At 71.9% G+C, this 55,124-nt stretch carries 55 protein-coding genes, 2 tRNA genes, 2 pseudogenes and 1 riboswitch (1 of these 60 only partly in view); of the genes and pseudogenes, 24 read left to right on the top strand and 35 right to left on the bottom strand.

Annotated elements, in window-relative coordinates; genetic code table 11:
• Positions 1-86 precede the first annotated feature (86 nt).
• A pseudogene (locus tag ACZ44S_RS28410) lies at positions 87-986 on the top strand (Gfo/Idh/MocA family protein); the annotation flags it as partial.
• A 59-nt stretch (positions 987-1,045) separates the two neighbouring features.
• On the opposite strand, the gene ACZ44S_RS28415 reads toward ACZ44S_RS28410, so the two are convergent.
• From ACZ44S_RS28415 to ACZ44S_RS28435, 5 genes are read right to left on the bottom strand one after another with little or no spacing between them, the layout of a single operon-like run.
• Positions 1,046-2,065: a Gfo/Idh/MocA family protein gene (locus ACZ44S_RS28415; protein ID WP_466933859.1), complete on the bottom strand. Its 1,020-nt coding sequence runs from the start codon at positions 2,063-2,065 to the stop codon at positions 1,046-1,048.
• A gap of 23 nt (positions 2,066-2,088) precedes the next feature.
• A complete protein-coding gene (locus ACZ44S_RS28420) occupies positions 2,089-2,991 on the bottom strand; it encodes a sugar phosphate isomerase/epimerase family protein (RefSeq protein WP_190167093.1) in 903 nt (300 codons plus the stop codon).
• 1 nt (position 2,992) lies between these two features.
• Positions 2,993-3,904, bottom strand: coding sequence for an ATP-binding cassette domain-containing protein (locus ACZ44S_RS28425; protein WP_466933861.1), 912 nt, complete (start codon positions 3,902-3,904; stop codon positions 2,993-2,995).
• Positions 3,905-3,909: 5 nt separating this feature from the next.
• Positions 3,910-4,989, bottom strand: a complete 1,080-nt coding sequence (locus tag ACZ44S_RS28430) for an ABC transporter permease (protein ID WP_190167095.1) — start codon at positions 4,987-4,989, stop codon at positions 3,910-3,912.
• Positions 4,989-6,008 carry a sugar ABC transporter substrate-binding protein gene (locus ACZ44S_RS28435; RefSeq protein WP_190167096.1) on the bottom strand — a complete coding sequence of 340 codons (1,020 nt, stop codon included), beginning with the start codon at positions 6,006-6,008 and terminating at the stop codon, positions 4,989-4,991. Before ACZ44S_RS28435 ends, ACZ44S_RS28430 begins: the two co-directional genes overlap by 1 nt.
• A 320-nt stretch (positions 6,009-6,328) precedes the next feature.
• Between ACZ44S_RS28435 and iolC the strand changes: the two genes are divergently transcribed.
• The 5 genes from iolC to ACZ44S_RS28460 are packed head-to-tail and all read left to right on the top strand — an operon-like array spanning position 6,329 to position 11,825.
• Entirely contained in the window at positions 6,329-7,318 is a 990-nt protein-coding gene (gene iolC, locus ACZ44S_RS28440; RefSeq protein WP_466933864.1) for a 5-dehydro-2-deoxygluconokinase, read from the top strand.
• Between the two features lie 13 nt (positions 7,319-7,331).
• Positions 7,332-8,207 (top strand): Cgl0159 family (beta/alpha)8-fold protein, encoded by an 876-nt coding sequence (locus ACZ44S_RS28445; protein WP_466933866.1) that lies wholly within the window; start codon positions 7,332-7,334, stop codon positions 8,205-8,207.
• A 28-nt stretch (positions 8,208-8,235) separates the two neighbouring features.
• Positions 8,236-9,129 carry a 5-deoxy-glucuronate isomerase gene (iolB, locus tag ACZ44S_RS28450; RefSeq protein WP_466933868.1) on the top strand — a complete coding sequence of 298 codons (894 nt, stop codon included), beginning with the start codon at positions 8,236-8,238 and terminating at the stop codon, positions 9,127-9,129.
• Positions 9,126-10,997 (top strand): 3D-(3,5/4)-trihydroxycyclohexane-1,2-dione acylhydrolase (decyclizing), encoded by a 1,872-nt coding sequence (gene iolD, locus ACZ44S_RS28455; RefSeq protein ID WP_466933869.1) that lies wholly within the window; start codon positions 9,126-9,128, stop codon positions 10,995-10,997. Before iolB ends, iolD begins: the two co-directional genes overlap by 4 nt.
• Before the next feature lie 42 nt (positions 10,998-11,039).
• Positions 11,040-11,825 (top strand): GntR family transcriptional regulator, encoded by a 786-nt coding sequence (locus ACZ44S_RS28460; protein WP_466933871.1) that lies wholly within the window; start codon positions 11,040-11,042, stop codon positions 11,823-11,825.
• Here ACZ44S_RS28460 and ACZ44S_RS28465 read toward each other — a convergent pair.
• Together ACZ44S_RS28465 and ACZ44S_RS28470 are read right to left on the bottom strand one after the other, a co-directional pair.
• On the bottom strand, positions 11,815-12,621 hold the full coding sequence (locus ACZ44S_RS28465; protein WP_466933873.1) for a DUF427 domain-containing protein: 807 nt from the start codon (positions 12,619-12,621) through the stop codon (positions 11,815-11,817). The two genes, ACZ44S_RS28460 and ACZ44S_RS28465, sit on opposite strands and share 11 nt — an antisense overlap.
• Positions 12,622-12,689: 68 nt before the next feature.
• Complete coding sequence (locus ACZ44S_RS28470; RefSeq protein WP_466933875.1) at positions 12,690-13,670, bottom strand: aldo/keto reductase; 981 nt, start codon at positions 13,668-13,670, stop codon at positions 12,690-12,692.
• A gap of 157 nt (positions 13,671-13,827) precedes the next feature.
• On the opposite strand from ACZ44S_RS28470, the gene ACZ44S_RS28475 reads away from it, so the two are divergent.
• Complete coding sequence (locus ACZ44S_RS28475) at positions 13,828-14,766, top strand: endonuclease/exonuclease/phosphatase family protein (protein WP_466933877.1); 939 nt, start codon at positions 13,828-13,830, stop codon at positions 14,764-14,766.
• On the opposite strand, the gene ACZ44S_RS28480 is transcribed toward ACZ44S_RS28475, so the two are convergent.
• Complete coding sequence (locus ACZ44S_RS28480; protein ID WP_466933879.1) at positions 14,753-15,427, bottom strand: NUDIX domain-containing protein; 675 nt, start codon at positions 15,425-15,427, stop codon at positions 14,753-14,755. The genes ACZ44S_RS28475 and ACZ44S_RS28480 overlap by 14 nt on opposite strands.
• A gap of 318 nt (positions 15,428-15,745) precedes the next feature.
• Here ACZ44S_RS28480 and ACZ44S_RS28485 point away from each other — a divergent pair, with 318 nt between their 5' ends.
• Positions 15,746-16,357: an SUKH-4 family immunity protein gene (locus tag ACZ44S_RS28485; RefSeq protein WP_466933881.1), complete on the top strand. Its 612-nt coding sequence runs from the start codon at positions 15,746-15,748 to the stop codon at positions 16,355-16,357.
• An 84-nt stretch (positions 16,358-16,441) separates the two neighbouring features.
• Here the strand turns inward: ACZ44S_RS28485 and ACZ44S_RS28490 are convergent.
• Positions 16,442-16,515, bottom strand: a tRNA-Pro gene (locus ACZ44S_RS28490).
• 99 nt (positions 16,516-16,614) lie between these two features.
• Here ACZ44S_RS28490 and ACZ44S_RS28495 point away from each other — a divergent pair.
• Together ACZ44S_RS28495 and cobF are read left to right on the top strand one after the other, a co-directional pair.
• Positions 16,615-17,139 carry a DUF309 domain-containing protein gene (locus ACZ44S_RS28495; protein ID WP_466933883.1) on the top strand — a complete coding sequence of 175 codons (525 nt, stop codon included), beginning with the start codon at positions 16,615-16,617 and terminating at the stop codon, positions 17,137-17,139.
• Between the two features lie 55 nt (positions 17,140-17,194).
• Positions 17,195-17,968 (top strand): precorrin-6A synthase (deacetylating), encoded by a 774-nt coding sequence (gene cobF / locus ACZ44S_RS28500; RefSeq protein ID WP_466933885.1) that lies wholly within the window; start codon positions 17,195-17,197, stop codon positions 17,966-17,968.
• Between the two features lie 56 nt (positions 17,969-18,024).
• Here the strand turns inward: cobF and ACZ44S_RS28505 are convergent, their stop codons facing one another.
• Complete coding sequence (locus tag ACZ44S_RS28505) at positions 18,025-18,774, bottom strand: cobalt-precorrin-6A reductase (protein WP_466933887.1); 750 nt, start codon at positions 18,772-18,774, stop codon at positions 18,025-18,027.
• 121 nt (positions 18,775-18,895) lie between these two features.
• Here ACZ44S_RS28505 and ACZ44S_RS28510 point away from each other — a divergent pair, with 121 nt between their 5' ends.
• Positions 18,896-20,317 (top strand): diacylglycerol/lipid kinase family protein, encoded by a 1,422-nt coding sequence (locus ACZ44S_RS28510; RefSeq protein WP_466933889.1) that lies wholly within the window; start codon positions 18,896-18,898, stop codon positions 20,315-20,317.
• On the opposite strand, the gene ACZ44S_RS28515 is transcribed toward ACZ44S_RS28510, so the two are convergent.
• Positions 20,303-21,076, bottom strand: a complete 774-nt coding sequence (locus tag ACZ44S_RS28515; RefSeq protein WP_466933890.1) for a sulfite exporter TauE/SafE family protein — start codon at positions 21,074-21,076, stop codon at positions 20,303-20,305. The two genes, ACZ44S_RS28510 and ACZ44S_RS28515, sit on opposite strands and share 15 nt — an antisense overlap.
• 75 nt (positions 21,077-21,151) lie before the next feature.
• Entirely contained in the window at positions 21,152-22,339 is a 1,188-nt protein-coding gene (locus ACZ44S_RS28520; RefSeq protein WP_466933892.1) for a thiolase family protein, read from the bottom strand.
• A gap of 256 nt (positions 22,340-22,595) precedes the next feature.
• Between ACZ44S_RS28520 and ACZ44S_RS28525 the strand changes: the two genes are divergently transcribed.
• The 5 genes from ACZ44S_RS28525 (at position 22,596) to ACZ44S_RS28545 (ending at position 25,603) form a co-directional block, all read left to right on the top strand.
• Positions 22,596-23,078 (top strand): Dps family protein, encoded by a 483-nt coding sequence (locus tag ACZ44S_RS28525; protein WP_466933894.1) that lies wholly within the window; start codon positions 22,596-22,598, stop codon positions 23,076-23,078.
• A gap of 42 nt (positions 23,079-23,120) precedes the next feature.
• Entirely contained in the window at positions 23,121-23,453 is a 333-nt protein-coding gene (locus tag ACZ44S_RS28530) for a DUF3140 domain-containing protein (protein ID WP_466933896.1), read from the top strand.
• Between the two features lie 2 nt (positions 23,454-23,455).
• Positions 23,456-24,118 (top strand): HhH-GDP family DNA glycosylase, encoded by a 663-nt coding sequence (locus ACZ44S_RS28535; protein ID WP_466933898.1) that lies wholly within the window; start codon positions 23,456-23,458, stop codon positions 24,116-24,118.
• Positions 24,119-24,231: 113 nt separating this feature from the next.
• Complete coding sequence (locus tag ACZ44S_RS28540; protein ID WP_466933900.1) at positions 24,232-25,044, top strand: SAM-dependent methyltransferase; 813 nt, start codon at positions 24,232-24,234, stop codon at positions 25,042-25,044.
• A gap of 31 nt (positions 25,045-25,075) precedes the next feature.
• Positions 25,076-25,603 carry an NUDIX hydrolase family protein gene (locus tag ACZ44S_RS28545; RefSeq protein ID WP_466933978.1) on the top strand — a complete coding sequence of 176 codons (528 nt, stop codon included), beginning with the start codon at positions 25,076-25,078 and terminating at the stop codon, positions 25,601-25,603.
• A gap of 8 nt (positions 25,604-25,611) precedes the next feature.
• Here ACZ44S_RS28545 and ACZ44S_RS28550 read toward each other — a convergent pair whose 3' ends face one another.
• The 7 genes from ACZ44S_RS28550 to ACZ44S_RS28580 all read right to left on the bottom strand — a co-directional run bounded on the left by ACZ44S_RS28550 (position 25,612) and on the right by ACZ44S_RS28580 (position 32,354).
• On the bottom strand, positions 25,612-26,793 hold the full coding sequence (locus ACZ44S_RS28550; RefSeq protein ID WP_466933901.1) for an ABC transporter ATP-binding protein: 1,182 nt from the start codon (positions 26,791-26,793) through the stop codon (positions 25,612-25,614).
• Positions 26,794-26,818: 25 nt separating this feature from the next.
• Complete coding sequence (locus ACZ44S_RS28555; protein WP_466933902.1) at positions 26,819-27,652, bottom strand: carbohydrate ABC transporter permease; 834 nt, start codon at positions 27,650-27,652, stop codon at positions 26,819-26,821.
• Entirely contained in the window at positions 27,652-28,572 is a 921-nt protein-coding gene (locus ACZ44S_RS28560; RefSeq protein WP_466933904.1) for a carbohydrate ABC transporter permease, read from the bottom strand. Before ACZ44S_RS28560 ends, ACZ44S_RS28555 begins: the two co-directional genes overlap by 1 nt.
• 5 nt (positions 28,573-28,577) lie before the next feature.
• Positions 28,578-29,858, bottom strand: a complete 1,281-nt coding sequence (locus ACZ44S_RS28565) for an ABC transporter substrate-binding protein (protein WP_466933906.1) — start codon at positions 29,856-29,858, stop codon at positions 28,578-28,580.
• Between the two features lie 166 nt (positions 29,859-30,024).
• On the bottom strand, positions 30,025-30,732 hold the full coding sequence (locus ACZ44S_RS28570) for a response regulator (RefSeq protein ID WP_466933980.1): 708 nt from the start codon (positions 30,730-30,732) through the stop codon (positions 30,025-30,027).
• Positions 30,733-30,749: 17 nt separating this feature from the next.
• On the bottom strand, positions 30,750-31,958 hold the full coding sequence (locus tag ACZ44S_RS28575) for a sensor histidine kinase (RefSeq protein WP_466933908.1): 1,209 nt from the start codon (positions 31,956-31,958) through the stop codon (positions 30,750-30,752).
• A 322-nt stretch (positions 31,959-32,280) separates the two neighbouring features.
• Positions 32,281-32,354: transfer RNA gene (locus ACZ44S_RS28580), tRNA-Pro, on the bottom strand.
• 137 nt (positions 32,355-32,491) lie between these two features.
• On the opposite strand from ACZ44S_RS28580, the gene ACZ44S_RS28585 reads away from it, so the two are divergent.
• Together ACZ44S_RS28585 and ACZ44S_RS28590 are read left to right on the top strand one after the other, a co-directional pair.
• The gene (locus ACZ44S_RS28585; RefSeq protein ID WP_466933909.1) at positions 32,492-33,199 is read left to right on the top strand and encodes a transketolase; all 708 of its coding nucleotides are present in this window, start codon (positions 32,492-32,494) and stop codon (positions 33,197-33,199) included.
• 99 nt (positions 33,200-33,298) lie between these two features.
• Positions 33,299-34,222 (top strand): transketolase family protein, encoded by a 924-nt coding sequence (locus tag ACZ44S_RS28590; protein ID WP_466933911.1) that lies wholly within the window; start codon positions 33,299-33,301, stop codon positions 34,220-34,222.
• Positions 34,223-34,236: 14 nt separating this feature from the next.
• Here the strand turns inward: ACZ44S_RS28590 and ACZ44S_RS28595 are convergent, their stop codons facing one another.
• The 10 genes from ACZ44S_RS28595 to ACZ44S_RS28640 form a co-directional block, all read right to left on the bottom strand.
• A complete protein-coding gene (locus tag ACZ44S_RS28595) occupies positions 34,237-34,596 on the bottom strand; it encodes an MmcQ/YjbR family DNA-binding protein (RefSeq protein WP_466933912.1) in 360 nt (119 codons plus the stop codon).
• Positions 34,597-34,761: 165 nt separating this feature from the next.
• Positions 34,762-35,667, bottom strand: coding sequence for a LysR family transcriptional regulator (locus ACZ44S_RS28600; RefSeq protein ID WP_466933914.1), 906 nt, complete (start codon positions 35,665-35,667; stop codon positions 34,762-34,764).
• Positions 35,668-35,703: 36 nt separating this feature from the next.
• Positions 35,704-36,903 (bottom strand): glycine C-acetyltransferase, encoded by a 1,200-nt coding sequence (locus ACZ44S_RS28605; protein ID WP_466933916.1) that lies wholly within the window; start codon positions 36,901-36,903, stop codon positions 35,704-35,706.
• A gap of 27 nt (positions 36,904-36,930) precedes the next feature.
• Entirely contained in the window at positions 36,931-37,959 is a 1,029-nt protein-coding gene (tdh, locus tag ACZ44S_RS28610; RefSeq protein ID WP_190167370.1) for an L-threonine 3-dehydrogenase, read from the bottom strand.
• Positions 37,960-38,140: 181 nt separating this feature from the next.
• Positions 38,141-38,716 carry a GAF domain-containing protein gene (locus tag ACZ44S_RS28615; protein ID WP_466933918.1) on the bottom strand — a complete coding sequence of 192 codons (576 nt, stop codon included), beginning with the start codon at positions 38,714-38,716 and terminating at the stop codon, positions 38,141-38,143.
• Positions 38,717-38,786: 70 nt separating this feature from the next.
• Positions 38,787-39,416, bottom strand: a complete 630-nt coding sequence (locus ACZ44S_RS28620) for a GTP-binding protein (RefSeq protein WP_466933920.1) — start codon at positions 39,414-39,416, stop codon at positions 38,787-38,789.
• On the bottom strand, positions 39,394-39,765 hold the full coding sequence (locus tag ACZ44S_RS28625) for a DUF742 domain-containing protein (protein ID WP_466933982.1): 372 nt from the start codon (positions 39,763-39,765) through the stop codon (positions 39,394-39,396). The genes ACZ44S_RS28620 and ACZ44S_RS28625 overlap by 23 nt, the downstream gene beginning before the upstream one ends.
• 2 nt (positions 39,766-39,767) lie before the next feature.
• A complete protein-coding gene (locus tag ACZ44S_RS28630) occupies positions 39,768-40,202 on the bottom strand; it encodes a roadblock/LC7 domain-containing protein (protein WP_466933922.1) in 435 nt (144 codons plus the stop codon).
• A gap of 68 nt (positions 40,203-40,270) precedes the next feature.
• Positions 40,271-42,142, bottom strand: coding sequence for a sensor histidine kinase (locus ACZ44S_RS28635; RefSeq protein WP_466933923.1), 1,872 nt, complete (start codon positions 42,140-42,142; stop codon positions 40,271-40,273).
• 551 nt (positions 42,143-42,693) lie between these two features.
• The gene (locus tag ACZ44S_RS28640) at positions 42,694-43,518 is read right to left on the bottom strand and encodes a DeoR/GlpR family DNA-binding transcription regulator (protein WP_466933925.1); all 825 of its coding nucleotides are present in this window, start codon (positions 43,516-43,518) and stop codon (positions 42,694-42,696) included.
• Between the two features lie 322 nt (positions 43,519-43,840).
• Between ACZ44S_RS28640 and ACZ44S_RS28645 the strand changes: the two genes are divergently transcribed.
• From ACZ44S_RS28645 to melA, 6 genes are all read left to right on the top strand, one after another.
• Positions 43,841-44,710: an endo alpha-1,4 polygalactosaminidase gene (locus ACZ44S_RS28645; protein WP_466933927.1), complete on the top strand. Its 870-nt coding sequence runs from the start codon at positions 43,841-43,843 to the stop codon at positions 44,708-44,710.
• Between the two features lie 73 nt (positions 44,711-44,783).
• Complete coding sequence (locus ACZ44S_RS28650; RefSeq protein WP_466933929.1) at positions 44,784-46,103, top strand: ABC transporter substrate-binding protein; 1,320 nt, start codon at positions 44,784-44,786, stop codon at positions 46,101-46,103.
• 10 nt (positions 46,104-46,113) lie between these two features.
• Positions 46,114-47,067 carry a carbohydrate ABC transporter permease gene (locus ACZ44S_RS28655; protein WP_466933931.1) on the top strand — a complete coding sequence of 318 codons (954 nt, stop codon included), beginning with the start codon at positions 46,114-46,116 and terminating at the stop codon, positions 47,065-47,067.
• Positions 47,064-47,975 carry a carbohydrate ABC transporter permease gene (locus ACZ44S_RS28660; RefSeq protein ID WP_466933932.1) on the top strand — a complete coding sequence of 304 codons (912 nt, stop codon included), beginning with the start codon at positions 47,064-47,066 and terminating at the stop codon, positions 47,973-47,975. The genes ACZ44S_RS28655 and ACZ44S_RS28660 overlap by 4 nt, the downstream gene beginning before the upstream one ends.
• A 43-nt stretch (positions 47,976-48,018) precedes the next feature.
• On the top strand, positions 48,019-48,981 hold the full coding sequence (locus ACZ44S_RS28665; RefSeq protein ID WP_466933934.1) for a carbohydrate kinase family protein: 963 nt from the start codon (positions 48,019-48,021) through the stop codon (positions 48,979-48,981).
• Positions 48,978-50,288 (top strand): alpha-galactosidase, encoded by a 1,311-nt coding sequence (gene melA / locus ACZ44S_RS28670; RefSeq protein WP_466933936.1) that lies wholly within the window; start codon positions 48,978-48,980, stop codon positions 50,286-50,288. Before ACZ44S_RS28665 ends, melA begins: the two co-directional genes overlap by 4 nt.
• Before the next feature lie 30 nt (positions 50,289-50,318).
• On the opposite strand, the gene ACZ44S_RS28675 is transcribed toward melA, so the two are convergent.
• The 6 genes and pseudogenes from ACZ44S_RS28675 to ACZ44S_RS28700 form a co-directional block, all read right to left on the bottom strand.
• A complete protein-coding gene (locus tag ACZ44S_RS28675; RefSeq protein ID WP_466933938.1) occupies positions 50,319-51,512 on the bottom strand; it encodes an MBL fold metallo-hydrolase in 1,194 nt (397 codons plus the stop codon).
• 33 nt (positions 51,513-51,545) lie between these two features.
• Entirely contained in the window at positions 51,546-52,034 is a 489-nt protein-coding gene (locus ACZ44S_RS28680; RefSeq protein ID WP_466933940.1) for a GNAT family N-acetyltransferase, read from the bottom strand.
• Between the two features lie 25 nt (positions 52,035-52,059).
• Complete coding sequence (locus ACZ44S_RS28685) at positions 52,060-52,845, bottom strand: SGNH/GDSL hydrolase family protein (protein ID WP_466933984.1); 786 nt, start codon at positions 52,843-52,845, stop codon at positions 52,060-52,062.
• 206 nt (positions 52,846-53,051) lie between these two features.
• The gene (locus tag ACZ44S_RS28690) at positions 53,052-53,984 is read right to left on the bottom strand and encodes a M23 family metallopeptidase (protein WP_466933942.1); all 933 of its coding nucleotides are present in this window, start codon (positions 53,982-53,984) and stop codon (positions 53,052-53,054) included.
• 2 nt (positions 53,985-53,986) lie between these two features.
• Positions 53,987-54,152, bottom strand: a riboswitch (cyclic di-AMP (ydaO/yuaA leader).
• Positions 54,153-54,466: 314 nt separating this feature from the next.
• Positions 54,467-55,083, bottom strand: a pseudogene (locus tag ACZ44S_RS28695) (GH36 C-terminal domain-containing protein); the annotation flags it as partial.
• Positions 55,084-55,085: 2 nt separating this feature from the next.
• On the bottom strand, positions 55,086-55,124 hold the final stretch of the coding sequence (locus ACZ44S_RS28700; protein WP_466933944.1) for a hypothetical protein. 207 nt of this gene lie beyond the right edge of the window; the window shows 39 of its 246 coding nt (coding positions 208-246); its start codon lies beyond the right edge, outside the window — the gene reads right to left on this strand; it ends in the stop codon at positions 55,086-55,088.

Consider the following 55,124-nt stretch of genomic DNA (forward strand, 5'->3'; position numbering starts at 1 on the left):
ACACAGGGACCCCCACCCCCCCCCCCCCCCCCCCCCCCCCCCCCCCCCCCCCCCCCCCCCCCCTCCCCCCCCCCCCCCCCCCCCCCCGCGACCGCTCACGCGCCGACGCCTTCGCCGCGGCGCACGGCGTGGAGCGCGTCGTCGGCTCCTATCGCGAGCTGCTGGCCGATCCCGAGGTCGACGTCGTCTACAACCCGCTCGCCAACGGTCTGCACGGCCCGTGGAACCTGGCGGCGCTGGAGGCGGGCAAGCACGTCCTGACCGAGAAGCCGTCGGCGAGCAACGCCGAGGAGGCGGAGGAGGTGCGGCAGGCGGCGGTGAAGTCCGGCACCGTCTTCATGGAGGCGTTCCACTACCTCTTCCATCCGGTCACCCGCCGGCTGCACGAGCTGCTGGCCTCCGGTGAACTCGGCGGACTGCGCCACGTGGAGGCCACCGTGGCGATCCCCGCCCCGGAGGCCACCGACCCGCGCTGGTCGCTGCCCCTGGCCGGCGGCGCCCTGATGGACCTCGGCTGCTACGGCCTGCACGCGCTGCGCATGCTCGCCCCCTGGGCGGGCGGCGCACCGCGCCTGCTCTCCGCACGGGCGGGTGAGCGGGCGGGCGCGCCGGGCGTGGACGAGTGGCTGGACGCCGAGCTGGAGTTCCCGGGCGGTGCGACGGGCACCGCCCGCTGTCACATGGCGTACGAGGGGCTGGAGATGAGCATCCGGGTGGTCGGCGACCGGGGCGAGGCGACGGCCCCGAACTTCGTGCTGCCGCAGCAGGACGACCGGGTGGTGATCCGCACTGCGGACGGCGAGCGCACGGAACGCCTGGGCACCCGGTCGTCGTACACGTACCAGCTGGAGGCCTTCGCCGCGCGGGTGCGCGAGGGTGCCCCGCTCGCGCTGGACCCGGACGACGCGGTGGCCACGATGCGGCTGATCGACGCGTGCTACGGGGCGGCGGGGCTCGCGCCGCGGCCGCGGAGCACGATCGGCTGACGCCGCACGGTCCGTACGGGTACGGCCGCCCCCGCGAGGGCGGCCGTACCCGTACGGCGTCAGTGGTACAGCGGAGGTTTCCGTACCAGGTCGACCGTCACCCGGCCGCCGTCCTCCAACGCCCGCACCCCCGCCTCGCAGACGGCCGCGGCGGCGTAGCCGTCCCAGACGCTCGGGCCGGTGACCAGGCCCGCGCGGGTGGCGTCGACCCACGCCTGGACCTCGTCGTCGTAGGCCTGGGCGAAGCGTTCGGTCCAGTCCTGGGTGATGGTGCCGCCCCAGTGGCCGGCCGTCTGGGTGACCATCGCGTGGCCGTCGCCGATGCGGGCGGTGCCGCGTTCGCAGACCGCCTCGGCCTGCACCTGGTAGCCGAATCCGCAGTTGACGAAGATCTCCACGTCGGAGAGGGCGCCGCCGTCGGTCTCGAGGACGACGAACTGGGGGTCGCGCAGTCCCTCGGGGGCTCCGGCGGACGGAGTGGGACGCAGCACCGTCACGGCGGTGATCTCCTGGCCGAGCAGCCAGCGGGTGGCGTCCACCTCGTGGGCCACGGAGTCGGTGATGAGCATGGCGCTGGTGAAGAACGACGGGCCGGCGACGTTGCGGTGCCGGTTGTGCAGCATGAGCGGGCGGCCCAGCCGGCCGCTCTCCAGCAGGGCCTTCAGCCGCACGTACTCGGTGTCGTAGCGGCGCATGAAGCCGACCTGGACCCTCCGGTGGCCGAGGGCCTGTTCGGCCTCCATGACGCGCAGGGCGGACGCCGCGTCGGGGGTGAGCGGCTTCTCGCACAGGACGGGCAGATCGTGCTCGAACGCGGTGAGCAGGGCGGCCTCGTGGGCCGGGCCCGGGGAGGCGACGATCACGGCGTCGACGTCGGCCGCCGCCATCACGGCGGCCGGGTCGGTGTGGGCGGTGCAGCCGTCGACGCCCGCGGCGACGGCCTCGGCCCGTTCGGCGTCGACGTCCACGACGGCGGTGACCCGCGCCCCGCTGATGCCCCGGTCGATCCGGCGTACATGGTCCGCGCCCATGCGGCCGGTGCCGATGACGGCGATGCGCAGTGGCTCGCGCCGGTTCATCCTCTCGCCTTTCTCCCGGGTCGTCAGGCGCCGCAGGAACGCAGGAACTTGCGGGTGCGCACGGCGATCGGCAGCGGTTTGTCGGGCTCGCACGGGTACATGTCCTGCTCGACGATGGCGAACAGGTCCACGCCCAGTTTCTGGGCGGCCGTGAGGACCGGGCCCAGCTCGGGGACGCCGGCGGGCGGTTCGCACATCACCCCGCGCTGGACGGCGGGCCCGAACGGGATCTCGTTCTTGACGACGTCGGCGAGGATCTCCGGGTCGACCTGCTTGAGGTGGAGGTAGCCGATGCGCTCGCCGTAGGTCTCGATCAGCTTGACGCTGTCGCCGCCGCAGTAGGCGTAGTGGCCGGTGTCCAGGCACAGGTTGACCAGGGAGGAGTCGGTCGAGTCGAGGAAGCGCTCGACGTGCTGCTCGGTGTCGATGTGGGTGTCGGCGTGCGGGTGGACGACGATGTCGAGCCCGTACGTCTCCTTCACCTCGCGGCCCAGGCGTTCCATGCCCTTGCTGAGGTGGCCCCACTGCTCGGTGGTGAGCTCCGGGGGCTCGAGGATCTCGGCGGTCTTGTCGTCGCGCCAGAAGGACGGGATGACGACGAGGTGCTCGGCGTTCATGTCGCGGGTGAGTGCGGCGACGCGGCTGACCTGTTCCCAGGTGGCGTCCCATTCGGACGGGCCGCGGTGCAGTCCGCAGAAGATGGTGCCGGCGGAGACCTTCAGGCCGCGCCGCTCCACCTCGTCGGTGAGGCGGGCCGGGTCGGTGGGGAGGTATCCGTAGGGGCCGAGTTCGATCCAGGAGTAGCCGGCCTCGGCGACCTCGTCGAGGAAGCGCTGCCAGGGCACCTGCTGGGGGTCGTCGGGGAACCAGACGCCCCAGGAGTCGGGGGCGGAACCGACCCGGATGCGGTCGAGCGCGACTGCCATGTCAGGACTTTCCTTCCGGAGTTGCGGCTGCGGGGGCCTGGAGGTCGTCCTCCTCGGGGAGCCCTTCGGTGTCCACGCCTCGCACCTGTGCCAGCTCGTGCTTGAGGGCGGCGAGTTCGGCTCCGCCGGCCATGTGGTTGGTCAGTTCCTCGAGGTTGACCTCGCTGCGGTCCGCGGACAGTTCCATGGTGCCGAGGCGCAGCACGCTGAAGTGGTCGCCGACCATGTAGGCGTGGTGCGGGTTGTGGGTGATGAAGATGACGCCGAGGCCGCGGTCGCGGGCCATGGCGATGTACTTCAGGACCACGCCGGACTGCTTGACGCCGAGGGCTGCGGTCGGCTCGTCGAGGATGAGGACGCGGGCGCCGAAGTACACGGCGCGGGCGATGGCGACGCACTGGCGCTGGCCGCCGGAGAGCGTGCCGATGGGCTGCTCCAGGTCGTCCAGGACGATGCCCATGTTGCGCAGTTCCTCGTCCGCCGTCCTCTTCATCCGGTCGATGTCGAGGCGGCGCAGCGGCCAGGGCCCCTTGGTCATCTCGGAGCCGAGGAAGAAGTTGCGCCACACCGGCATCAGGGGGACGACGGCGAGGTCCTGGTAGACGGTGGCGATGCCCTTGTCGAGGGCCTCGCGGGGGGTGGAGAAGCGCACCGCTTCGCCGTCGACGAGGAACTCGCCCTCGGTGTGCTGGTGCAGCCCGGAGATGATCTTGATGAGGGTGGACTTGCCGGCGCCGTTGTCCCCGAGGACGCAGGTCACCTTACCGGGGTGGACGGTGAGGTCGACACCGTGCAGGGCCCGGATGTTGCCGTAGGACTTGCCGGCCGCGCGGAGTTCGACCAGGGGGCGGTCGCCGTCCGGCGCGGTGTCCTGGGTGACGGCGCCGTGGGTGCCGGTGGTGTTGTCGGTCATTGCGGTCACCTCCGGGTCGCCGTGCGCTGGACCCACAGATTGATGAGGACGGCGCCGAGGAGCATCACGCCGAGGAAGGCCTTGAACCAGTCGGGGTTCCACCCGGCGTAGACGATGCCCTGCTGCACCATGCCGAACATGAACGCGCCGAAGACCGGGCCGATCGCGGAGCCGTAGCCGCCGGTCAGCAGACAGCCGCCGATGACCGCCGCGGCGATGTAGATGAGCTCCTGGCCCACGCCCTCGCCGGACTGGACGGTGTTGAAGGAGAACAGGTTGTGCATGCCCACGAACCAGGCGCCGAAGCCGACCAGCATGAACAGCGAGATCTTGGTGAAGGTGACGGGGACACCGACCGCGCGGGCGCTTTCCTTGTTGCCGCCCACCGCGAAGATCCAGTTGCCGTACTTGGTGCGCAGCAGCACCCAGGTGGCCAGGGCGGCGAAGACCAGCCACCACACGACGGTGATCTTCACCTGGACGCCGCCGACGTCGAAGCTGGAGGCGAAGAGGGCCTTGGCCTGGTCGAAGCCGTCCATGTCGCTGATGTCGTCGGTGGCGACGTTGCCGGTGACCAGCTTCGTCACCGCGAGATTGACGCCCTGGAGGATCAGGAAGGTGCCGAGGGTGACCAGGAAGCTGGGCAGCCCCGTTTTGACCAACATCCAGCCGTTGAACATGCCGACGGCGAGGGACACCACGAGGGCGACGATCACGCCCACCCAGACGTTCATCGTGAGCTGGTAGCTGAGCATGCTCGCGGTGAGCGCCGAGGTGACGACGGCGACACCGGCGGAGAGGTCGAACTCGCCGCCGATCATCAGCAGGGCCACGGGCAGCGCCATGATCCCGATGGTCGACGACTGGTACAGGATGTTCGCCATCGAGCTGCCGTCCCGCACCGGCGGGGCGGCGAACAGGAAGAACACCAGGACGGCGACGGCACCGAGGAACACGCCGACCTCGGGCCGGGCGAGCAGGCGCAGCGCCAGCGGGCGCCGCGCGGTCCGGCCGTCGGTCTCCTTGGGGCCGGGGGCCGGCGGCGGGGTCACCGCCGCCGGCTCAGCCTGTTGCGCCATACTCATCACCGAGTGCCCTTCGCGGCGAACTCGGAGACCGCGTCGACGTTCGACTCGTCGACGAACGCCGGGCCGGTCAGCACGGGCTGCTCACCGCCGCCGCTGTAGTTGCCGTTGTTCTTGTAGAGCCACAGTCCGTCGACGGCGAGGTAGCCCTGGAGGTAGGGCTGCTGGTCCACCGCGAACTGGATGTCGCCGTCCTTGATGGCGCCGGTCAGCTGCTTGTTCAGGTCGAAGGTGGCGACCTTCGCCTTGCTGCCGGACTCCTCGATCGACTGCACCGCGGTCAGCGCGAAGGGCGCACCGAGGGTGACGACGTAGTCGATGGAGGAGTCCTGCTTGAGCTTGGCGGTGATCGTCGACTTGACGGAGGGCATGTCGGTGCCGTTGACGTTCAGGACCTGGGTCTCGCCCTCGAAGGTCTTCTTCACACCGTCGCAGCGCTGGGTCAGGCCGACGTTGCCCTGCTCCTGGACGACGCAGACGGCGCTCTTCGCGCCGACCTCGTTGAGCTTCTTGCCGAAGGCCTCGCCCGCCACCGACTCGTCCTGGCCGAAGAACTCCAGCAGGCCGAGGTCCTTCCAGTCGCTCACGCCGGAGTTGAGGCCGACGACCGGGATGCCGGCCGCCTCGGCCTTGGCTATCACGCCCTTGAGCGCGTCCGGCTTGGCGAGGGTGACGGCGATGCCGTCGACCTTCTGGTCGATCGCGTTCTGCACCAGGTTGGCCTGGTTGCCCGCGTTGGGGTCGGCGGAGTAGACGAGCTTGACGTTGTCCTTGTCCGCGGCGGCCTGGGCGCCCTTGCGGACGATGTCCCAGAAGGTGTCGCCGGGAGACTGGTGGGTGACGAGGGCGACCGTCATACGGGGCGTCGAGGCCTTGCCCGCAGAGGCGTCGGCCCCGCCCTCCTCGGACTTCTTACCGCCGGAAGAGCTGGAACAGCCGGCGAGGGTCAGGGCGGCTGCCGCTGCGACCGCGACGAACGGCGCGATTCTGCGGGAGCGGGTGTGAGAAGAGCGGTCCATCTGTCCTGCACCTCACTGTGCTACACGGGGAAAGGGCGAAGGTCCGAGTATCTCCGGTGCCCGGAAGGCTCGGGAGTCCGGGTGTGTGCCGTGGCACACGGCTGTCGTGCTGGGACGCGATCCAATCCCCAGATACGGCCGCTGTCAATACTTTGTTAAGACATCATTTCACGCGCTCGTCCGAATGTAAGTACAAACTATTGACATCGCCGCCCCCCGAGACCTACACCTGAGAGGCGGCAGGTCCCGGGAATCCACGCCCCCACCGTGGCAGGGCGTCCTGGGACCCGCATCCCCAGCAGCTTCAGGAGCATCGCTTCATGGCCGACTCACCACAGTATTTCGACCTGATCACCATGGGTCGCATCGGGGTCGATCTCTACCCCCTGCAGACCGGTGTGCCGCTCTCGCGGGTGGAGACATTCGGGAAGTTCCTGGGCGGTTCGGCCGCGAATGTCGCGGTGGCGGCCGCCCGGCTGGGCCGCTCGACGGCGGTGATCACCCGCACGGGGGCCGACCCCTTCGGCACCTATCTGCACGAGGCGCTGACGGACTTCGGCGTCGACGACCGCTGGGTCACCCCGGTGGCCGCGTACCCGACGCCCGTCACGTTCTGCGAGATCTTCCCGCCGGACGACTTCCCGCTGTACTTCTACCGCCGCCCCAAGGCGCCGGACCTGGAGATCCACACCCATGAGCTGGATCTGGCCGCCGTGCGCGCGGCGGGGATCTTCTGGATCACCGGTACGGGTCTGAGCGAGGAGCCGAGCCGCTCGGCCACCCTCGACGCCCTGGCGGCCCGCGACAAGGCCGGCACCACCGTCTTCGACCTGGACTGGCGCCTCATGTTCTGGCGGGACCCGGACCAGGCCCGCCCGTACTACCGCGAGGCACTGCGCCACGCCACGGTCGCGGTCGGCAATCTCGAGGAGTGCGAGGTCGCCACCGGGGTGCGCGAGCCCGAGGCCTGCGCCGAGGCCCTGCTGGCGGCCGGGGTGGAGCTGGCCGTGGTCAAGCAGGGACCCAAGGGCGTGCTCGCCGTGCACCGCGACGGCACCCGGGCCGAGGTGCCCCCGGTGCCGGTCGAGGTGGTCAACGGTCTCGGCGCGGGGGACGCCTTCGGCGGCTCGCTCTGCCACGGTCTGCTCTCCGGCTGGGACCTGGAGCGGACCATGCGCCACGCCAACGCCGCCGGTGCCCTCGTCGCCTCGCGCCTCGCCTGCTCGTCCGCCATGCCGACCGGGCCGGAGGTGGCGGACCTCCTCGCGCGGGCCGCGTCACCGGACGCGGGCCTGCCGAGCCAGTCCTGAACGGAGCCCTTCCTTGAACCTCAGCATCCCCGACCTCACCACGGTCCGCGCCCGGCACCCGGAGGCCGTCGCCGAGGCGGCCGCCCGCCGGGCCCGCCGCCCGCTGATCGGCGACAGCGGCCGGCTGATGATCGTGGCCGCCGACCACCCCGCCCGGGGCGCGCTCGGCATCGGCGACCGGCGCCTGGCCATGGCGGACCGCGCCGACCTGCTCGAACGCCTGTGCATCGCCCTGTCCCGGCCGGGCGTGGACGGGGTGCTGGCCACCGCCGACATCCTCGAGGACCTGCTGCTGCTCGGGGCGCTGGAGAACAAGGTGGTCATGGGCTCGATGAACCGGGGCGGTCTGGCCGGGGCGTCCTTCGAGATGGACGACCGTTTCACCGGCCACCGCGCCGAGGACATCGCCCGGCTGGGCTTCGACGCCGGCAAGCTGCTGGTCCGGGTCGACTACGACGACCCGGGCTCGCTGACCACCCTGGAGTCCTCCGCCCGCGCGGTCGACGCCATGGCCGAACGCCGGCTGCCCGTCTTCGTGGAGCCGTTCATCTCGCGGCGGGTGGACGGCCGGGTCCGCAACGACCTGTCCGCCGAGGCCGTCACCCGCTCCATCGCCATCGCCTCCGGACTGGGCGGCACCTCCGCCTACACCTGGCTGAAACTCCCGGTCACCGACGACGTGGACGACATGGCCGCGGTGCTGCGGACCTCGACGCTGCCCGTCGTCCTGCTCGGCGGGGAGGTCGGCGACCAGGAGGCGGCGTACGAACGGTGGGGCAAGGCGCTGCGGCTGCCCACCGTGCAGGGGATGGTCGTCGGCCGCTCGCTGCTCTACCCGGCCGAGGGCAGTGTGGAGAAGGCGGTCGACACGGCCGTCGGCCTGTTGTGAGAAGCACGTTCGCCAACGGAGGCATGGCATGACGTATCACCTTCCCGCGGGCAAGGCCCTCGCCGGCCCCTACGCCGTCGACGTGAGCCCGCAGACGGCGGGCTGGGGCCATTCGAGCCTGCGCGTGCTGGAGCTGCCGCCGGGCGGCGGCCACACCTTCGACGCGGGTGACAGCGAGTGGATCGTGCTGCCGCTGAGCGGCGGCTGCACGGTCGCCGTGGACGACGACTTCGGCCACGACTCCTTCGAACTCACCGGCCGCACCAGTGTGTTCGACGGCGTCACCGACTTCGCCTACGTCCCCCGCGACGCCCGCGCGACGGTGTCCTCGCCCGGCGGCGGCCGGTTCGCGCTCACCGGAGCCCGCTGCACCCGCCGGCTGCCCGCCCGCCACGGACCGGCCTCCGGCGTGCCCGTCGAGCTGCGCGGCACCGGGAACTGCTCACGGCAGGTCAACAACTTCGCCGCCGCGGGCACGTTCGAATGCGACCGGCTCATCGCCGTGGAGGTGCTCACCCCGGGCGGCAACTGGTCGTCCTTCCCGCCGCACAAGCACGACGAGGACCGGCCGGGCGAGGAGTCCGTGCTGGAGGAGATCTACTACTTCGAGTTCGCCGGCCACGAGGGCACGCCCGGCCTCGGCTACCAGCGGGTCTCCCCTTCCGGCCCGGGCCGCGACACGGATGTGCTGGCCGAGGTGCGCGACGGCGACGTCGTGCTCATCCCGGACGGCTGGCACGGTCCGTCCATGGCCGTGCCCGGCCACCACATGTACTACCTCAACGTCATGGCCGGTCCCGGGGCCGAACGCGCCTGGCTGATCTGCGACCACCCCGACCACGCCTGGATCCGCGACACCTGGCAGGACGTGCCGGTCGACCCCCGGCTCCCCCTCTACACCGCACCGGAGAGGTCCGCATGAGCGCCACCACCCGCCGACTGACGACCGCCCAGGCCCTGGTGCGGTTCCTGTCCGTGCAGTACACCGAGCGCGACGGCGTGCGCCGCCGGCTGATCGCGGGCACCTGGGGCATCTTCGGCCACGGCAACGTGGCCGGCATCGGGCAGGCCCTCGTCGAGCACCGCGACGTCATGCCGTACCACCAGGGCCGCAACGAGCAGGCGATGGTGCATGCCGCCGTCGGCTACGCCCGTCAGCTCAACCGGCTCTCGGCGCAGGCGGTGACCACGTCCATCGGCCCCGGCGCGACCAACCTGGTCACCGGCGCCGCGCTGGCCACCATCAACCGGCTGCCGGTCCTCCTCCTGCCCGGCGACTACTTCGCCTCGCGCGTCGCCGACCCGCTGCTCCAGCAGCTGGAACACCCGGTCGGGGCCGATGTGTCGGTCAACGACACGCTCCGCCCGGTCTCGCGGTACTTCGACCGGGTCACCCGCCCCGAGGCGCTGATCCCCTCCGCGCTGAACGCGATGCGGGTGCTCGCCGACCCGGCCGAGACCGGCGCCGTCACCCTCGCCCTGCCGCAGGACGTGCAGGCGGAGGCGTACGACTGGCCGGAGGAGTTCTTCACCGAGCGCGTCTGGTCCGTACGGCGTCCCGCACCGGATCCGGTGGAACTGACGGCGGCCGTGGCGGCCGTACGGGCGGCGCGGCGGCCGCTGATCGTCGCGGGCGGCGGGGTCCACCACAGCGAGGCCGAGGAAGCGCTGCGGGCGCTGGTGGACGCCACCGGCATCCCGGTCGCCTCCACCCAGGCGGGGAAGGGCTCGCTGCGCCACGACCATCCGGCCGACCTCGGCGGCATCGGCCACACCGGCACGGCGGTGAGCGACGAACTCGCCCGCACCGCCGACCTGGTGATCGGCGTCGGTACCCGTTACACCGACTTCACCACCGCCTCCGGCACCCTGTTCCAGCACCCGGACGTGCGCTTCCTCAACCTCAACATCACCGGCTTCGACGCCCACAAACTGGCGGCGCGCACGCTGGTCTGCGACGCGCGGTCCGGTCTGGAGTTGCTCACCGAGGCGCTGGCCGGGCACCGGGTGGAGGAGGCGTACGAGGCCGGGTACCGGGCCGGCAAGGAGCGCTGGGAGCGGGTCGTCGAGGCCGCCTACCGGGCCGACGACGACAGCGCCGTACCGACGCAGACGCAGGTGCTCGGCGCGCTGGACGCGGTCGTCGGCGACGAGGACGTGGTGATCAACGCGGCCGGTTCGCTCCCCGGCGACCTGCACAAGCTGTGGCGTGCACGCGGCCCCCGCCAGTACCACCTGGAGTACGGCTACTCCTGCATGGGCTACGAGATCCCGGCCTCGCTGGGGGTCCAGCAGGCCGCTCCCGGCACCCCCGTCTGGGCGCTGGTCGGCGACGGCACCTATCTGATGATGCCGACGGAGATCGTCACCGCCGTCCAGGAGGGCCTGCCGGTCAACATGGTGCTCGTCCAGAACCACGGATACGCCTCCATCGGCGGCCTGTCCGAGGAGACCGGCGGCGAGCGCTTCGGCACCGCCTACCGTCACCGGGCCCCGGACGGCGGCTTCACCGGTGCCCCGCTCCCTGTCGACCTCGCCGCGAACGCGGCCAGTCTCGGCATGGACGTGCTGCGCGCCAAGACCGTGCGGGAGCTGCGGAACGCGCTGGCCGAGGCCCGCGCCTCCGACCGTCCGACCTGCGTCTACGTCGAGACCGACCCGACGCCCACCGCTCCCCCGGCCGAGGCCTGGTGGGATGTGCCGGTGGCCGAGGTGGCGTCCCGCGAGGCGGCCACCCGGGCCCGCGAACGCTACGAGTCCCAGGTCGCCGGCCGCCGCCGCCATCTGTGAACCCGCCCGCACCGACCGCGCCCCTACAGGGAGGTACGTTCCATGGCGAAGACCGGTGACCCCGCCCGCGCCGCGACCGCACCCGCGCTGAGCACGCTGGACTTCGCCCTGGACCGGGGCAGTCCGGTGCCGCTGTACTACCAGCTCGCGCAGCAGCTGGAGGCGGCGATCGAGCACGGCGTCCTCGCCCCGGGCAACCTCCTGGGCAACGAGGTCGACCTCTCGGTGCGCCTCGGCCTGTCCCGGCCCACCGTCCGCCAGGCCATCCAGTCCCTCGTGGACAAGGGCCTCCTGGTCCGGCGGCGCGGGGTGGGCACCCAGGTGGTGCACAGCCAGGTCAAGCGCCCCCTGGAGCTGAGCAGCCTCTACGACGACCTGGAGGCGGCCGGACAGGGACCGACCACGCAGGTCGTCCGCAACGAGACGGTCCCTGCCCCCGCAGACGTGGCCGCCGCGCTCGGGGTCGCGGAGGGCGCCGAGGTCGTCCGGCTGGAACGGCTGCGCTGCACCCACGGCCAGCCGGTCGCCCTGCTGTGCAACCACCTGCCGGCGGGCCTGCTGGACCTGGACGACGCCCGCCTGGAGTCGACCGGCCTCTACCGGATGCTGCGCTCGGCCGGCGTCACCCTGCACAGCGCCCGCCAGACCGTCGGCGCCCGCTCGGCCACGGCCCGGGAGGCCGCCCGCCTCGACGAGCAGGAGGGCGCCGCCCTGCTGACCATGCAGCGCACGGCCTACGACGACACGGGCCGGCCGGTGGAGTTCGGCACCCACATCTACCGTGGGTCCCGCTACTCCTTCGACTTCCAGCTGCTGGTCAGGTCCTGAGGCCCGCGCTGAACCAGGTGACCGGGCGCCGCAGGCGTTCGCCGTCCACGGTCAGGTCGACGACCTCGTTGTAGAAGGCGAGGCGGTCCCTGATCACGGCCACCGCGGGCAGCGGGTCGGGATAGCTCCACACGATGTGCGGCGGTACGGCTCCCCCGCCACGCCAGGACCAGTACGCGTCGGCCGTGCCCTTGTACGGGCACCGGGTGCTGTGGTCCGTGGCTTCGAAGAGGTCCAGGCGGACGTCCTCGCGCGGTAGGTAGTAGCGGGTCGGCAGCGAGGTCTCGAACAGCAGGACCGGGTGCGCCGAGTCGGCGACGACGGTGCCCTCGATCTCGACCCGGACGTGGCGGCTGCTCGGCATCGCGTCCACCCGTTTGTGCGGGTCGCGAGGGTGGACGAAGATCTCCTCGTCCTCCTCGTACCAGTGGTCGAGGCCGGTGCCGGTGCGCCCGGACCACGCGAAGGCGATGTACCGGGACAGGTCCTCGGCGGGGAAGGTCCAGGCGGCGTTCGGGCGCGGGTCGCCGCCGGCGTGGAGGTCGTAGAAGACCGTCGATCCGGTGTGGCTGCCGGTCCGGGGGTGCCGGGCGGGGCGGAGGAGGTCCGTGCGCACCTCCTCGCGGGGGAAGGCGTACTGCGGGACCGGCAACCGGGGCTCCCAGACGAGGACCGGGTGGCGGCTGTCGACGACGGTGACGTCGCCGGTGGTGCCGCGCACCCAGCGCTCGCTGGGTTCCCACAGCAGGCCCTCCGGGGTGGCCCGCGTGGAGCGGGCGGCGGGATGGGTGATCATGGCCGGGCTCCCTCCGGATGTGCGGCTGCCCCTTCCACCGTCCCACCCGGCGGGCGTGCGTGTCCGTCTCAGTGCGCCGCGTCCAGCCGGGCCCGCTGCTGCGCCGACAGTTCCAGGTCCACCGCCGCCAGGTTCTCCTCCAGCTGGGCCAGGGACGACACCCCGGCCAGCGGGAGGATCGGCAGTTCGTGTCCGATCTGCCAGGCCAGGACCACCTGGTTGGGGGTCGCGCCGGTCTCCCGGGCGACCTCGTGCAGCACCGCGAGGCGGGCGGGCGTGCCCGGGTGGTCGTAGTCGTGGGGCAGCCGCCCGGGGTCGGTGTAGGCGCCCCTGAGCAGCGGTGAGTAGGCGACCAGGGTCAGTGCGGGCTCGGCGCGGAGGTAGCCGGCGTGTTCCGCTCGGGCGTGGCCGAGGCTGCCGTCGGGGAAGAGGTCGTCGGGGACGTCGGAGCGGGGCCGCAGATAGCTGTGCTGGTACTGCAGGACCTCGTAGCCGGGCAGTCCGGCCGCCGCCGCGAGCGCGCGGGCCCGCTCCACCCGCCACACGGCCTGGTTGCTCACGCCGAGCAGCCCCACGGTGCCCTCCGCGACGAGGGCGCCGAAGGCCTCGACCGTCTCCTGCTGCGGGACGGATGGGTCGTCGATGTGCGCGTACAGCAGGTCCAGCCGTTCCAGGCCGAGCCGCTCGCGGCTGCGTTCGGACGACTCCCTGATCACCTTCGCGGACAGGCCCTCGGGGTTGTCGGTGTAGCTGGTGCCGGGGGCGAGGGGCCGCGCACCTAGCTTGGTGGCGAAGACCAGTTCGTCGCCCACTCCCCGGCTGCGCCGCCAGCGGCCGAGCAGTTCCTCGCTCTGTCCGCCCTGGCCGCCGTCGGTCCAGAACGCGTAGTTGTCGGACGTGTCGATGAAGTTGCCGCCGGCCTCGGTGTAGCGGTCGAGCAGGGCGAAGGCGGTCTTCTCGTCGGTCAACGAGCCGAACAGCATCGCGCCGAGCGCGAGCACGCTCACCCGGCGGCTGTGCGGACCGGTGCCGATGGTGCGGTACTTCATGGCGGATCCCTCCGTTGCGCACCCCGTTGTCGGGGCACGGCACGGGAGTCTTCCTGCTGGAGCGCGCTCCAAGTCAAGCGAGCACCCGCGGCACCGGGGGAACCTGTTCGGCCTCGCCCTTCGTCCTGATCGACGGGACGAGTGAACAAGGAGCCGTGTGGAGCGCTACCGGGGGTGGGAGCGGGGGCGGGTGCCCGCCGTGGGCGCGGTGCTGACGGCGGGGCTGCTGGTGTTCCACGGGGCGGTGCCCAACCGGCCCGGCCGGCTGGGCAGTCTGCTGGAGGCGTTCCTGCCGTGGCTCGGCCTGGTGGCCGTCCCGCTGTTCGGGCTGGCCCTGCTGCGCCGCTCGGCCGTCGCGCTGCTGGCCCTGCTGCTGCCCGTGGCGGCCTGGACGCAGCTGTTCGGCGGGCTGCTGCTGCCCGGGGCCGCGTCCGGCCCGCACGGCCTGCTGGTGGTGCAGCACAACGTCAGCGACGAGAACACCGACCCGGCGGGCACGGCCCGGGCCCTGGCCGGCGCCCGGCCCGACCTCATCGCGCTGCAGGAGCTGGTGCCTCCGGCCCTGTCGGTCTACCGCAGGACGCTCGCCGCCGACTACCCGTACCACGCGGTCCGGGGCACCGTCGGGCTGTGGTCGAGGCATCCGCTCACCGGGGTCCGCCCGCTGGACATCAAGCCCGCGGACATCACGGAGCCGTGGAGCCGCGGGCTGCGGACCGTGGTCCACACCCCGTACGGCGAGATCGCGGCGTACGTCGCCCATCTGCCCTCGATCCGGGTCGGCGCGGGCGGTCTGGCGTCCGCCCGGCGCGACGAGAGCGCCGGCCTGCTGGGCCGGGCCGTGGCCGACGAGCGGCTGGACAGGGTGGTCCTGATGGGTGACCTCAACGGCACGGCCGACGACCGCGGGCTGGCCCCGCTGACCTCACGGATGGACGTGGCGCGGCGGGGCTTCGCCTTCAGTTACCCCGCCGCCCTGCCGGTGGCCCGGATCGACCAGGTCATGGCCCGCTCGGCGCGCGTCGACCATCTCCGTGCCCTGCCCGCCACCGGCAGCGACCATCTGCCGGTGGCGGCCCGCGTCACTCTGCGCTGACCCCGGCGAACGGGCCCTCCAGGGCGGCCCACTGGAGGAGCATGATGGTCTTGGCGTCGTTGATCTCGCCGGTGCGGATCATGCGCAGCGCCCGGCGGAAGGGCAACTCGAGGATCTCGATGTCCTCGCCCTCCTCGCCGAGCCCTCCGCCCTCGTGGGTGCGGGTGGAGGGGCCGTAGGCGGCGGCGTAGAAGCTGACGCGCTCGGTGACCGAGCCGGGGCTCATGTAGACGTCGAAGACGTGCTGGACGGGGCCGATGGTGTGGCCGGTCTCCTCCACCACCTCGCGGCGCACGGCGACCTCGGGGTGCTCGTCCTCGTCGTCCAGCAGCCCGCCGGGTGTCTCGATCAGCATGCCGTCGGGGTGGCCGTTGACATACACCGGGAAGCGGAACTGGCGGGTGAGCAGCACGGTTTCGCGTTCGGCGTCGTAGAGGAGCATGGTGGCGCCGTTGCCGCGGTCGTGGGTCTCCCGCTCCTGGGTGCTCCAGGTACCGTCGGCGTGCTGGAAGTCGAAGCTCGTGGTGCGCTCGACGTACCAGTGGCTGGACAGCAGTGTCACGTCCCGGACCTTCACGCGCGGGTTGCCGGTGAGGTCACGGCCGGTCCGGTCGAGTCCGGTGCGGCCCCGGCGGTCCGGGGTGTCGATGCCGGCGGTCATCGGCGGGCCCCCGCGAGGGAGGACACGTACGGGGGGCGCGGATACAGGGTGCTCATGCCCACTTCTACCATCCGGGCCCCTCCGGGATCACACGGAAGGTCATCCGGAGGGCTCGGGCGCCGGCGCGGGCAGGATCGCGGAGCGGGTTTCCTCCACGGCGGTCGGGCACCGGAGACGGTCTCCGCCGTACCCTGAGCACGGCCAGGGGCCTGCGTCCCAGGCCGGCCGATGCGCCGGAATCAACGAACTCAAGCGCACGCTGACGCAGATCCGGCGAGGCAGGCTGTGAGCGACGGAGCGTCACGAAGGGGATTTCTCGTGGGGTACACACCTCGGTGGCTGACGGCATCGTCGTGGGAGGAGGACGGCGTCCTGGAACTGGACGCCGACGCCCTCTCCGGCTCGGGCAGTTGGCCGCAGGCCGTGCGCGAGGCTCTCGGCACGGCCCAGCGGTACGGGCTGCCGCGGGAGGCCGCCATGTTCCACCCGAGTGCGCACGGTGCTCCCTTCACGGTCGTCTCCGATCCGTCCGGCAACCGGTACTGGAGGCTGGGCGGGCACGACGCCCAGCTGAATCCCGGTTACTACGTGCCCGAGTACGTCCTCGACAGCGACGGGCGGGTGCTTCTGCTGGACCCGTCGCTGCCGAAGCCCCGGTTCGTGAACTCCTCGCTGATCGCGTTCCTCTACGCCCTCGCCGCGTGGGACCACCGGTGCGAGCACGTCGACGACTTCGACGACCTCGACGACCTCGAGCCGGACGACGAGGACGACGAGGACGACGAGGACGCGGTGGATCCGTCGGAGGCGGCACGGGTCGCCTTCGGACTGGAGATCAGGGACCGGCTTCGCGAGCTCGACCCGCCTGCGTTCGAGATGGACACCTGGTGGGACCGGGTCTACGAGGAGGTGGAACTCGACGCCATCTGACGGGCGCCGCGGAATGAGGAGGGGCCCTGCCCCATGTGAGGTGGACAGGGCCCTGATCCGGGCTTTGCAGCCCTTACCGCACCGTCGGGACGACAGGATTTGAACCTGCGACCCCTTGACCCCCAGTCAAGTGCGCTACCAAGCTGCGCCACGTCCCGGTGCGCTCACGTGCGGTGAACCGCGTGATCGCGCGGACAGCACTTTACCCCACACCCCGGGCCGCTCCGAAACGGGCCCGGACTTGGGACAATCGGCGTATGGGCAGCACGGACAGCACCTCCGCGGGCCGGACAGCCGCCGCGCGGGACCGGGACGACGAGGGGCGGGCGCGCAACGCGCGGCCCCGGGACGGGCTCGGGCGGCCCCTCCCGTACGGCGCGGAAGGGGTACCCCGGCAGCCCGAGGGCATCGTGCGGCGGCCGGAGGAGAGCGTGGCGGAGGCGCAGCGGCTGATGGACGAGGGCAAGCCGTTCCACGCGCACGAGGTCTTCGAGGACGCCTGGAAGTCGGGGCCGGAGGAGGAACGGGAGCTGTGGCGGGGGCTGGCGCAGCTCGCCGTGGGACTCACCCATGCCGCGCGGGGGAACACCACCGGCGGGGCGCGGCTGCTGCGGCGCGGGGCCGGTGCGGCGGAGGAGTGGGCCGCGGGGGCGGGCCCTCGCCCGCACGGGATCGATCTTCCCGGTGTGATCGCCTGGGCGCGGGAGCTGGCGACGGAGGTGGAGCGGGGCGTCCCGGTGGATGCCGGGGCGCGGGCGCCCCGGCTGCGGGGCGGCTCCTGACGGAGGGACCGGGTGCGGTGTACGCGCCGTGAGTGCCGTGCGGCAGACTCGGGGCGTGCGAGAGATTCATGTCATCGGTATCGGCGCGGGCGACCCCGACCAGCTGACCCTGCAGGCGGTCAAGGCGCTGCGGAGCACGGACGTGTTCTTCATCCTGGACAAGGGAGAGGCCAAGGCGGATCTCACCCGGCTGCGCCGGGACATGCTGGACGCACATCTGCCGGAGGGCGGCTACCGCGTCGTCGAGGCGCGTGACCCGGAGCGGGACCGGACGGCCGGCGGGTCCGCCTACTCCCCTGCGGTCGGGGACTGGCGCAGCGCCCGCGCGGACATCTACGAGCAGCTGATCGCGCGGGAGGTGGCGGAGGACGGGACAGGCGCCTTCCTGGTGTGGGGCGACCCGTCGCTGTACGACAGCACGCTCGGGATCCTGGAGGAGGTCCTGGAGCGCGGGACCGTGTCCTTCGGGTACGACGTCGTGCCGGGCATCAGCAGTGTGTCGGCGTTGGTGGCCCGGCACCGGACGGGGCTCAACCGTGTCGCGCGCCCGGTCCAGATCACCACGGGCCGGCGGCTCGCCGAGGGGTTCCCGGAGGGGGTGGACGATGTGGTGGTGATGCTGGACGCGCACCAGGCCTTCCGTGCGTACGCCGGCCAGGACGTCGACATCTACTGGGGCGCCTACATCGGCACGCCGGACGAGATCCTCGTCTCCGGTCCCCTCGACGAGGCCGCGCCGCGTATCGAGCGGCTGCGCGCGGAGGCGCGGGAGCGCAAGGGTTGGATCATGGACACGTATCTGCTGCGGCGCAGGGCGGCCGGGGACTGAGCGCCGGGGCGCGCCACGCTTCCCCGTGCCCGTCGGGGGCGGGCCGACGTCCCGGTTCAGGGGCGGGCGAGGGCGTCCAGGCGGCGAAGGGCGGCCGGTACGTCGTCGACCGGTGTGACGCCGGGCGGCAGGGGTGGGCGCCGTACGACGACGACCGGGAGGGCGAGGGCGCGGGCCGCGGTGAGTTTGGCGGAGGTGGCCGCGCCGCCGCTGTCCTTCGTCACCAGCACGTCGATGCGGTGCTCGCGGAGCAGTGCCGTCTCGTCGGCGACGGTGAAGGGGCCGCGGGCCAGCAGGATGCGCGTATGGGCCGGCACGGGCGGCTCGGGGGGCTCCACCGACCGGACGACGAAGCGCTGTTCCGTCAGATGGGCGAAGGCCGCGAGGCCCAGTCGGCCGGTGGTGAGGAACACCCGTGGTCCGAACCGGGGCAGCAGGCCCGCCGCCGCCTCCAGTGAGGGGACCGGGTGCCAGCGGTCCCCGGGGCCCGGCCGCCAGCCGGGGCGACGCAGCACCACCAGGGGCACCCCGGTGGCCGTCGCCGCCCGTGCCGCGTTCGCCGTGATCGTCCCGGCGAACGGATGCGTCGCATCGACCACGGCGTCCACGCGCTGCTCGCGCAGCCACGCGGCGAGTCCCTCCGCCCCGCCGAAGCCGCCCACCCGCACCTCGCCGGCGACGGGCCCGGGGCGGCTCACCCGTCCGGCGAGCGAGGTGGTCACCCGGGTTCCGGGCCGCGCGGTCAGTGCGGCGGCCAGTTCGCGTGCCTCGGTGGTGCCGCCGAGGAGCAGGACGTGCGGGGGCATGGCGCCGAGGGTACGGGGACCGGGCACGGCGGCCGGCACCGGTCCGCCGCTCGATGATCGTCATCCGGCCGCACTCACGTGCGCACACGCCCTACGATGACGCCGGGCGACTGAAGGAGTCATGGCCGTGAACTGGAGCGAGCGGGGCTACCACGCCCAGCGTTGGGCGGCGCGGGGGGCGCTGGCCGCCGCCGTGCTCGCGGTGGCGGCTCCCCTCGCCTACGGCGGGGTCCGCGGTCTGGTGCTACTGGCGTGCGGGGTCGCGGGACTCGCGCTCAGCGCCGCCGCCGTGTGGTGGACGCTCACCCGGCGGGGCCCGGTGCGGTGGGTGTCCGCGCTGATCGCCGTCTGCGTGCCGGCCGGTCTGCTCGCCCTGTTCGCGGTGACCCTGTTCTGGGGTCTGCTGATGTCGCTGGTCTTCTGGGGCCTCGCGGTGTGGAGCGGGCGGTTCGCGCTGCGCGGGACGGGCAGCGGGCAGGCCGTACGGGAGCGGCGGCTGCCGCCGCCCCGGAAGCCGGTGCTGATCATGAACCCGCGCTCGGGCGGCGGCAAGGTCGGCCGGTTCCGGCTGCGGGAGAAGGCCGAGCGGCTGGGCGCCCGGGTGGTGCTGCTCGAACCCGGCAAGCAGCACGACGTCACCGAGCTGGCCCGGGCCGCCGTCGCGGACGGCGCGGATCTGCTCGGCGCCGCGGGTGGCGACGGCACACAGGCGCTGGTCGCCGCCGTGGCCGCCGAGCACGACATCCCGTTCCTCGTCATCAGCGCCGGGACCCGCAACCACTTCGCCCTCGACCTCGGCCTCGACCGGGGGGACCCGGCCGCCTGCCTCGACGCGCTCACGGACGGCGTGGAACTCCGCGTCGACCTGGGCTTCGCCGGTGACCAGCCGTTCGTGAACAACGCCTCGTTCGGCGCGTACGCCGCGATCGTGCAGAGCCCCGCCTATCGCGACGACAAGATCGGCACGAGCCTGGAGATGCTGCCGGACCTGCTCACCGGTCAGCAGGGGCCCCGGCTGGTCGCCCGGGCCGGGGACACGACGCTCACCGCACCGCAGGCCGTGCTGGTCAGCAACAACCCGTATCGCACGGGGGACCCCTTTGGGCTCGGCCGGCGCGAACGGCTCGACTCCGCCGTGCTCGGCGTTCTGGGGGTCAAGCTGGAGGGCGCCATCAGCGCCGCCGCGCTGCTGCTGAATCCGGAGCCGAGCGGGCTGACCGTCCTGACCACCTCCGAGGTCGTCATCGAGGCGGACCGCGAGGAGATCGAGGCCGGTGTCGACGGTGAGGCCATGGTGCTGCCGGCCCCGGTGCGCTGCCGTATCGCGCCGGGCGCGCTGCGTGTCCGTGTCCCGCGCAAGCGGCCCGGCGTCACGTCGGCCCCGCCCCGGCTGGACTGGCGGCGGCTGCGGAAGCTGGCGGCGACGGTCGGCCGTACCGCCGCGCCGAGCCGGCTGCACCGGCCGCACGCGGCACCGCACGACGCCGGAGCGGACCCGGGCGACCGGAACGAGTCGGCGGGGTCCTCCTCAGCGCACCAGTAGCTGCAGGCCGCCGGCCACGGTCGCCGCGATCACCAGCTGCTCGAAGAGCCGCTGGTTGATCCGGTTCACGGCCCACTTGCCGAGGAGCGCCCCGGGCACCACGAACAGCACGAGCGCGGCGTCGAGCAGCAACGAGTCGGCGTCGATGAGCCCGAGACCGGCGCTGAAGGGCAGCTTGGAGGTGTTGACGATCAGGAAGAAGAACGCGGAGGTGCCCAGGAAACCCAGCTTCCGGAAGCCCGCGGAGAGCAGGTACATCGACATCACCGGGCCGCCCGCGTTGGCGACCATGGTGGTGAAGCCGCCGAGGACACCGTAGGAGCGGGCCTTGGCGCGGCCCGCGCGGGTGGTGACCCGGCCGGGTTCCTCCTCGGCGTCGGCCCGGCGCCGCCGCCACACCGTCACTCCGGCCATCAGCAGCAGGATCGCTCCGATCGAGGTCCGTACGACGCCGTCGTCGGCCCACATCAGGAACACGGTGCCGACGACGACGCCGGCCGCGACCGCGGGGAACAGCCGCCACAGCGTCGGCCAGTGGGCGTGCCGGCGGTAGGTGAGGACGGCGAGTACGTCTCCGGCGATCAGGATGGGCAGCAGCACGCCGGTGGAGGCGCGGGCGGGCAGCACGGCGGCGAAGATGGCGAGACTGACCGTGTTGGCCCCGCTGACGGCGGTTTTTGAGAAGCCGACGAGCAGGGCGGCGAAGGCGAGCGCGGCGAATTCCCAGCCGGTGAGGTGCCAGAGCGTCATGGTGTTCATTGCGGGGACCGATGCTATGTGCAAGCAACGGAGGCCCGTAAGGACCGTCTCGCCTGATGGCTCCCGGGACGGTGGTCAGTGCCTCTCGACCAGCACCGCGCTCCCCTGGCCCACGCCCACGCACATCGTCGCCAGGCCGCGCTCGCCGCCGGTGCGGCGCATCCGGTGGAGCAGGGTGGTGAGGATGCGGGCGCCGGAGCAGCCCAGCGGGTGGCCCAGGGCGATGGCGCCGCCGCTGGGGTTGACCAGGCCGGGGTCGATGCCGAGCTGGTCGACGCAGGCGAGCGCCTGGGCCGCGAACGCCTCGTTGAACTCGGCCTCCCGGAGGTCGCCGACCGTCCAGCCGGCCCGGGCGAGCACCTTGCGTGTGGCGGGGACGGGACCGATGCCCATGACGTCCGGGTGGACGCCCGCGGAGGCGCCGGCGACGTAGCGGCCGAGCGACTCGAGGCCCAACTCGTTCAGGGCCTCCTCGCTGACGAGGATCAGCCCGGCCGCGCCGTCGTTCATCGGGGACGCGTTGCCCGCGGTCACCGAGCCGCCCGCGCGGAAGACGGGCTTCAGCCGGGCCAGCTTCTCCATCGAGGTGTCCTCGCGGATGCATTCGTCGGCGTCGACGACCACTCCGTCGGGGCGGGTCACGGTCAGGAGCTCGTCGTCGAAGTGGCCGCGTACGCGGGCGTCGGCGGCCCGCTGGTGGCTGCGCAGGGCGAACTCGTCCTGGCGCTCACGCGCGATGCCGAAACGGGCGGCGACCTCCTCGGCCGTCTCCCCCATGGCCAGCAGACCGTGCAGTTCCTTCATGGCGGGGTTGACCAGCCGCCAGCCCAGGCGGGTGTCGGCGGTCTCCATGCGGTGCGGCAGGGCTTCGTCGGGGCGGGGCAGCACGAACGGCGCGCGGCTCATCGACTCGGAACCGCCCGCGATCACGATGTCCGCCTCGCCGGCCGCGATGGTGCGGGCGGCGGTGGTGACGGCCTCGAGGCCGGAGGCGCACAGCCGGTTGACCGTGGCACCCGGCACGGTCTCGGGGAGCCCGGCGAGCAGGGCCGCCATGCGGGCGACGTTGCGGTTGTCCTCGCCGGCCTGGTTGGCGGCGCCCCAGTAGACGTCGTCGACGCGGGCCGGGTCGAGCGCGGGGACGTCGGCGACCAGGCCGCGGATCACGGCGGCGGCCAGGTCGTCGGGCCGTACGGAGGAGAGGGCTCCGCGCAGTTTGCCGATGGGGGTGCGGCGGGCGGCCGCGAAGTGGACGGGACGCACGACTGGACTCCTGACCCGACGCCGGTGACCGTAGCGTGACCGGCGGCTCTCTCAATTCTTAATTAGCACCGCTAGTTTTGCACTATAGGCCGCCGGAGGGCCCCCTGGGAAGATCCCGCGAGCCTTCGGCCCGTCCGGCCTCCCCGGCACCCGGGCCGTGTTTGTGCCGTTCGGGCACGGGCACCCGCGCGTTCGTGGAGGAGCTGCGGAGCACACGCGGCACCATGGACGAAGCGAGAAGGAGGAACGGTTCTTCATGACCGTCGTGAGGAGCACCCTGCCCGAGGAGGCACGCCGGGTTTCCTGCGAGGCCCTTCAGGACACCCTGGTGGATCTGCTCGGACTGTCACTGATCGGGAAGCAGGCCCACTGGAACGTCGTGGGTCCGCGGTTCCGTTCGGTCCACCTCCAACTGGACGAGGTGGTCTCGGCCGCGCGCACCCAGGCCGACACGGTGGCGGAGCGGGCCGCGGCGCTCGGTGTGCCGCCGGACGGCCGCCCGGAGACCATCGCCAAGGTCTTCTCGCTGCCGGCTCCCAAGGAGGGCTGGCTGCGCGACTCGGAGGCCGTCGAGGTGATGACGCAGGCTCTGGGCTCGGCGGTGACGCGACTGCGTGAGCGCATCGACGCCACCGAGAAGGCGGACCTGGTCACCCAGGACCTGCTGATCTCGATCACCGCGGAGCTGGAGAAGCAGCGCTGGATGTTCGAGGCGGAGAACGTACCGGGCGACTCCTGACCGCCGCGGCACCCTGGAAGACACGCATGTGAGGGGCACATGATGAGCGACGCCCTCGAAATGGACGCGCTGTGGGAGGACTTCCACCGCGTGGTGAACATGACCTCGGCGGAACTGGCGGCCTGGCTGCGGGTGAGCGACGCCGACGAGACGACGGAGCCGCTGCCCGACCGGGCGGGCTCCGAGACCGGGCAGCACGTTCTCGCCATCCTGCAGAAGCGCCGCACCGACCTCACCGAGGACGACCTGCGGGTGATGGAGGAAGTGGTGGACACCGTCACCGCCCAGACCGACCTGGAGAACGAGCCGTTGGCCGAGGACACTCCCCGTCGCCACCGTCTGATGACGCTCGGCCACGATCCGCTCAAGGCCTGACCGTGACCCGCCGGGAGGAGGAGCGGGCCGTGGTGCGCGCGCTCCTCGACGCGCACGGCGAGACGTACGCGCAGGAGGCCGGCATCGAGCTGCGGAACACGCCGCAACCGCTGTACCGGCTGCTGGTGCTGGCTCATCTCCTCAGCGCCCGTATCAAGGGGTCGATCGCCGTGGCCTCCGCCCGTGCCCTGCACGAGGCGGGGCTGCGCGATCCCCGCCGGATGGCCGGCGCCGACTGGCAGGAACGGGTGGACGCGCTCGGCCGGGGCGGTTACCGGCGCTATGACGAGCGCACCGCGACCCAACTGGGTGAGGCCGCCGAGCTGGTGACCGAGCGCTGGGGCGGGGATCTGCGCGGACTGCGCGCGGAGGCGGACGGCGATGTCGGCGAACTGCGCCGTCTGCTCCAGGAGTTCCCGGGCGTGGGTCCCACCGGTGCCGACATCTTCCTGCGCGAGGTCCAGCGTGTCTGGCCGGAGGTGGCCCCGTACCTGGACGACAAGGCCCTGCGGGGCGCGCAGCGGCTGGAGCTGCCGCGGGACCCCGAGCGCCTCCTGGAGCTGGCGGAAGGCACCGAACCGGCGGTGCTCGCGGCGGCGTTGGTGCGGGCGGCGATCGACAAGGACGTCGCCGAGGACACCCTGAGCCACGCCGGCTCCGGGTGAACCCTGCCGGCCCGGGCGGCCCGTCCCCCGTTCGCGGGACAACGTGATCACCACGCGGCACAATGGCCGAAGTGGTCCGAACGGGCCGTCGGGCGAGGGAGAGGGATACGGACGTGAGTGGGAGCCACACCCCGCCGAGCGGGTCGGCAAGGCTGAACACCGGTGTGGCGCACAACGCGCGCGTGTGGAACTACTGGATCGGCGGCAAGGACAACTACGAGGTCGATCAGCGGGTCGGCGAGCACGTCGCCTCGATCATCCCGGTCATCCGGGACATCGCCCGCGCGGACCGGGACTTCCTGGGCCGTGCGGTGACCCATCTGACCCGTGAGCACGGGGTGCGGCAGTTCCTCGACATAGGCACCGGGCTGCCGACCGCGGACAACACCCATGAGATCGCGCAGCGCATCGCGCCGGACGCGCGGATCGTGTACGTCGACAACGACCCGATCGTGCTGGTGCACGCCCGCACCCTGCTGACCGGCAGCGGCGAAGGGGCGACCGACTACATCGACGCCGATGTGCGCGACCCGGACGCGATCGTGACGCGTGCGGCCGCGACGCTGGACATGACCAGGCCGGTCGCGGTGATGATGCTCGGCATCCTGAACTTCGTGCTCGACACCGGCGAGGCCCGTGACATCGTGCGCCGGATCATGGCGGCGGTGGCCCCGGGGAGCTTCCTGGTCCTCACCCATCCCACCTTCGATCCCGAGGTCGGCGGCGAGATGCAGGTTCCCGCCATGGAGTTCTGGAACGAGAACGCCACTCCCCCGATCACCGCCCGCAGCGCCGCGGACATCACCGCGTTCTTCGAGGGCCTCGAACTGATCGAGCCCGGCCTGGTCTCCTGCTCGCAGTGGCACACCACGTCCGACAACGCCGTCGTGGTACCGCAGTACGGCGCGGTGGCCGTGAAGCCCTGACCGTTGAAAGTATGATCAAGCAATGTCTGACATGACCGAAACCACGCCGGGCTGGCTCTCCTCCGACGATCTGGAGATGGCACGCGCCCAGATGCCGATCCTGTACGTCGAGGCGGTCCCCGTGCGTGTCGACGACAGCGGCGAAGTCACCAGCGTCGGCCTGTTGCTGCGCATAGGGCCCGACGGAACGGTCAGCCGGACTCTCGTCTCCGGCAGGGTGCTGCACCACGAACGGGTCCGTGACGCCCTCCTGCGCCATCTGGAGAAGGACCTCGGCCCGGTGGCCCTGCCCCGCGTCCCCGCTTCGCTGCAGCCGTTCACGGTCGCGGAGTACTTCCCGACGCAGGGCATCACCCCGTTCCACGACCCGCGTCAGCACGCGGTGTCGCTGGCGTACATCGTGCCGGTGACGGGCGACTGCCGGCCCCGTCAGGACGCTCTGGACCTGGTGTGGTTCAGCCCTCAGGAGGCCGTGTCAGCGGCCGTCCAGAGCGAGATGCCGGGCGGGCACGGGGTGCTGCTGAAGCAGGCGCTGGCCCACGCGGGCTGTGTGATCTGAAGGGCTGGTCACCCGCGCTCCGGGTGTGTCAGGTTGGCCCCGGTCGACGGGTCGAAGACATGGGCCTTGCCCATGTCGACCCGGAGTTCCAGGGGTGCGCCCTCGCGGGCGCGGGTGGCGGCGTCCAGCCGGGCCACGATCTGCTGGGCCGTTCCGGCGCCGGTGTCGCGCAGTCCCGAGTCCGTGGCGAGTTCCTCCAGTTCGGCGGTGGTGACCGGACCGCCCTCGGCTTGGAAGTAGACGTACGCGTCCGAGCCCAGGGACTCCAGTACGTCCACCGTGGCGGTGACGACGGGGCCGTCCGTCCGGCGGGCGAGGCTCGCGTCCTCGAAGGCCTCGGGACGCAGCCCCACGATGACCTCCCGGGGCGCCTCCCGCTGTTCCAGCTCCCGGCGCGCGCGGTCGTCGAGCGGCAGGTCGCCCAGCGGGGTGCGCAGACTGCCGGCGGACAGGGAGGCGTGGAGGAAGTTCATCGCCGGGGAGCCGATGAAGCCGGCGACGAACAGGTTGCGCGGCATGTTGTAGAGCTCGGCCGGGGTGCCGACCTGCTGGACCACGCCCTGGCGCATCACGACGACGCGGTCGCCGAGGGTCATCGCCTCGGTCTGGTCGTGGGTGACGTACACGGTGGTGGTACCCAGACGGCGTTGCAGCCGGGAGATCTGGGTGCGCATCTGCACGCGCAGCTTGGCGTCCAGGTTGGACAGCGGCTCGTCCATGAGGAACGCCTTGGGGTCGCGGACGATGGCCCGCCCCATGGCCACCCGCTGGCGCTGGCCGCCGGAGAGGTTGGCCGGCTTGCGGTCCAGGAACTCGCTCAGGTCGAGCACCCGGGCGGCCTCCTCCACCTTGCTGTCGATGGTCGCCTTGTCGACCTTGGCCAGCCGCAGCGGGAAGCCCATGTTCTCCCGCACGCTCATGTGCGGGTACAGCGCGTAGCTCTGGAACACCATGGCGACGTCCCGCTCCTTGGGGGCGAGGTCGTTGACGACCCGTCCGCCGATGCGCAGGGTGCCCTCGGTGATGTCCTCCAGGCCGGCGATCATGTTCAAGGTGGTGGACTTGCCGCAGCCGGAGGGGCCTACCAGGATCACGAACTCGCCGTCGGCGATCTCCAGGTCCACGTCCCGCACGGCGAGGGATCCGTCGGGATAGCGCTTGGTGACTGACTCGAGGACGATCTCGGCCATGGGTGGTGCCTCCTTGCCTTCATGCTCAACCCTTGACCGCCCCGGAGGTGAGTCCGGCCACGATCCGCCGCTGGAAGAGCAGGACGAAGATGATGATCGGGACGGTGATCACCACGGCCGCGGCGGCGATGGACCCGGTGGGCTGCTGGAACTGCGAACTGCCGGTGAAGAACGCGATCGCGGCGGGCACCGTGCGCGCGGACTCGGTCGAGGTGAGCGAGATCGCGAACAGGAAGTCGTTCCAGCAGAAGATGAACACGAGGATGGCCGTGGTGAACACGCCCGGCGCGGCCAGCGGCACGATGACCAGCCGGAAGGCCTGCGCGGGAGTGGCCCCGTCCACCTTGGCGGCCTTCTCGAGGTCCCAGGGGATCTCCCGGAAGAACGCCGACAGCGTGTAGATGGCCAGCGGCAGCGAGAAGGTCATGTACGGGATGATCAGCCCGGCCCAGGTGTCGAAGATCCCGATGATCCGCTCGATGTTGAACAGCGGGGACACCAGGGAGATCGGCGGGAACATGGCGATCAGCAGGGACATGCCGATGAGGACCTGCTTGCCGGGGAACCGCAGCCGGGCCACGGCGTAGGCGGCCATGGTGCCGAGGAGCACCGCGATCACCGTGGCGATGAGGGCGATGCCGATCGAGTTGATCAGCGCCCGGGTGAACTCGGAGGTGGCGAAGATGCCCCGGTAGTTCTCGAAGGTCCAGTCCCGGGGGATGTAGTTGCCGTCGGTGAGGGTGCCCGGGTCCTTGAACGACAGTGCGGCGATCCACCACACCGGGAACAGGGCGTAGAGCACCACCACCACGTTCACGACGGCCCATCGGGTCGCGTGGGTCCTGCCCGCGGCGGCCATCAGCGCTTCACCTCCGCGCCCGGTGCGGCCGCGCCGAACAGCTTGACGAAGGTGAAGGCGATGATCCCGACGCAGAGGAAGATCAGGACCGAGATCGCCGACCCGATGCCCAGGTTCAGCGCGGTGAACAGGTTGTCGTAGCCGAGGATGGACAGGGAGCCGGTGCCGTGGGCACCCGAGGTCAGGACGTAGATGTTGTCGAAGATCCGGAAGGCGTCCAGGGTGCGGAAGAGCAGGGCGACCAGGATGGCCGGTTTCATCAGCGGCAGCATGACCTTGGTGAACCGCTGCCAGGGGGTGGCACCGTCGACCATGGCGGCCTTCAGGGTTTCCTCGGGGACCAGGGCCAGGCCCGCCAGGAGGAGGAGCGCCATGAACGGGGTGGTCTTCCACACCTCGGCGAGGATGATCAGCCACAGCGCGGGCCACTGTTCGGTGAGCGGGGCGTCACCGGTGGGCAACAACGAGGCCAGGTAGCCGAGTTCGGGCGTCCAGGCGTACTGCCAGGAGAAGGCGGCGACGACGGTGACGATGCCGTACGGAATGAGGACCGCGGTGCGGACCGTGCCACGCGCGAAGAGGGTGCGGTGCATCACCAGCGCGAGGCCCATGCCGAGAACCAGTTCGATGGCCACGGACACGGCGGTGAGGAACAGCGTCACCCAGAAGGCGTCCCACCAGAACGGGGAGGTCAGCACCGCCCCGTAGTTGTTCAGCCCGACGAACTCGGCCCGTGCGGGGAAGCGCAGGTCGTAGCGCTGGAGGGAGAGGTAGACCGCGTAACCGATGGGATAGGCGGTCACGGCGGCCATGACCAGGACGGCCGGTGCGCACAGCAGCAGGCCCAGCCGGCGCTCCTGCCTGGCGCCGGCGGAGAGCGCCTTCCTGCCGCCCGCCTTGTCCTTCGTCGGCTCTGCCATGGTGCTCACGGGATCACGCCCTCGGATCGCAGGGCCTGGTCGATCTGTTCCCCGATGGTGTCCACCGCGCTCTCGGGCCGGATGGCCGACGGCGGGGACAGGGTGTGGGAGACGGCGATCGACACGTTCTGGTAGGCGGGAGTGAGCGGCCGTACGCTCGCCCTCTCCAGTGAGGACAGGACCTCCCCGGAGAAGGGGTACTGCTTCTTGAACGACGGGTCGTCGTAGAGGGCGCGCAGGGTGGGGGGCAGTCCGCCCTCGAGCGCGGCGGTGAGCTGGTTCTCCCGGTTGCGCAGGCACAGGGCCGCCTCGAAGGCCAGGTCGGGGTGGCGGGAGTAGGCGCTGACGGCCAGGTCGATGCCGCCGATGGTGGGGCGGGCGGGTCGGCCGGCGTCGACGCGGGGGTAGGGCGCCCAGCGGAAGTCCTTGAACAGGCGCGGGTTGTTGCTTCTCATCGACGGATAGACGAACGGGTAGTTGACCTCGAAGGCCGCCACGCCGGACTCCATGGCGAGGCGGTTCTGGTCCTCCATCTGGTTGGGCAGGGAGGGGTCGGCGGCCGGGGAGTTGGCGAGGTCGCGCATGATCGAGGCGGCCCGTACGGCGGGCGGGCCGAGGGAGGGCTCGGTGGCGCTCGGGTTGAGGATGGTGCCGCCCGCACTGTTGATCAGGGAGTTGAACCAGACGGTCAAACCCTCGTACTGGGCTCCCTGGATCTCCACGTAGTGCGGCCTTCCCTGCCGGGCGAGCTCGCGGGACATGTCCAGCATCTCGGCCCAGGTCGTGGGCGGAGTGGGCACCAGGTCCCTGCGGTACCACAGGAGTTGCACGTTGGTGTTGTACGGGACGGCGTACAGCCTGCCCTTCCAGGTGGCCGTCTGGAGGGGGACGCGGAGGGTGCCCTCGGTGGCCCGGCGCTTCATCTCCCCGGTCCACTCCCGGATCCAGCGGGCCTCGGCGAATTCGGCCGCCCAGGTGACGTCGAGTCCCAGGATGTCGAGGGAGTCGTCCTCGGCGGCGAGTCTGCGCACCAGCTGCTCACGCTGGCCGTCGGCGGCCCGGGGCAGCTTGTTGTAGCTGATCCGGTAGCGGCCGCCGGAGGCCCGGCTGCACCGGTCGGCGGCCTGCTGCAGGGCGCCGGAGTCGTCGGGGAAGTTGTACCAGTTCAGGGTGGGGCGGGAGGTGTCGTCGGTGTCACCGCCGCAGGCGGCGAGCGTCGACGCCAGCAGGGTCAGGGCGACCAGCGCACGCGTCCGCCGCGGCCTGCCGGTACCTCCGCGCCTCACGTGCACGCGCTCCACACCTCGCTCCCGGGATCGCGGCGCGGGTGTCGAAACCCCGCGGCGGTGCCTACCCGGCGAACGCTAAGCAGTACATAGGGCGACATCAAGGACATCGGTCGACGATTCGCTCACGGGTGTCCGCGCGGGCGAGCGGCGCACGGACGGCTGTTCAGCCGGCGGTACCGCCGGGAGTCACCAGTCCGGTCTCGTAGGCCACCACGACGGCCTGGGCACGGCTGTCGAGGTCGAGCTTGGTCATGGTGCGGTTCAGATGGGTCTTCACGGTCGCCTCGCTGATGAAGAGCTGTTCGGCGATCTCGGTGTTGGACAGTCCCCGCGCCGTGAGCAACAGCACCTCGCGCTCCCGGGCCGTGAGCGCCTCCAGCGACGCCGGGGAGTCCGGCACCGGCTCCGAACGCTGGACGTACGCCTCGATGAGCCGGCGGGTCACGCTCGGCGCGAACAGCATGTCGCCTCGTGCGACCGCGCCGATGGCCTCCAGCAGGCGCTCGGGTCCCGTGTCCTTGAGGAGGAAGCCGGAGGCTCCGGCGCGCAGGGCGGCGTACACGTACTCGTCGAGGTCGAAGGTGGTGAGCACCAGTACGCGCGGCAGCGCGGGACGTTCCTCCGACGGTCCGGGCCCCGGCGGCGCGGCGGCGGCCTCGGCGAGGATGCGTTCGGTCGCGGTGATGCCGTCCATGCCCGGCATGCGGATGTCCATCAGGACCACATCGGGCCGGGTGCGGGCAGCGCAGGCGACGGCGTCCGCACCGCCAGTCGCCTCCCCGACGACCTCCACCCCGGACGCGGCCCGCAGCAGGGCGACGAGCCCCGCGCGGATGAGGTCCTGGTCGTCGACCACGAGCACCCTGATCATCCCCGTAATCGATTCCCTCATTTCCCGGCGGTCCGCGCCGCGGTGGGAAGCGTGAGGCACACCCGGAAACCACCGTCGGCGCGCGGACCGACGTCCACCGTGCCGCCGTAGAGCCTGGCGCGTTCCCGCATGCCGATCAAGCCGTGCCCCGCCGACGGCGGGACGTTGGCCGGAAGCGATCGCTCCCGTCGCCCGTCGTCGGTGACCGTGACGGTCAGGTCCCGCGGACCGTAGGCGACCACGACGACGGCGTCGGCGGGGCGAGCGTGTTTGATCACGTTGGTGAGGGCTTCCTGCACCACGCGGTAGGCGCACAGTTCGACACCGGGCGCCAGTGACCGGGGAGTTCCCTCCGTACGCAGGTCCACCGGGACACCCGCCGCTCGGACCCGCTCGACCATGTCACCGAGCCGGGACAGCCCGGGCATCGGCGCATACGGTGCCGCCTCCGCGTCCCCCGGCTCCGCGCCGCCCTCGGGCCCGGTGCGCAGCAGCGTCAGCATGCGGCGCAGTTCGCCCAGCCCTTCTTGGCTGGTTTCGCTGATCGTGCGCAGGGCCGCGCGGGCGGTGTCCGGTGCGGAGTCGAAGACGTAACTCGCCAGTCCTCCCTGCACGTTGATCACCGACATGTGGTGGGCGACCACGTCGTGCAGCTCGCGGGCGATGCGCCGCTGCTCCTCGGCGACGGCGCGGCGCATCCGGTCCTGCTGCTCGCGCCGCAACTGCTCGGCCAGTTCGGCCAGCCGGTCGGCGCGGCGGGCGGACACCTGCGCGGCGACGCCCGCCCGGCAGCCGACGGCCGGGAAGACCGCCGCCTGGGCGAGCACGGCGGGCGTGGCCTGTCCGGCCCGCCAGCCGGCGTACACCCATACGGCGCCCACCAGCACCGTGCAGACGACCGCCGGGCGCAGGCGGCGCAGCGAGGCGACCGTGTACAGGGCGAAGAACGGGCCCATCGAGTTCACGACGGGCCAGTAGTCGAGGGTGATGAACAGCGCCCAGGCCGAGCCGCTCACCGCGAAGACGGTGAGCGGGGCGCGTCTGCGCAGCGCCAGTGGTGCGTTGACCAGGCAGGTGAGGGCGATCCCGAGGCCGTCCTGGGCCTGCCAGCCCGCCCCCGGTTCGGGTTCGCGGCCGAGCAGGACGGCCACCACGGTGAAGGCCACCGCGATGGCGGTGTCCAGCCAGAGGTCCCGACGTTCGATCAGCCGTTTGATCCAGCGCACGGGCGCAGCGTACGGCTACGGCGGCGTCCCGGCCGTCGGTTCCGCGCAGAGCGGGGCGAGCAGCCACCTCCCCCTGTCATGCCCAGTCCTGGTCATGGGTGACTTCGTGCCCGCCCCCCTGCGGCCCCCGTCGGCGGGGTGTCCCCCGCTCCACGACAGAAGGTAGACCGTCCGCCGCGGGGGATCGTCAGCCCACCGGTTGACGATCCGGGTAAACCCTGGCGGTACATGGTTGCGGGCAGGGGCCGGCCGGTGTGTGCGGAAACGGCGAAGAGGCCGTACGGTTCTCCCCGATACGGCCTCTGACCTGCGTCTCAGCAAGTCGGGACGACAGGATTTGAACCTGCGACCCCTTGACCCCCAGTCAAGTGCGCTACCAAGCTGCGCCACGTCCCGTTGCCCGTCTGACCTGGGGGTTCCCCCGGCCGAACGCGCACGGAAACCATACCGCACTCGGGGCGGTGATCGCGCACTCGTTTACCGTGGGCGGCGGCGCTTGACCTGAACCTTGGTTGAGGTTGAACGATGGCCGTATGACGATCACAGAGGAACGCACACGCGGGTACGGATACACGGATCTGCCGGCCCTGATGGGGCTGATGACCGGCGACGAGAAGCACGGTCCGGCCGCGACCTCCACGCTGGACGTGCTGTGGGTGCTGTACGACCGGGTGCTGCGGGTCGGCCCCGGCCGGATGGAGGACCCGGAGCGGGACCGGTTCCTGCTGTCGAAGGGACACGGGCCGATGGCGTACTACGCCGTGCTGGCGGCCAAGGGGTTCCTGCCCGTCGACTGGCTGCCGGGGTTCGGCTCCTACGACTCCCCGCTCGGCCACCACCCCGACCGCATGCTCGTGCCAGGGGCCGAGATCGGCAGCGGGTCCCTGGGACACGGGCTGCCGATCGCGGTCGGCACGGCGCTGGGGCTGCGCGCCCAGGGGCTCGACGAGCCGCGGGTGTGGACGCTGATCGGGGACGCCGAACTCGACGAGGGCAGCAACCACGAGGCGATCGCCTTCGCCGGTCCCGCCGGTCTGGAGCGCCTGCACACCGTGGTCGTCGACAACTCCTCCGCCTCCTACCCCCGGCCGGGCGGCATCGCCGCGCGCTTCGAGGCGGCCGGCTGGTCCGCGGTCACGGTCGACGGCCGTGACCACGAAGCGCTGTACGCCGCGTTCACCGCACCGCATCCGGGCAGGCCGCACGCGGTCGTGGCCCGGGTCGAGCCGAAGAACGCGTGACGCGTCCCTGACCCTGCCCTTCTCCTTGCCCTTCTCCCTTCCTTTCTCCCTCCCTCCTTCCATCCGTCCGTCTTTCCGTCACTGAAAGGACCGGTCCCCGTGGACACCATGCGTGATCGTTTCGCCCCTGTCGTCACCCGGCTGCTCGACGAGGACCCGCGGGTCGCGGTACTGCTCGCCGAGATCGGCGTGGACGGCTTCGCCGAGGCACGGCGGCGCCACCCGGACCGGGTGGTCAATGTGGGCATCCGGGAGCAGCTGCTGGTCGGCGCGGCGGGCGGGATGGCGCTGACCGGGCTGCGTCCCGTCGTGCACACCTTCGCGAGCTTCCTGGTGGAGCGGCCGTTCGAGCAGGTCAAGCTGGACCTCGGGCACCAGGGCGCCGGGGCGGTGCTGGTGAGTGCCGCGGCCTCCTTCGACTGGCCGGCCGGCGGGTACACGCACATGGCCCCGGGTGATGTGGCGCTGCTGGACACCCTGGACGGCTGGACCGTGCATGTGCCGGGGCATCCGGACGAGGCCGAGGCACTGCTGCGGCACGCGGTGGCGGCCGGCGACGACAAGGTGTACGTGCGGCTGTCCCTGCAGTCCAACGCGCGCGGGCTGCCTGTGGACGGGGAGCGGTTCCGCACGGTCCGCGAGGGGCGCTCCGGGGTCGTGGTCGCCGTCGGGCCGATGCTCGACGCCGTGCTCGATGCCACGGAGGGCCTGGACGCCACCGTGCTGTACGCCACCACCGTGCGGCCCTTCGACGCGGCCGCCCTGCGCCACGCGACGGCGGGCGCCGGGACGGACGTCGTGCTCGTGGAACCGTATCTGGCGGGCACGTCGACGGCCGCGGCGAACGACGCGCTGGCCGATCTGCCGCACCGGGTGCTGGGGCTGGGCGTGGGGCGGGCGGAGCTGCGGCGGTACGGCCGGATCGACGAGCATGTCGCCGCCCACGGGCTGGACCCCGAGTCCCTGCGGGCACGCATCGGCGGGTTCGTCGGGGCGGGCGGGCCGGTGCCGGTGGGCGCGTGACGCGACGGCGGTTCTCAGTGGGCGGAGGGCAGCCCCAGCCGGGGGTGCGCCTCGAGGAGGCGTGTGGGGGCCGCCTGGCGCCAGGAGTCGGCGAGGATGTCGCGCAGTTCGCCCTCGTCCTCCAGGGCGGAGAGGCGGACCCTGACCCAGGCGAACTGTGCCTCGTGGCCGGCGATCCAGAACTTCTCCGGTTCGGCGAGGGCCAGTTCGTCGCGCTCCTCCTTGGGGCAGCGCACGGCGATGGAGGTCTCGTCCTCGGGCAGGGTGGCGAACATCTTCCCCGCCACGCGGAAGGTGGGCATGCTCCAGGCGGTCTTCTCCGTCGTGTCCGGCAGGGACAGGGCGATCCGTCGTACGTCTTCGGCATCCGGCATGGCAGGCACGGTAGCGGCCGCCACTGACAATCACCCGCCCGGCGGGCGCGGGGGGCCGGGAGGGCCTCCGCACGGACGACCACACCCGCGAGGTCCGTGCCGCGCAGCGCCGGGCGGGGCCGCGTCCGCCCCCGACGCGGGGAGCCGTGGCCGGGAGGCCGCCGGCTACGCCTCGGCGGCCGCCGCGCGGAGCGCGTCCAGCACCGGCCGGATCAACGGATGCCCCTCGGCTCCCCGGCGCACGGCCGCGAACACCCGACGAGTCGGCGCGACACCGTCCACCGGACGGACGACCACACCCGCGAGGTCCATGCCGCGCAGCGCCGAGCGGGGCACCAGGGCGACGCCCACGTCAGCGGAGGCGAGGGCGACCACCGCGCGGAAGTCGTCCGAGGAGTGCTCGAGGCGGGGCTGGAACCCGGCGCTCTCGCAGGCCAGCACGACCACGTCGTGGCAGGGGTTGCCGGGGTAGGGACCGATCCAGGGGTCCTTGGCCAGCTCGGCCAGCGGCACCTCGGCGGTGTCGGCCAGGCGGTGGGTGACCGGGACGACCGCGTCGAAGGGTTCGGCGTACAGCGGCAGGTGGGCCAGGCGCGGGTCGTCGGCGGGGGGCGCCCCGCGGTACTCGACCGCCACGGCGACGTCGACCTGCCGGTCGAGGACCATCGGCAGGCTGGCGTCCCCCTCGGCGTCCTGGACCCGGATGCGGATCCCGGGGGCCGACGCGGCGAGACGGGCCACCGCGGGAGCGACGACCTGGGCGATGCCGGTGGCGAAGGCGGCGACCGTGACGGTGCCGGCCTCCCCCGACCCGTAGGCGGCCAGTTCGGCCTCCGCCCGCTCCAGCTGCGCCAGGACGGCGTTGGTGTGGCTGAGCAGGATCTCGCCCGCCGGGGTGAGCCGTACGCCCTTGGCGCCGCGCTCGACGAGGCGGTGGCCGGTCTCCTGCTCGAGCGCGGCGAGCTGCTGGGAGACGGCCGAGGGGGTCAGATAGAGCGCGGCGGCTGCCGCCGTGACCGTGCGGTGGTCCGCCACCGCACGGAGGATGTGGAGCCGCCGCGCCTCGATCATGAGAGCGATTGTCTCAAATCGCTCGGTGTGTTCCGCTCAGGCGTCGAGTTCCGCCCGTGCCGCGACGAAGGCGTCCACCGCGCGGTTCACGTCGTCCGTGGAGTGGGCGGCGGACAGCTGGACGCGGATCCGGGCCTGCCCCTGCGGCACGACGGGGTAGGAGAAGCCGATCACGTAGACGCCGCGCTCCAGCAGCAGCTCCGCCATCCGTCCCGCGCGGGCCGCGTCGCCGATCATCACCGGGGCGATGGCGTGGTCGCCGGGGAGGACGTCGAAGCCCCCCTCGGTCATCCGGCGGCGGAACAGGGCGGTGTTCTCGGTCAGCCGGACGCGCAGGTCGTCGGCCGACTCCAGCAGGTCCAGGACCTTGAGGGAAGCGGCGGCGATCACCGGGGCGAGGGTGTTGGAGAACAGGTACGGGCGGGAGCGCTGGCGCAGCAGGGCGACGATCTCCGCGCGGGCGGCGACATAGCCGCCGGACGCGCCGCCGAGCGCCTTGCCGAGGGTGCCGGTGATGATGTCGACGCGGTCCATGACGCCGTGCAGCTCGGGCGTGCCGCGCCCGCCGGGGCCGACGAAGCCGACGGCGTGCGAGTCGTCGACCATGACCATGGCGCCGTGCCGGTCGGCGAGGTCGCAGATCTCGTCCAGCGGGGCGACGTAGCCGTCCATGGAGAAGACGCCGTCGGTGACGATCAGCGTGCGGCGGGCGCCGCCCTCCGCGGCCTCCTTGAGCTGCCGCTCCAGGTCGGCCATGTCGCGGTTGGCGTAGCGGAAGCGGCGGGCCTTGGACAGCCGGATGCCGTCGATGATCGACGCGTGGTTCAGCGCGTCGGAGATCACCGCGTCCTCGGGGCCGAGCAGGGTCTCGAAGACACCGCCGTTGGCGTCGAAGCAGGAGGAGTAGAGGATCGTGTCCTCCTGGCCGAGGAACGCCGAAAGCCGCGCCTCCAGCTCCTTGTGGACCTCCTGGGTGCCGCAGATGAAGCGGACGGACGCCATGCCGTAGCCCCAGCGGTCGAGGGCCTCGTGGGCGGCGGCGACCACCTCGGGGTGGTCGGCGAGCCCGAGGTAGTTGTTGGCGCAGAAGTTGAGGACCTCGCCGGGGCGGCCGCCGGCGGTGACGTTCACGGTCGCGGACTGGGGGGTGCCGATGACGCGCTCGGGCTTGTGCAGGCCGGCGGCGCGGATCTCGTCGAGGGTGGCGCGCAGGTCGTCGCGCACGGAGTCGAACATGACGGGGCTCCTTGGGAGGCGGATGACTTATGCGGTCCAGTCGAGGATGACCTTGCCGCCCTTGCCGCCGGCCGCGTCCTCGAACGCCGCCTCGAAGTCGCGGTAGGAGTAGCGGCCGGTGATCACGGGGGCGAGGTCGAGGCCGCCCTCCAGCAGGACCGACATGGCGTACCAGGTCTCGAACATCTCACGGCCGTAGATGCCCTTGATGGTGATCATCGAGGTGACGACGCGGGCCCAGTCGACCGGGAACTCCTCGGCGGGCAGGCCGAGCATCGCGATCCGGCCGCCGTGCGTCATGTTGTCGATCATGTCGCGCATGGCCTCGGGCCGGCCGGACATCTCCAGGCCGATGTCGAAGCCCTCGCGCAGTCCGAGGGCGTGCTGCCCGTCGGCGATGGTGGACTCGGCGACGTTCAGCGCCAGGGTCGCGCCGATCTTGCGGGCGAGCTCCAGACGCTCCTCGCTGACGTCGGTGATGACGACGTTGCGCGCACCGGCGTGCCGGGCCACGGCGGCGGCCATCAGACCGATCGGACCCGCGCCCGTGATCAGGACGTCCTCGCCGACCAGCGGGAAGGAGAGCGCGGTGTGCACGGCGTTGCCGAACGGGTCGAAGATCGCTGCGACGTCCAGGTCGACGGGGACCCGGTGCACCCAGACGTTGGTGGCGGGCAGCACGACGTACTCGGCGAAGGCGCCGTCGCGTCCGACACCGAGGCCGACCGTGGCCCGGCACAGGTGCCGGCGTCCGGCGAGGCAGTTGCGGCACTTGCCGCACACGAGGTGCCCCTCGCCGCTGACCCGGTCACCGGCCTTGATGTCGCCGACGTCCCGCCCGGTCTCCACGACCTCGCCGACGAACTCGTGCCCGAGGACCAGTGGCGTACTGATCGTCTGCTGGGCCCAGCCGTCCCAGGACCGGATGTGCAGATCGGTACCGCAGATACCGGTGCGCAGCACCTTGATCAGCACGTCGCCGGGTCCGACGGCGGGCTCCGGGACGTCCACGAGCCACAGCCCGGGCTCCGCCTTCTCCTTGACCAGCGCCTTCAACGCTACGGCTCCTGAGGGTGAGTCCCGGCCGCCGGGCACGCCGAAGCGGCCCCGGTCCGGGAGGAGGAGTGGAATCGCACAGCAATCTGCCGTACAACACCCTCACGGGTCCATCGAGGTTTTCTTAAGCGCGGCCACAGCTTTGCTTCACACGGTCACCCCATCGGCGGCGCCGGGGACCTCACAGCGGCAGCCCCTCGTCCGCCGGCCGCTCCAGCCGCGCGGCGAGATCCGCGGCCTGGGCCTTGATGGCGGCGAGCCCCGGCCGGCCCCAGGCCCGCGGCCGGATGTCGGTGACCGAGACGGTGCCGAGCACCATGCCGGTGCTGTCGATCAGCGGCGCGCCCAGATAGGAGCGGATGCCGAACTCGTCCACCACCGGATTGCCCGCGAACCTCGGGTAGTCGCTCACGTCCTCCAGGACCAGCGCCTTGCGCCGGGCCACCACATGGGGGCAGAAGCCGTGGTCGCGGGGCAGCACCCGGCCCAGCAGGGCACCCGTGCCGTCGCCGCGCACGAACGGCGCGACGGCCGGTGTGTGCAGACCCGCGAAGAACTGCCCGTCCTCGCCGAGGAAGTTGACCATGGCGTAGGGCGCCCCCGTGAGCTCCGCGAGACCGTGGGCGAAGGCGTCGAGCGCGGGCTCGGGGTGGTGTCCCAGTCCCAGGCCGCGGAGCCTGCCGGTGCGGGCCGGGGCCTCCTTGTCCTCGGGGGTGAGCAGCAGACGACCTGCCGGGCGGGGCGGGTCGTAGCTCATGGGCGGGCTCCCAGGGTGTGGGCGAAGGTCATGTACGGGCTCCGAGGGTGTGCGGGGATCACATCGGGAATCACATGTGGGCGCCATACCCCGTGGCGGCGGCCGGGGCGTGGACGATGAGGTGCCGGACGAGGGTCAGCAGGGTCTGGACGCCGGAGCTGGAGATCCGGGCGTCGCAGCGGACGACCGGGACCTCGGCGGGGAGGTCGAGGGCGGCCCGCACTTCCCCGGGGTCGTAGCGGAACGCGCCGTCGAACTCGTTGACGGCGACGATGAATCCGAGGCCGCGCTGCTCGAAGAAGTCGACCGCCGCGAAGCACTCCTCCAGGCGCCGGGTGTCGGCGAGGATGACCGCCCCGAGCGCGCCCTCGCAGAGCTCGTCCCACATGAACCAGAAGCGTTCCTGGCCGGGCGTGCCGAACAGGTACAGCACGTGCTCGGCGTCGAGGGTGATGCGGCCGAAGTCCATGGCCACGGTCGTCTCGACCTTGTTCTCGATGCCGTCGAGGTTGTCGGTGCCGGCGCTGACCGTGGTGAGGAGCTCCTCCGTGCTGAGCGGCGCGATCTCGCTGACCGCGCCGACGAAGGTCGTCTTGCCCACGCCGAACCCGCCCGCCACCAGGATCTTGAGTGCGGTCGGGAACAGGTCGTCGCCGTGGGCCGTGCCGGCGCCCCGGTCAGAGCTGTCGTCGTAGTCCATCGAGCACTGCCTCCAGTAGGGCCCGGTCCGTCGGGTTGTGGTGGAACGCGGGGGGTTTGTCGGTCAGCGCCCCGCATTCGACGAGGTCCGCCAGCAGCACTTTGGTGACGGCCACCGGCAGCCTGAGATGTGCGGCGACCTCGGCGACCGGGACCGGGGCGCGGCACAGGTCGAGGGCCTGCGCGTGCTCGGGGCCGAGATAGCCGAGGGGGGTGGCTCCGGTGGCTCGCACCTGCGACAGCAGGTCGAGTGCGACGGTGGGGCGGGTCCGGCCGTTGCTGACCGTGAAGGGGCGCACCAGCCGGCCGGCCGCGTCGTCGAGCCACGGCCCGTCACCGGCCGCCGTCACGCTCAAGGCCTCATCGCCGGGGGTTCGACGCCCGGCTGCCGCGGGGCCGTCATCAGATACGGGCGGACGGACTTGACCAGCATGGCCATCTCGTAGCCGAGCACGGCGGCGTCGGCCTCCCGGCCGGCCATCACGGCCAGACAGGTGCCGGAGCCGGCGGTGGTGACGAACAGCAGCGTCGAGTCGAGCTCGACGACGACCTGACGGACGTCGCCGCCGTCGCCGAAGCGGATGCCGGCGCTGCGGCCGAGGGAGTACAGGCCTGAGGCCAGGGCGGCCATGTGGTCGGCGCTGTCCGGGTCGAGGCCGTGCACGGACTTCACCAGCCCGTCGCAGGACAGCAGTACGGCGCTGCTCGTGTGCGGTACGCGTTGCACGAGGCCGCTCATCAGCCAGTCGAGGTCGGATACCTGGGCGGTCGGCGCATCGCTCGCCATGGTGGATCGACTCCTTGGGGTACGAAGGTCTGCGGGAGCGCTGGGGGTGGGGGTGGGCAGGCGGGTGGTCATCCGGCGGGCGCGCTCCCGTCCTGCCGGGCCGTGTGGTCGGTGCGGGACAGGGCCGTCGTCGGCCGCGGGGTGGCGGACGGCTCCTGCTGGGACTCCGCGAGGCTGACGCCCCGTTGGAAGGCCGCCATCAGATGGGGGTCGTGGCCGGCGACGTACTCGGTGTCCTGGCGCGGTTCCGGTCTGTCGCGCAGTTGGGGTGCGATGTGCTCCTGGGCGCGCCGACGGGGCAGTTGGGGCCGGCTCATGGTGCCGCGCACCGTGGTGCTGCGCGGGGTGAGGGGCGTGGTCCCGTCGTCTTCGGGGGCGGCCTGGCCGCCGTGGCGCACGCCGGGTACGGCGTCGGCGGGGGTGGGGCGCACCTCGCGGGCACCGCGCAGGGGCAGGGGCGGGGGGCCCGCTCCCTGGTCGGGGGCCGGGGCCGGGGGGCGGGGTCGGGTGACGACCGGGGTCAGGGGCGCCGCGGGTGCGGGGGCGGGTGTGCCGCCGTGCGCGGTGCCCGGCCCCTTCACGGGCACGGGGACGGGGACGGCGGGCATGTGACGGCCCGTCGGGACGGGGCCGCTGCCGCTGTCGGGCGGCTGCTGTCCCGCCTCCGTGGTCCGCCCGCCGCCCGCGGCGCCCTGCTCCGTACCGAGCAGTGCCTGCGGCACCACGAGCACGGCCTGGACCCCGCCGTAGATGTTGGTCTGGAGCCGGACCTGGATGCCGTGCCGCTTGGCGAGCTGGGAGACCACGAACAGGCCGATGCGGCCGTCGGCCAGCAGGCTGGCGACATGTACCTGGTCGGGGTCGGTGAGCAGCGCGTTCATCCGGTCCTGCTCACCCACCGGCATCCCGAGTCCGCGGTCCTCGACCTCGACCGCGAGTCCGGACGTCACGAGGTTGGCCCGCAGCAGTACCTGGGTGTGCGGGGCGGAGAACACCGTGGCGTTCTCCACGAGTTCGGCCAGCAGGTGGATGACGTCGGCGACTGCGTGCCCGCGCAGCGTGCCGTCGATCGGGGGCACGAGCTTGACCCGCGAGTACTGCTCGACCTCGGCGATCGCCGAGCGCAGCACCTCGGTCATGGAAACGGGGTTGCTCCACTGGCGCCGGGAGACCGCTCCGCCGAGCACGGCGAGGTTCTCGGCGTGGCGGCGGATGCGGGTGGCGAGGTGGTCGACGTGGAAGAGCCCCTTGAGCAGATCGGGGTCCTCCATCTCGTTCTCCAGCTCGTCGAGGAGGGAGATCTCGCGGTGCACCAGGGACTGCAGACGCCGCGCGAGGTTGAGGAACACCTCGAGTTTCTGTTCGCTGCCCGTCTGGCTGGAGAGCTGCGAGGCCTGCACGACGGCGGTGACGGCGCCGTCGTGCGCCCGGGTGAGATCGGCGGCGAGGAGGTCGAACTCGTCGGCGTCGTCGGGAGCCTGTTCGGCGCGCCGTGTGCGTGGGGGCGGGGCCTCGCCGTGGCGCAGTGCCTCGACGAGGGCGTGCAGATCGACCTCGCGCCGGGCGGTGCTCCGGCGCAGGGCGCCGATGCGGTCGTACACTGACCGGGCGGCGCGGTCGGCGGCCACGGCGGCGATGACGATGCCGGCACAGGTCACCGACGTGGCACCGCCGAGCACGACCCACAGGGTGGGGCCCGGCCGCACTCCGGTGGAGCGGACGGTGAAGAGCACGGCCGCGCAGGCGCTGAGCGCCACCGCGACGGGCGGCAGCACGGCGAGGCGCAGCAGTTGGGGCCGTATGTGCGTCTCGGGGACGGTGGGAACGGTCCGCGCGGGCGGGCGTCCGTGCCGTCCGCCCTCGCGCCTCTCCGGGCGGCCCGCCGGATGGGTCCGGCGGGCCCGGGGGTCGCCGGAGTTCGTGTCGCCGCGGTCCGGCACACGGGCCACGATCGTGGTGCCGACGGGCGCCGGCGTGTGGATCGTGCCCTGAACTCCGGCCGGACCCGGGGCGCCGGCCGGGCCCGGGCGCCGGGGCCCCTCGCCCCGCCGACTCCCTCGTCCGCCTTGTGGCTGCACGTACCGGTCCCCGCTCCCTGATCCCGATCTCATCGACGCGGCCCCGCGGCGCTACGCGCCCTGCGGTGTGAGCCGTCGCGCCTTCCGACCGACACTCACCGTAGTCGCCACCGCATCATGTGCGGTGGGCAGTTGACAAACTCATGCGGACAGCATCGCGCTCTGGTATGAGGCGTCGTACGACAGACCGATAACCGTTCAGCACTGGGGATCAGGAGGGGACATCGGGCGGTCAACGCTGGTCACGAGCGGTCATCGACAGTCGGGGCGAGCGAAGACACCCTGTGCCGCTCACGGCACCGGCACCCCTCCCGGCCTTCGGAACCGGGCTTTTCAGGGGCTCGGGTCAGCCCTTGGGAGCACCCCGACCCTTCGGCCAGCACTTCACTCTCAGTGACGGACAAGCGGGGGCCCTACGCCCGGACCGTGCCCGTCGAGGTCACCAGGACTCCGCGGTCGCGCAACCGCACCAGTTCTTCGTGGTCGGGCGCGGCGTCCGTGATCAGACGCCGTACGGAGTCGACGGGGCAGATGCGGGCGAAGGTGGCCCGGCCGATCTTGGAACGGTCGGCGACGACCACGGCCTCGGAGGTGCCCGCGAGGAAGGCCCGGTCGGTGGCGGCCTCCAGCGGATCATGGGTGGTGCAGCCGCGCTCCACGCCGATGCCGTCCACCCCCAGGAAGGTGATGTCGGTGTGATAGTCGGCCAGCATCTTCTCCGCGCCCGGGCCGACCAGTTCCCAGGTCCTGCTGCGGGCCTGACCGCCCGTCACCACCACCCCGACCTGGGGGTGCGGCACCATCTCGGCGGCGATGTTCACAGCGTTGGTCACGATCGTGACGGGTCCTCGCCGAGCCAGCAGCCGGGCGATCTCCGTGGTCGTCGTCCCGCCCGTGAGCCCCACCACCGCCGACTCGGGCACGAGGTCCAGTGCCGCCCTCGCGATGTCCCGCTTCTCCGCGTGGAACCGCTCCTCCCGGCGCCTCAACGGCAGTTCGACGCCGGCATCACCCGCGACCGCACCGCCGTGGGTGCGCTGGAGCAGTCGCTGTTCGTCCAGGTACTGCAGATCCCGGCGGACCGTGGCATCGGACACTTCCAGCCAGGCGGCCAGCCCGGCGACGTCCGCGGCGCCGTGCTCGCTCACGTACTCGAGGATGCGCAGGTGCCGCTCCGTCCTCAGCGCGCGGCGGTTGCGGTCCGCGACGTCGCGATGCTCCGGGTGCGCTCCGGCCACAGGTCCTCCCCTTGTGCTGCGGCTGCCGAACAGGCCGTCGACGCGGCGTCGCAGGCGGATCGGACGGGACTCCTGCACGCCGCGCGGCAGGACCCGGCCGCTCGATCCGAACACTGTCGAGCAGAAATTGCGCAGATTCAAGCTATTGACGCTGACGGAACCTGGCCTGTTTACTCCGGGGCACGCCGAAGTCGGAGCACTTCCGCGTCAGAGGTACGCCCAGCCGGTATGCGGCCCTCCCTGCCGCAAGCCCGGACCGAGTCGCCAGGTCGCCCCAGGGGCACCGAGGCGGGGACGTGCCCCCGCAACACGGAGCTCGTCCATGAGTCTTCTGGCAGCAGCCCGTTCCCGAACCGCCCTGGCCGCGGTCGTCCTTGCCGCGGGCGCCGGGGCGCTCCTCGTCCCCGGGGCCGAGGCCGCCGAGTGGGCCCCGCCACCGGCCGGCGCCGGCTTCGACTACCAGATCGGAAAGCCCTACGACCCGCCCTCCGGGGTGACGGTGGTCAGCCGGGACTGGAAGAAGTCACCGGCAGCGGGGCTGTACAACATCTGTTACGTCAACGCCTTCCAGACCCAGCAGGTCGGGGAGGTGGACGGTCCCGACGACTGGGACCAGGACCTGTTGCTCAGGAACGACGACGGCGACGTGGTCATCGACGAGGACTGGAACGAGGCGATCCTCGACATCACCACCGACGCCAAGCGGCAAGCCGTCGCGACAAGGATCAACGAGCAGATCGACACCTGCGCCGACAAAGGGTTCGACGCCCTGGAGCTGGACAACTACGACACCTACGCCCGGGACGTCGTCGCGGGCAGGATCACGGCCGGCGATGCTCAGGCCTACATCCGTCTCCTGGCCGACCACGGTCACACCAAGGGCCTGGCCGTCGGTCAGAAGAACACCGTGGAACTGGCCCCGTACCACGACCGGAACGGCCTCGACTTCGCCGTCGCGGAGGAGTGCGGTGACCCGCGGTGGAACGAGTGCGCCGACTACGTCGAGGCGTTCGGCGACAACGTCATCATGATCGAGTATGCCGACGAGGGCATGGCCAACGCCTGCGCGTTCGGTGATCGCGTGAGCGTGGTGCAGCGTGACCGTCCGGTCCTGGCCCCGGGCGAGGTGGCCGAGGAAACGGACGACGACGGCAACGTCCAGGTCATCGAGTACGTCCGCAGAACCTGCTGACAGCCGTCCGTCGCTCCTCCCCTTCCCCCACCTCGTGCTCCCCTCCCCCCTCCCTGACGACCTGGAGGTTGACATGGCCCGACCTGACGACGGTCCGTCGCGCCGTGGCGTGCTCGGCAGCGCCGGTGCGACGGCGCTCGCCGCGGTGGCCGGTACGACGCTCTCCGCCTGCGGCGGCGGGAACGGCGAGTCCGCCGACGGCACCGTCCGCATCGAGATGTGGCACGGCCAGGCGGACACCGCACTCAAGACGCTGAAGGACCTGGTGGCGGACTTCCACCGGGCACATCCCAAGATTCGTGTGAACCTGGGCGGCGGTGTGATCGCCGACGCCATGCTGCAGAAGGTGACCGCCGGTCTCGCCTCCGGATCGGCCCCCGACATCGCCTACATCTTCGGGTCCGACCTGGCCAGCGTGGCCCGGTCGCCGAAGCTGGCCGACCTGACACGGACCACCGGGGCGGGCCCGGTGCCATGGAAGCAGTACTGGCCCGCCGCCCGCGACGCCGTCACGGTCGACGGCAAGGTACGCGCCCTGCCGGCGCTGGTGGACTCGCTGGCCGTGGTCTGCAACAAGAAGGTGTTCAAGGCGGCCGGCGTGGACCTGCCCGAACCCGGCTGGAGCTGGGACGAGTACATCGACACGGCCAGGCGGCTGACCGACCGGCGCAGGAACGTGTTCGGCACCGGATGGCCCGGCGCGGGCGACGAGGACACCGTGTGGCGCATCTGGCCCATGGTCTGGGACCTCGGCGGAGACGTAGTCACCGAGGACGGTCGGCGGATCGGGTTCGCCGGGGAGCCGGGGCGCCGCGCGCTGGAAGTGGTGCGGGCACTCGTGGAGAACAAGAGCTGCTACGTCGACCCCAAGCCGGGCGGGGAGCAGATGTACCAGGTGTTCGCGGGGGGACGCCTGGGCATGGTCACCACCGGCCCGTGGCAACTGCCCGACATCCAGCAGGCCGGCATCGACTACCACGTGGTCCCGCTGCCCGGCTTCCACGGGCAATCGGTGACCATATCGGGCCCCGACACCTGGGCGGTCTTCGACAACGGACCCGCGCGGACGAAGGCCGCGCGCACCTTCGTCGGCTGGCTCAACCAGCCCGGGCAGGACGTACGCTGGGCGATCGAGGCGGGGAGCCTGCCCCTGAGCCGCCCCACGGAAGACCTGCCGGAGTGGCGGGAACACACCCGCGAGGTACCCGGGCTGGCGGTCTTCACGGACGCCCTGGCCACGGCGCGGGTACGGCCGGTGATCCCGGCGTACCCGAAGATCTCCGAGGCGGCGGCCGAGGCCGTCACCTCGGTGCTGCTCGGCAGGAGCAGTCCGGAGAAGGCCCTGCGCGCGTGCGCCGACCGGGCCGACGCCGCACTCGCCGCCGAGATGTGAGGAGCGCGTCATGCCACGCCCCGCTCCGCTCACCGTCGCCCCGGACGCCCGCAGGGCCGCCGCTTCCCCTCGGCGGCGCACGCGCCGCGAATCGGCCACGGCATGGGCCTTCGTCTCGCCCTCGGTCGTGGTGATCGTGGGGCTGAGCGTCGTACCCGTGCTGTGGTCGCTGATGCTGTCGTTCCAGTCCTCCGACCTGCTCACCCCGAGCCGCTGGGTGGGGCTGGACAACTATCACCAGTTGTCGGACGACCCCCGGTTCGCGCAGGCCGTGCGCAACACCCTGCTGTACACCGCGCTGTACGTCCCGCTGAGCATCGTGCTCGGGCTGGTCCTCGCGCTGGCGCTCAACCGGCGTCTGCGGTTCACGGGGCTGTACCGGACGCTGTTCTTCGTGCCGTTCGTGATGTCCGCGACGTCGCAGGGCGTGCTGTTCTCCTTCATCTTCGACCCGGAGTTCGGAGCGGCCAACTCCTTGCTGCACCGGATCGGCATCGGTTCGCAGGGCTTCTTCGCCGACCCGTCGCAGGCGCTCCTCTCCCTGGTGGCGGTGTCCGTGTGGAGCGGTACCGGCTTCTGTGTCGTCATCTACCTGGCCGCACTGCAGGGGGTGCCGAAGGAACTCACGGAGGCGGCCCGTCTGGACGGGGCGGGCCACCGGCAGGTGCTCGGCCATGTCACGCTGCCCCACCTGGCACCGGTCAGCGTCTTCCTGGTGCTGTGGCAGACGATCAACGCCCTGCAGGTGTTCGACCTGGTGTACGTCACCACCAAGGGCGGTCCGCTCGGCGCGACCACGGTGATCGTGTACTTCATCTGGGAGCAGGCGTTCAAGAACTTCACCGCCGGCTACGGTGCGGCGGCCGCGTACGTCCTGGCCGTGGCCCTGCTGCTCGCCGCGGTCGGTCTGCGGCTGGCGCGGCGCGGCAGCGGTGTCCGGCCGGCGAGGGGAGCCGGAGCATGACGCTGCTGTCCGCGGGCCGACGCCGGGAGACCGGCCGTCCCGACCACGCGCACAAGCTCTCCGGGTCCGTCACGGCGCGCCGCCGCGGACGCTCGCGGCTGCCGTTCAGCCCCTGGCATCTGGTGCTCGCTCCGCTGGCTCTGCTGTTCGCGGTCCCTCTGGTGTGGCTGGTGCTCAGCTCCCTGATGAGCAACGCCGAGATCAACAGGTTCCCTCCGGCGCTGTGGCCGTCGGAGGTCGACACGGGCGGCTACCGCTTCGTGACCGGCAACGCCATGTTCCCGCGGTGGTTCGCCAACTCGCTGATCGTGTCCGGGGCCGCGGTCGTCTCCAACCTGGTGCTGGGCACCCTCGGGGGCTACGCCTTCGCCCGGATGCGGTTCGGCGGTTCGCGGCTGCTGATGGGGCTGATGCTGGCGACCATGGTGGTGCCGTTCCAGCTGACGATGATCCCCACCTTTCTGGTGATGAAGAACCTGGGGCTCATCGACACCCTCGGCGCCCTGATCGTCCCGTCGCTGGTCACCCCCTTCTCCGTGTTCCTGCTGCGCCAGTTCTTCCTTGGTCTGCCGCGCGAGCTGGAGGAGGCCGCCTGGATGGACGGCTGCAGCCGGATGGGGGTGCTGTTCCGGATCGTGCTGCCGCTGTCCCGGCCGGCTCTGGCCACCGTGGCCGTGCTGACCTTCCTCAGCACATGGAACGACCTGTCCTGGCCGCTGATCGCCATCCACCACGAACCGCAGTACACGCTGCAGCTGGGGCTGACCACCTTCCAGGGGCAGCACAACGTCCAGTGGTCGGCGGTGATGGCGGGCAACGTGATCACGGTCCTCCCCGTGCTGGTCGCCTTCCTCGCCGCGCAGAAGACGTTCATCCGGTCCATCACCTCCAGCGGGCTCAAGGGCTGACGCCTCCCCGCCCGTTCCGCTCCCTTACTCCCGAGGACGCTTCATGCCACGCAGTTTCGACCTGCTCGTCGTCGGCGACGCCAATCCGGATGTCGTCGTCGGCCCGCTCACCGAACCCCTCGCCTTCGGCCAGCGCGAACTCCTGGTCGACGGCGGCACGCTGGCCCTGGGCGGCTCGGCCGCCATCACCGCCTGCGGGGCCGCCCGGCTGGGCCTGGACGTGGCCTTCGCGGGCCGCGTGGGCGACGACCACGCCGGCCACTACGTCCGCGACCGGCTCGCCGCGCGCGGCGTGGACGTCGACGCGCTGCGGATCGACGACTCCCTGCCCACCCCGCTCACGGTGTGCGTCACCCGGGACGGCGACCGCGCCGTCCTCACCGCACCGGGCACGCTGTCCGCCGTGTCGGCGGCCGACGTGCCCGCGCGGCTGGCGGCCTCGGTCCGCCACGTCCACGCCGGCTCGTTCTTCCTGATGCCACGGCTGGCCGCCGGGCTCCCCGGGCTGTTCGCCGAGGCCAGGGCCGCCGGTGCGACCACCTCGCTCGACACCAATGACGACCCGTCGGGCCGCTGGGACCCGGCCGCGCTCACGGCCGTCCTCGCGCACACCGATGTGCTGCTGCCCAACGCCCAGGAGGCGTGCCGTCTGGCCGGCACGGCCGTCGGCCCGGCGCAGGTGGCGGACGCCGCACGCGCACTCGCCGGCCGGGGCCCGCTCGTCGTCGTGAAGAACGGGGCCCACGGCGCGTTCTGCGACGACGGAACGGTCGTGCACACCGCCCCCACGGTCCCGGTGCGGCCCAGCGACACCGTGGGCGCGGGCGACAGCTTCGACGCCGGTTTCCTCACGGCGCGGCTCGCCGGCCGCTCCGTCGCCGAGGCACTGGCCGTCGCCGCGGTCTGCGGTGCCCTGTCGACGCGCCGCCCCGGCGGTACCGACGCCCAGCCCACCTGGGACGAAGCCCTGTCCCACCTCGACCCGCAGAAAGCCGGCTCATCGTGAACGTTCCCAGGATTGTCCTCGTCGGCGCCGGCAGCGTCGTCTTCACCCAGGGGCTGCTCGCCGATCTGTTCGCCTTCCCGGAACTGCGCACCGCGCACATCGCCCTGCACGACATCGACGCGGAACGGCTGGCCACCGCCGAGGCCGCCGCGCACCACATCGCCGGCCGCCGGGGTGCCGCACCGACGATCACCGCTCACGCGGACCGCCGCGCAGCGCTGTCCGGAGCCGACTTCGTCGTCAACCTCGTACAGATCGGCATGGTCGAGGCCACCAGGATTGACTTCGAGGTGCCGGCCCGGTACGGCGTCGCCCAGACCATCGGCGACACCCTGGGCATCGGCGGCATCTTCCGCGCTCTGCGCACGTTCCCCTTCCTCAAGGCGCTGGGTGACGACATGACCGAGCTGTGTCCGGACGCCTGGCTGCTCAACTACACCAACCCGATGGCCATGAACGTCCAGTACCTCACCCGGGCCACCGGACTGCGCCACGTGGTGGGGCTGTGCCATTCGGTGCACTGGACCGTGCACGACCTGTGCGAGCTGGTGAAGGTCCCCTTCGAGGAGGTGACCTACCTCGCGGGCGGTGTCAACCACCAGGCGTGGATGCTGAGATTCGAGCACGACGGCGAGAACCTGTACGAGCGGCTGGACGCCCTGATCGACGACGATCCCCAACTACGGCGGAGGGTGCGGGTCGACATGTACCGGCGGCTGGGCTTCTACCCGACGGAGACCAGCGAGCACTCGGCCGAGTACGTGCCGTGGTATCTGCATCACCCCGCCGAGATCGAGCGGCTCCGGCTGCCCGTGGGGGCGTATCTGGGCATCGTGGCCGAGAACATGACGGCGTACGAGCGGACACGCGACGCGCTCGCCACGGGTACGGGGCTGCCCGTCGAGGGGACCATGGAGTACGCCCCGCAGATCATCCACAGCATCACCACGGGCACCCCGCGCACGGTGTACGGCAATGTGCCGAACCGAGGCCTGATCGAGAACCTGCCCGCCGGGGGCACCGTCGAGGTGCCGTGCCTCGTGGACGGGTCGGGGGTGCGACCCACCCGCATCGGCGCGCTGCCTCCTCAGCTGGCCTCCCTCAACCGTGCCTACCTCGGCATGAACGAACTGGTGGTACGGGCGGCGCTGGAGGACGAGCCGCGGCACATCCGGCATGCCGCCATGGTGGACCCGGCGACGTCGTCCGCGCTGCGGGTCGAGGAGATCTGGCGACTGTGCGACGACATGGTCCTGGCCCACGCCGACCGGCTCCAGCCGGCCCTGCGCGCCACGCTCGGGACCTGAGCCCGGCTCGGAGCGTGGTCGCGGTTCACCTCACCGGTCGCCGGCGAGGTCGAGGTCGCCGCTGCGCGTCCCGTCCGGGCCCGGAGCACTCCGGGAACGACGCCACAGACGCGGGACGGGCCGGGACACGGCCCGCCACCAGGGCTCCTCGGGCACCTGACCCGCGGGCTCGAACGGCTCGCCCGGACGCGGGAAGGCCACCGCCTGGCCGACCTCCCCGGCCGCGTCCTTCATCCACTCCCCCGGCTCCGCCCACGCGTGCGGCGCCAGGTTGAAGGTCGCCCAGTGGACGGGCAGCAGCACGCCGGCCGCCGCGCCGCCCTGGAGGTCCAGATGCGAGCGCACGCCCTCCTCGGGGGTCATGTGGATGTCCGGCCAGAAGTCCGAGTACGCGCCGACCTGGATCATCGTCGCGTCGAACGGCCCGTGGTCGGCGCCGATGTCCCGGAAGCCCTCGAAGTAGCCGGTGTCGCCGCTGTGGTAGATCCGGTGCTCCTCGCCGGCGACCACCCAGGAGGCCCAGAGGGTGTGCTGGGTGTTGCGCAGGCCCCGGCCGCAGAAGTGGCGGGCCGGGGTCGCGGTCAGGGTGAGACCGCCGATCCTCGTCGTCTCGTGCCAGTCCAGTTCGCGCAGCCGGCCCTCGGACACGCCCCAGCGCTCCAGGTGCGCGCCCACGCCGAGGGGCACGGCGAACAGGGTGTCCGTGCCGGCCAGTGCCTTGATCGTGGGCAGGTCCAGGTGGTCGTAGTGGTCGTGGGAGATCACGACGACGTCGACCGGGCCGAGCGCGGCCAGCGGCAGGGGCGCGGGGTGCAGCCGCTTGGGTCCGGCGAAGGGGAACGGCGAGCAGCGCTCGCCCCACACGGGGTCGAACAGGACCCGGTGCCCGTCGATCTCCGCGAGCACGCCGGAGTGGCCCATCCAGGTCAGGCGCAGCCCCGTGACGGGCGGGCGGGAGATGTCCGCGACGGTGGTGGGGTGCACCGGGATGTTGCCCGTGGGGGCGCGGCGGGACCGGCTGTCCTTGTCGAAGTAGATCTTCGCGAGGTCCCGCGTGGAGCCCGAGGGGCGGATCCGGGCGGTGCCGCCCGGGTTCTGGAACACGCCGTCCTTGAAGTGCGGGGATCTGCGGATGCGGGCCATGCGCTCACCACTGGGGTCCGCGCCGAAGGCTTCGGGCCGCAGGGCGCGGAGCCCGGAGCTCTGGATACGGTAACCGGCCACGGTTCCTCCCGGTGGAGTCGGTCAGGCTTTCCATTATGTGCGGACGGTGCGGCACTGCGGCGCGGGGTGCGCCTGCGGCCGCGGTGACGGCCGGCGCACCATGAACACGTCCACCGCGTCCTGCGTCTCCGTGGTGAATCCGTGCCGCTCGTACAGTCGCCGGGCCGGGCTGCCCCGCAGCACGTTCAGCCGGACGGGGTGACCGGCCCGGTCGCACCGCTCCAGCAGGTCGCCCAGCACGGCCGAACCGATGCCCCGGCCTTGAAGCGCCGGGGCCAGGTAGAAGTGCTCCAGCCAGTGGCAGTCCCCGGCGGGACGCAGTGCCACGCAGCCGGCGAACGCGCCCCCCGCCTCGATCACCCGGGTGTGGGCGGGGTCGAACCCGTCCCGCAGCCGCTGCCGCACCCGCCGCGCGTCGTACCGGCCCAGCCGTTCCAGGTCCGCGCGCAGCGCCACCGCGCGCAGCTCGGCCACCGCCTCGACGTCCGACGCGGCGGCCGGCCGCAGTTCCCAGTCCCCCATGATCGCCACGCTACCGCGCGGGCTCTCACGCCACCGAGGCGATCCGCACCTTGATGTCGTCCGGCGACAGCGTGCCCTTGGCGGTCACATGGTCGCCCGAGGACTCGCCGCGCAGACGGCGGCCGATCCACGGCACCAGGTACTCGCGGGCCCACTGGACGTCGTCGCGGCGGACCTCGAAGGTGCCGCGCGCCGGCAGGGGCGGCCAGGGCTGCTCGGGGTCGGCGGGGACCTCGAGGCCGAGCGCCAGCCCGGCGCGGAGCGCCACACGGGTGTGCCCCTCGGGCGACAGGTGCAGCCGGTCGGCGTCCCAGGCCCTGCGGTCCTGGACGCTCTTGAGGGACCACAGGTCGAGCACCGGGCAGCCGTAGCGGTCGGCGACGGCCCGCACGTGCCCGTTGTACGTGGCGATCTTGCCGCGCAGGTGCCTGAGCAGCGGGACGCCGCGGGTGTCGAACCCGGTCGTCACCAGGACCGTGCCGGACACGGCCGTGAGCGCGGCGACCGCCTGCTCGAAGCGCTCGGCGACCTCGTCCGGGTCGGTGCCCGGGCGGAGGATGTCGTTGCCGCCCGCGCAGAACGAGACCAGGTCGGGGGCGAGTTCGACCGCCCTCGGAAGCTGGTCCGCCATGATCTGGTCCAGCAGCTTTCCGCGCACCGCGAGATTGGTGTACTCGAAGTCTCCTTCGGGCCGGCGGTCGGCGAGAAGCACGGCGAACCGGTCGGCCCAGCCGACGAACGCCCCGTCGGGGCCAAGGTCGCCGACGCCCTCGGTGAAGCTGTCCCCCACCGCCACGTACGACCCGATCACTCTTCTGCTGTCACTCTTCGAATCGTCTGCCACAGCAGGTCATGATTCACCTTGGAATGTGACCTACGCGACCGTAGGCGAGGGTTGACGTGCGGTGAGATAAGCCACTCTCAAAATATTGACCAACTCCGGAATACACCGGAGGCCGGACCCGGGGATCGGGGTCCGGCCTTCGGTGCGCGTGTCAGGAAGGTCGCCGCAGGGTGTCAGATGGAGACGCCCTTGGAGCGGAGGTAGGAGATCGGGTCCACGTCCGAGCCGTAGTTCGGGGTGGTGCGGATCTCGAAGTGCAGGTGCGGACCGGTCGAGTTGCCGGTGGAGCCGGAGAGACCGACCTGCTGGCCGGCGCTCACGGTCTGGCCGGCCGAGACCGACAGCGAGGACAGGTGGGCGTACTGGGCGTAGTGGCCGTCGCTGAGCTGGATGACGACCTGGTTGCCGTACGCGCCGGCCCAGCCCGCGGAGACGACCGTGCCGGAGCCGACGGCCTTCAGGGAGGTGCCGGTCGGGACGCTGAAGTCGACACCGGTGTGGTAGCCGCTGGACCACATGCTGCCGGCCACCTTGTAGGCGGTGCCGACGCCGCCGCCGGGCACCGGGGAGCTGTAACCGGAGGCGGCCTGGTTCGCGGTCGTCTGCGTGGAGGCCTTCGGGGTGAACTGCTGCGCCGGCTTCTCGGCGGGCTTCTCGGCCTTCGGCGCGGCAGGCTTCGGCGCGGCGGGCTTCGGGGACGCCGGCGAAGTGGACTTCTTCGGCGTGCTCTTGGCGGCCTCGCCGTCGATGGAGAGCTTCAGACCGGGGTGGATGAGTGCCGGGTCGTCGCCGACGGCCTCGCGGTTGTCCGCGTAGAGCTGCTTCCAGCCGCCGTCGACGTTCTCCGTCTCGGCGATCTTGGCCAGGTAGTCGCCGGCCTTCACGGTGTACGTGGGGGACGCGTCGCTCTTTTCGGCGGTGGCCTTGTGGCCGCCGGCGGAAAGGGACTGGACGGCCTTTTCGGGAGCCGTCTGCGGCGTGGCGGCGTGCGCGCCGGTGGCGCCGAGAAGCGGCAGGGCGAGTGCGGCGCCACCGGTTCCGGCGACGGCGATGGAGCGGGCGAAACGCTGAGCCTTGGTACGGCGGTGCTTACCCTTCGCGGGCATGACGAATTCCTCTCCGGCGCCTACGAGGTGAGCTGTCGGGTTCGGACTGGAGATGTCCGGCCGCGATGTTTCACGCGACTTAACCCCAAGCCGTTCCGGAGACCGGAACAGGCAGTCTTACCTGTGGGTCCCCCGCTCCTGCCGTACACGGGTCAGTGTGTGCGGGCTCCGGGCGGCGGCAGGATTAGGCGTCCGTCCGGATCGGTGGCGAACGTAAGCGACCCGGACGCGACGGGACAAGCGGAGGTTCCCCGCGAAGGCGCCTTTTCCGTGATCCACAGGAGGAATTGACGTCACCGAGCGTCAACCGCGATGGGTATTGCGCCCCGAATTCCCTTGTCGTTCCGCTTGATTACGTGAGCATGGCGACAACACATCGTCACGGATATGACGATGCTCACGCACCCCACTCCCATCTCTCTTTCTTTCGGGGCACGTTATGGCGAAGTTACCTAATCGGACAGAACGCCTTATTTGTATGATCACAGGCGCCGCAGCCGGAGCACCGCGACTCCAGGTCGCCCCGCAGACCGGTGTGCGGTCCGTGATGCGCGAGCACGGCACCGCGGTGCACTTCGCCCGTTTCGCGGCATTTGCAGGAGGCGGTCGGATCGACTCCACTCAGCCGGAGCGGGGGAACGGGTTCCCCGAAGTGCTGCGACTGGAGGCAGGCGAGGACGACGGTCCCCTCGCCGAGGACGTACCGCACCGCGCTCAGCCCGCCCTCCGGCGGGCGCAGCCGGTACAGGTCCCCGCGCTGCACGACGGGCCGGATCTCCTTGTAGAGCGCGACCCGCTCCCGGGCCTCGGCGAGCTCCTCCTCGGTCCACCGCGCGAGGTCGCCGCCGATGCCGAGCACTCCGGCCATGGCGCTGACGAACCGAAAACACAGGGAGCTGATCCGCCCGCCCGGCATGACGTTCGGACTGTCGGTGACCCAGGCGGCCATCACCCGGGCCGGATGGAGCCGGCTGAAGCCGTGCCGGATGGCGAGCCGGTCCAGCGGGTCGGTGTGGTCCGAGGTCCACACCTGGCCGGTACGGGAGAGGATGGCCAGGTCGATCCGGCCGCCACCGCCCGAGCAGGACTCGAAGGCCAGGGTCACCCGGCGTTCGACCAAAACCGGGGGCCGCCCTCGAC

This window comes from Streptomyces malachitofuscus, assembly GCF_055571035.1.

Coding starts and splice junctions, on each gene's coding strand:
- ACZ44S_RS28480 (WP_466933879.1), bottom strand. CDS start 15,427: ATGACCGCCGGCATCGACACCCCGGACCGCCGGGGCCGCACCGGACTC.
- ACZ44S_RS28655 (WP_466933931.1), top strand. CDS start 46,114: ATGCCACGCCCCGCTCCGCTCACCGTCGCCCCGGACGCCCGCAGGGCC.
- ACZ44S_RS28530 (WP_466933896.1), top strand. CDS start 23,121: ATGAGCGACGCCCTCGAAATGGACGCGCTGTGGGAGGACTTCCACCGC.
- ACZ44S_RS28680 (WP_466933940.1), bottom strand. CDS start 52,034: ATGGGGGACTGGGAACTGCGGCCGGCCGCCGCGTCGGACGTCGAGGCG.
- ACZ44S_RS28630 (WP_466933922.1), bottom strand. CDS start 40,202: ATGGCGAGCGATGCGCCGACCGCCCAGGTATCCGACCTCGACTGGCTG.
- ACZ44S_RS28645 (WP_466933927.1), top strand. CDS start 43,841: ATGAGTCTTCTGGCAGCAGCCCGTTCCCGAACCGCCCTGGCCGCGGTC.
- ACZ44S_RS28605 (WP_466933916.1), bottom strand. CDS start 36,903: ATGTTCGACTCCGTGCGCGACGACCTGCGCGCCACCCTCGACGAGATC.
- ACZ44S_RS28505 (WP_466933887.1), bottom strand. CDS start 18,774: ATGCCCCCGCACGTCCTGCTCCTCGGCGGCACCACCGAGGCACGCGAA.
- ACZ44S_RS28465 (WP_466933873.1), bottom strand. CDS start 12,621: ATGATCACCCATCCCGCCGCCCGCTCCACGCGGGCCACCCCGGAGGGC.
- ACZ44S_RS28515 (WP_466933890.1), bottom strand. CDS start 21,076: ATGAACACCATGACGCTCTGGCACCTCACCGGCTGGGAATTCGCCGCG.
- ACZ44S_RS28560 (WP_466933904.1), bottom strand. CDS start 28,572: ATGGCAGAGCCGACGAAGGACAAGGCGGGCGGCAGGAAGGCGCTCTCC.
- ACZ44S_RS28425 (WP_466933861.1), bottom strand. CDS start 3,904: ATGACCGACAACACCACCGGCACCCACGGCGCCGTCACCCAGGACACC.
- ACZ44S_RS28650 (WP_466933929.1), top strand. CDS start 44,784: ATGGCCCGACCTGACGACGGTCCGTCGCGCCGTGGCGTGCTCGGCAGC.
- ACZ44S_RS28510 (WP_466933889.1), top strand. CDS start 18,896: ATGGCCGTGAACTGGAGCGAGCGGGGCTACCACGCCCAGCGTTGGGCG.
- iolB (WP_466933868.1), top strand. CDS start 8,236: ATGACGTATCACCTTCCCGCGGGCAAGGCCCTCGCCGGCCCCTACGCC.
- ACZ44S_RS28420 (WP_190167093.1), bottom strand. CDS start 2,991: ATGGCAGTCGCGCTCGACCGCATCCGGGTCGGTTCCGCCCCCGACTCC.
- ACZ44S_RS28415 (WP_466933859.1), bottom strand. CDS start 2,065: ATGAACCGGCGCGAGCCACTGCGCATCGCCGTCATCGGCACCGGCCGC.
- ACZ44S_RS28600 (WP_466933914.1), bottom strand. CDS start 35,667: ATGATCGAGGCGCGGCGGCTCCACATCCTCCGTGCGGTGGCGGACCAC.
- ACZ44S_RS28495 (WP_466933883.1), top strand. CDS start 16,615: ATGGGCAGCACGGACAGCACCTCCGCGGGCCGGACAGCCGCCGCGCGG.
- ACZ44S_RS28545 (WP_466933978.1), top strand. CDS start 25,076: ATGACCGAAACCACGCCGGGCTGGCTCTCCTCCGACGATCTGGAGATG.
- ACZ44S_RS28435 (WP_190167096.1), bottom strand. CDS start 6,008: ATGGACCGCTCTTCTCACACCCGCTCCCGCAGAATCGCGCCGTTCGTC.
- iolC (WP_466933864.1), top strand. CDS start 6,329: ATGGCCGACTCACCACAGTATTTCGACCTGATCACCATGGGTCGCATC.
- ACZ44S_RS28470 (WP_466933875.1), bottom strand. CDS start 13,670: ATGAAGTACCGCACCATCGGCACCGGTCCGCACAGCCGCCGGGTGAGC.
- ACZ44S_RS28660 (WP_466933932.1), top strand. CDS start 47,064: ATGACGCTGCTGTCCGCGGGCCGACGCCGGGAGACCGGCCGTCCCGAC.
- ACZ44S_RS28585 (WP_466933909.1), top strand. CDS start 32,492: ATGACGATCACAGAGGAACGCACACGCGGGTACGGATACACGGATCTG.
- ACZ44S_RS28460 (WP_466933871.1), top strand. CDS start 11,040: ATGGCGAAGACCGGTGACCCCGCCCGCGCCGCGACCGCACCCGCGCTG.
- ACZ44S_RS28690 (WP_466933942.1), bottom strand. CDS start 53,984: ATGCCCGCGAAGGGTAAGCACCGCCGTACCAAGGCTCAGCGTTTCGCC.
- iolD (WP_466933869.1), top strand. CDS start 9,126: ATGAGCGCCACCACCCGCCGACTGACGACCGCCCAGGCCCTGGTGCGG.
- ACZ44S_RS28550 (WP_466933901.1), bottom strand. CDS start 26,793: ATGGCCGAGATCGTCCTCGAGTCAGTCACCAAGCGCTATCCCGACGGA.
- ACZ44S_RS28665 (WP_466933934.1), top strand. CDS start 48,019: ATGCCACGCAGTTTCGACCTGCTCGTCGTCGGCGACGCCAATCCGGAT.
- ACZ44S_RS28555 (WP_466933902.1), bottom strand. CDS start 27,652: ATGGCCGCCGCGGGCAGGACCCACGCGACCCGATGGGCCGTCGTGAAC.
- ACZ44S_RS28615 (WP_466933918.1), bottom strand. CDS start 38,716: ATGAGCTACGACCCGCCCCGCCCGGCAGGTCGTCTGCTGCTCACCCCC.
- ACZ44S_RS28620 (WP_466933920.1), bottom strand. CDS start 39,416: ATGGACTACGACGACAGCTCTGACCGGGGCGCCGGCACGGCCCACGGC.
- ACZ44S_RS28525 (WP_466933894.1), top strand. CDS start 22,596: ATGACCGTCGTGAGGAGCACCCTGCCCGAGGAGGCACGCCGGGTTTCC.
- ACZ44S_RS28430 (WP_190167095.1), bottom strand. CDS start 4,989: ATGAGTATGGCGCAACAGGCTGAGCCGGCGGCGGTGACCCCGCCGCCG.
- ACZ44S_RS28570 (WP_466933980.1), bottom strand. CDS start 30,732: ATGATCAGGGTGCTCGTGGTCGACGACCAGGACCTCATCCGCGCGGGG.
- ACZ44S_RS28595 (WP_466933912.1), bottom strand. CDS start 34,596: ATGCCGGATGCCGAAGACGTACGACGGATCGCCCTGTCCCTGCCGGAC.